The sequence below is a fragment of the Streptomyces sp. NPDC001157 genome, from assembly GCF_053598255.1.
In genome coordinates this window covers 1-57,671 of sequence record NZ_JBSFJW010000031.1, presented here as the reverse complement: position 1 = coordinate 57,671, position 57,671 = coordinate 1, and the positions used below count along the sequence as shown (strand labels likewise).

Sequence of the window (57,671 nt, the reverse complement as noted above, 5' to 3'; positions counted from 1 at the left end):
TGTACTGCCGGAGTGGGGCGGCCAGGTCCTTCTCGGAGACCGGCACGACGGCCTTGGCGCTGCCGCCGCCGGTGACGCGGACGGCCTTGGAGGTGACGGCGGTGCCGCCGGTGGGTACACAGCGCCAGGCGTAGGTGCCGCCGACGACGGTGGCGACCAGGGCGCGGGTGGTGCCCGGGGCGAGGCCCTCGATCTCGCCGTAGACGGCGCTGGTCGACGGGTCGATGAGGTACACCTCGGAGGTCTTGGCGCCGGTGTTGTGCATCTGGAAGGTCTGCCGGCCCGGCTTGGGCTGGGTGAAGCCCTTGCCGCACTCCTTCTCGGAGACGGCGATGGTCTGCGCAGCGGCCGGCTTGGGACGGCCGAAGGCGACGGCCAGCGAGGCGATCACCGCAGGGATCGCGACGACGGCGACGGGGACGACCCAGGCAGGACGGCGGCGGGGTGCCTTCTCGGTCTTCCCGCCCCTCTCCCCCGGCTTCTTCGCCGCGTCGGCCTTGGTCGACTCCGTCTTCGTGGCCCGGGTCGTGGCGCGCACACCACGGACGAACAGGGTCATGACGACGGCGAGGTAGCCGACGTAGCCGAGGACCTGGAGCCAGGTCATCGTCGGGGTCAGGTTGAACACGCCCTGGACCAGGGTGCTGTACCAGGAGCCGGCGTCGACGCTGCCGCTCAGGTCGACGGCGTAGGCCGACTTGCCGGGCAGCACGCCGCCTTCCTGAAGGTCGCGCAGGCCGTAGCCGAGGACACCGGCGGCGATCACGATGAGGACGACACCGGTGGCGGTGAAGAACTTCGTCAGGTTGATCTTCAGCACCCGGCGGTACAGACCCCAGCACAGTCCGGCCGCGAGGACCAGGCCGATCCCGGCGCCGGTGAGAGGGCCCGCGGACTCACCGGCCGCCTGGGCGGTGGTCCACAGGAACAGCGCGGTCTCCAGACCCTCACGACCCACCGCCAGGAAGGAGGTGACGACCAGCACGCCCGCGCCCATGCCGAGCGCCCCGGTCACCTTCTCCTTGATCTCACCGGTCAGGCTGCGCGCCGAACGGCGCATCCAGAACACCATCGCGGTGACAAACGCGACCGCGATCACGCTGAGGATGCCGCCGAACGCCTCCTGGGCCGTGGCCGACAGGGACGCGGCGGTGAAGGTGAGGACGGCACCGAAACTCATGGACAGGGCGATCGCCGCGAGTACGCCCGTCCACACCTGCGGCAGCCGGGACTTGGCGTCGGCCCTCACCAGGGTGGCGACCAGAATGGAGACGATGAGTCCCGCTTCGAGTCCCTCTCGCAGCCCGATCAGGAAACTCGGAAACGCGTCGTCCCACATACGGCCCTCCCCTGCTGGTTCCGGCCGGGCCGGAACAAGTTAGCGAAGGCATGCCTTACCCATGCCCGGACCATCATGACTACACGTCTGTAGTCATTCGGTCACGAAGAGGTAATGGCAGGGCAAACTCGGGGGGCCGGGTGCCGAGCAGCCGAGCAGCCGAGCAGCCGAGCACGCTCCAACGTTCAGCGAGCGGCGTTCTCGGCGACCGACTTCTCCGCGGCCGCTGGACGTTGCGCTGTGGCGGGGGATCGCAGCAGGGTGGCGGAGAGGAGGAGAGCGACGGCGACGAGGCCCGAGCCGATCCGGAAGGCAAGCTGATAGCCACCCGTGAGTGCCGAGGCGCTGCCTGCCCCGTCGCCCAGCAGGGCATCCGTATGCGAAGCGGCGAGCGTGCTGAGCACCGCGAGGCCGAAGGCGCTGCCGATCTGCTGCATGGTGTTGAACATGCCGGAGGTGATCCCCGAGTCCTGGGGCGTGGCCGCTGACATCGCGAGCGTGGCCAGCGACGGCATCGCCAGTCCGAAGCCGATGCCGAGCGGCAGTAGCGCGGGCAGGACGTCCACGGCATAGCTCCCGCCTGCCGGTACGCGGCCGAGCGCGGCGAGACCTGCCGTGATCAGCGCGAGTCCTGGAAGGAGTACGGCCCGGGGGCCAAAGCGCGCGATCAGCTTGGGCGAGAGGCCGAGGGACAGCGCGCCGATCGCGACCGAGACCGGAAAGATGCCCAGACCGGTGTGTATCTCGTCGAAGCCGAGCACCTTCTGCAGGTAGAGCACGCACAGGAATTGGAAGCTGAACATCCCGGCCACCATGAGCGCCTGGATGCCCATCGCTCCCGAGACGTTGCGCGAGCGGAACACACGCAGCGGCAGGAGCGGGTGGGACGCCCTCGCCTGGCGGGCGACGAATGCCAGGAGCAGGGCGAGTGCCGCGGCGCCGAAGCTCAGCGTGTGTGCGGAAGTCCAGCCGTAGTTGGTGGTCTCGACGGTGGTGTAGACGCTGAGCATCAATGCGGATGTGACCAGGAGCGCGCCCACGACGTCGGTCCCCTTGTCGAGGCCCACGCCGTGCTCGGACGCGAGCACGCGTCCGGCCAACAGCGCGGCCACGATGCCGATCGGGACGTTGACGAAGAAGATCCAGTGCCAGCTGATGGTCTGCGTCAGGGCACCGCCGGCGAGGAGGCCCATCGAGCCACCGGCGGACTGGACGAAGCTGTAGACGCCGATGGCCTTGGCCCGCTCCGCCGGCTGCGGGAACAAGGTCACGACCATGCCGAGGGTGACGGCGGAGGTCACCGCGCCGCCGATGCCCTGGACGAACCGGGAGGCGAGCAGCATTGCCGGGTCCTGGGACACACCGCCCAGCAGCGAGGCAGTCGTGAAGACGCTCAGGCCAGTGATGAAGACGCGCTTGCGCCCCATGAGGTCTCCGAGCCGCCCACAGAGCAGCAGCAGACCACCGAAGGGGACCAGATAGGCGTTGACCACCCAGGCCAGGCCCGACGAGGAGAAACCGAGGTCCCGCTGGATGGACGGCAGCGCCACATTCACGATGGTCCCGTCGAGGATGACCATCAGCTGCCCGGCACAGAGTACGGCCAGTGGCGACCAACGTGATGTCTGTGCTGATGCGTTGGTTCTCCGCACGGCGATTCCTTCCAATGGTGCACGACTTGTTACAGCAGTCATCCTCTGTAACCATGACGCGCGGTGGAAGGAGGCACTTTCATGTCACGCAGTCACACCGATGTGTCCGACCAGGTCAGCAACGAGGCGTGCCCGCTCACCGAGGTCCTCGACCACGTCGCGGGCAAGTGGAGCATCGGAATTCTCGTCGCCGCCGCACACGGACCAATCAGATTCACCGAGTTGGAACGCACCATCACAGGCATCAGCCGACGCATGCTCACCTTGAACCTGCGCAAGCTGGAACGCGACGGCCTGCTTGTCCGGACCGTCCACCCCACCGTGCCGCCCAAGGTGGAATACAGCCTCACGCCCATGGCCCGCGAACTCCACGCAAGCCTCACCGGGCTCGTCGGCTGGGCAGAACGCCATCGAGCCGACATCACCGCCGCCCGCGCCACCTACGACGCCGCCACTGCAGCGGCTCCCTGACGCCTCCGGAGGACCAGGCAGGCGTTGAACGATCGCCCACTGGCGGATGCTCTGAGCCGGTCACATGAGGTATCCGCAAGGGGCGGGCCGACCGCGGAACGTCGAGCGTTTCGCGAGCACATCCGGACGCATGCCTGCGAGTTGTTCGCCCTGGGATATGACAGCGCCGCGGTCGCCAGGCAGTTACTCGTCAGTGTGCGGTCGGTACAGCGGTGGCACCGGGCAGGGCGGCACGCCGGCCTTGGCGTCGAAGGGGCCTGCGGCCAGGCCCAAGCCGAGTGAGACCTTGTTCGAGGTGCTCGAACAGAAGCCGGCCAAGGGGCGGATGGCGCATGGCTGGCCGGACCAGACCTGGACGCCTGCTCGGATCAAGGCTCTGATCGGGCGGCGGTTCCACAAGAGCATGACCTTGTCGGCCGGCGCGCGGATGTTGCACCGGCACGGCTTCAGCCACCAGGTCCCGGCCCGCCCTGCGATCGAGCGCGACGAGGCAGTCGTCGCCGGCTCTTCAACGGGAGATCGAGGGCCCGAACGTCTTGGCGTCCTCCAACGGAGCCAACAGCGTGATCGTCTATGGCAAGGGCGGGGAGATCTCCTCGAACCGGCGCGACGAGCAGGAGATGTTCGTCCTGCCCCTGCGCATCCTGCAATCGGCTCTGGTCCATGTGAACACCTTGATGCTCCAGAACATCTTGGGCGAACCGGAATGGGCCTACCTCCTCGCGCCCGCCGACCGGCGCGGCCTGACGCCGCTGTCCCGGTCCCACGTGCGCCCGTACGGGGATGTCAACCTCGACATGGATGCCCGCCTGAACCTTGCATCCACCGCGGTGCCCGATTGACGGCCGGCACACCCGACCGCCTTCGCGGCAGGCGTCACAACAAGTCGGGGGCACTCTCCTGGGCCGGATCCTCGGATGCCGGGTGATCTGGACCGCCGGCCAGGGTGGCGGCACGCAGCGCCGCTTCGACCCGGCGGTTGCTGGTCATGGATGCCGTGACGGTCGTCATCGCCAGGAGGAGGAGACCGGCGGCGTAGAGCGGGGTGCGGATGTCGTAGGTCGTGGCCAGCCAGCCGCCGAGAAAGGCCCCTATGGGAGCGGCGCACATGGCCAGCATGCGGGAGGTGGAGGCCACCCGGCCCATGAGGTGGGCCGGGACGATCGCCTGCCGGAGGGAGGGCCCGAGCACCATCGTGGCGCCCATGCCGGCCCCGCAGACGGCGAGCGCCAGCCCGGCCACGTACGGGTTCGGGGCAGCGGCCAGGCCCAGGATGGCAAGCCCTTCGACAGCGGCTGTGCAGGTCAGTGCGGTGCCGGTGCCGAGTCGTCGGCCAAGGTAGGAGGCGATGCCTGAACCGAGCAGGCCGCCGGTGGCCTCCGCCGTGAGGAGCAAGCCGAAGCCGTAAGTGTCGATGCCGAGGCGGTCGCGCGCGAAGAGGGCGAGGACGGTCTCCACAGCGAGGAAGGCGACGTTCCCGACCGCCGGGCGGAGCGCGAGGCCGAGGAGCACCCGGTCCCGGAAGACGTACGAGGCCCCGGCCCGTGCCTGCCGAAGCAGCGACTCGCGGACCTCCGGCACGGGCCGGGGCATGGCGGGCAGCGTACGTACGAGCAGTGCGGAGAGCATGAACGACACCGCGTCGGTGAGCAGCGGAACCGCCTGCCCGAGTGCGAGCAGCGCACTGCCTGCAGGCGGCCCCGCGAAGCCGGACATGGCGGTCTGGGCTCCGCGCAAGCGGGAGTTGGCTCGCTCCAGGAGTGCGGGCTCGCGGCGGAGCAGATCCGGCAGATAGGCCGTGGCGGCCGTGTCGAAGAAGAGTCCGCCGAGGCCGAGCAGGAAGGCGACGGCCGTGAGCAGCGGAATGCTCAGGACGTCGAGCACGGCCGCCGCCGCGGGTATCGCGAGCAGCACCGCACGTGCCGTGTCCGTGACCCACATCGTGCGCCGGCGGTCCCAGCGGTCCACCAGCGCACCGCCGAGCACCCCGAAGAGCAGCCACGGCAGCGTCCCTGCGGCCGTGACGACGGCGAGCGCCATCGGATCCCGCGTCAACGTCAACGCGAGCAGTGGCAGCGCGGCCTGCGTCACCCCGTCGCCGAGCGAGGAGATCGTCTGCGCGGTCCACAGCCGTCCGAACCCGGTCGGCAACTTCCGAACGGCTGCGGTCACTTGGCGTCCCCCTCGGCCTGCACGCGCGATGCCGGGTGGAACAGTGCGAACACGAGTGACGCGTCCGGCAGCGACGGATCGGACAGCTCCCGGTACTCGTCCGCCAGTGCCTGCAGCCGCGCCCCCAGCTGCGCGAACTGCTCCTCGGTGAGCCGCAGATGGGCCATCCGTACGTGCCGCTCGCCATCCACCGGCGACGCCTCCAGGTCCGCGACCGCATGCCGCATCAGCACATCCGGACCTCCCTCGCCCGGATCCGGCAGCACGATCGCCCGCGCGGCCATCGCGTAATACCGCTCGGTGACCCCCCGCACCTTCCGCGTCCGCACCACCTTCACCAGGCCGGCCCGCTCCAGCAGCCGCACGTGATAGCTGGAACTCCCCTTCGCAAGGCCCACTCGCTCGGCGATCTGCGTAATCGTCGCCGGCTCGAAGCGGAGTACGGCCATGATCCGGTGACGCGTGAGATTGGAGACGGCGCGCAGCTGTTCGTCAGTGGTGACGTGAAACGTCTCGGGAAGATCATCGGTAGGCATGTGAGCAATGGTCAACGATTCTTGACCATTGAGCAAGGGGATTTCGCGCGAACTCCCGGAATCTGCTGTCCGGTGCGCGAGATCTTGTGCCAGAGGGCGGTTCGTGACTCTTTGAGTGGTTCTGTCGTCGCCTGACGGTGTGGGCGCGGGCGGAATCCGCCGGTCCGCGGCCGATGGTCCGCCGGGGTGGCCGAGGTGAGTGAACGCAAGCCGTACCCGAGCGACTCACCGGATGGGCAGTGGTCGACGATCGAGCCGTTAATCATCGCGTGGAAGGACCGACACCGCTCGGTCGGAGGCCACCAGGGCGCCTATGCGATGCGGGAGATCGTGAACGCGATCCTCTACCAAGGCCGGACCGGCTGCCAGTGGGCCTGTCTCCCGCACGATTTTCCCCAGAAGAGCGCGACGTACTGCTACTTCGCCGTCTGACGGGAAGACGGGACCGACCAGGTCATCCATGAACTCCTGCGCTGCCAGGTGAGGGAGAGGTCCCGTCGATTGGAGGACCCGACCCCGGCAGTGCTGGACACCCAGAGTGTCCACGCCGCGGCCGGGCCCCGCCACGACGACCGGCCGGGATCCGGCGAAGCGGGTGCCGGGCCGCAAAGGGGGCCGGCCGTGCGGCGGCACCACTGTCCAGCTCACCCGGAAATGGACACCGGCCCGCGAACCTCTGCTCACATCTCCGGCCTCTGCGGCGGAACCTCGCGGACCAGGCTGGTCAGCGGGCTGTGGGTGCGCCACCCCAGGGACTCGTAGAGCGCCCGCCCCTCGACCGTCGCGGCCAGCACAGCAGACGAGGAGCCCGTGGCAACGGCAGCGTTCTCAAGCGTCCGCATGACGAGGCTGCCAAGTCCCTTGCGACGGTGGGCCGGCGAAGTCTCGACCTGGTCGACGACGGCGGTGCGCCCGGGACCGGGCATGGCGACCTGACCACGGGCGGCGAACGCACCATCCTCTGTCACAACGAGCACCCGCGTGACGCCGCCCCGCGCCCAAGTGCGCACCTGGTAGCCGTCGGGAGCCGCCGCGGCGGTTGTGTGCAGCAGCGCCGACATCAGGAAACCGTCGTCACCAAGGCGCCAGCCAGGCGCTGCCCACGAGGCGACAGTCCGCGGCGGCAGGAAGAGCTTGAGCCAGGTGTCCGGAACGGTGAACGTCTCCGTCAGTTTGCGGACCAGCGACTCGTCAGCATCCGACAACACGTGCCGCGTGACCTGGCCGGTCAGTCCGACGTCGACGGTGAAGCCCCAGGGCTCGGACACCGGCGGCGCGGCTCCACGTGAGACAACCCAGCCCTCCACCCATGAACGTACGACTTCGGCGTCCATGCGGATCCCTCCGTAATAAGTGAAGAACGCGACTGCACATTACATGAGCAGCCTTGCCAAGAAGCGGCAGCCAGCGGCGCCACGCATCAGCTCTTGCAGGCCCGAGCAGTTGAAGCGGTGCAGCCGGCAGCAGACGGTGGTCTGGCTGCGGCCCAGCTCCACCGCGATCGCCGGCACCCGCAACCCCGACAAGCTCAGTTGGATCAACCGAGCCCGCATCACATCACTGCATCGCGCGGCGCCTTGTGTGCCCGCGACAAACGGCGAACGACGGTTCGCTCGTCCTCGTCGCGCCCCGGTCGTGCCCGTAAAACCATCGTCCAGCTCCGCCGTCACCGCCGGCAGTCCGATCTGCTTGGCCTGCATCGGATCCGACACGTTTGCCACCACCTCCACGATCGGCATCGTCCCTAGCCGGTGACGCGCTGGAAGGTCCATCGCTGGTTGGAGCTGCCGACGTCGCGGTACTGGATCAGTACGGCGCCGTCGGCCGTGCTGCCCCCTTTGACGTCGAGCACCTTGCCGCTGTTGCGGTTGACCAGGACGAATTCGCCCCCGCTCCGCGGGCTCAGCTGCCACTGCTGGCTCGCCCGGCCGTCGGCGGTCGTCTGCACGACCGGCGCACCGTCCGCCGTCGAGGACCCTGCCACGTCGAGCACCTTGCCGCTGCCGACGCAGGTGATGGTGTGGTAGCCGTCCGCTGTGGACTGGAAGGCCCAGTGCTGGTTCGCTTTGCCGGTGTCGGGCCACTGCAGCACTGTGGCGCCGTCCGCGTCCGAGGCGCCGGAGACGTCGGCGACCTTGCCGCTGCGCACGCCGACGCACTTGTAGGCCCTGGTGGGTGCGATGGTGTAGTGCACCGAGTCGACGTCGACGTAGCCGGTGTCATTGGGGTTGTAGGTGTAGAGGCCGACCCGGTCACCGCGGTAACCGCCCCAGGTGAGCTGGTAGGTGCCGCCGAACGAGGTGAACGTGATCCCGTCGAGGCTGTAGGAGAACCGGCTGACTCCGCTGACGTCCCAGGAGGTACGGAGCCACACGGCGTTCTGGTTGATCGCCGGACCGTTGGTCAGGGTGCCGCCGACGTTGTGCACGAGCATGGTGGTGGTCCCCGAGCGCCGGACGCCCAGCCCGGCGTAGGTGGCCGCGTAGTGGCACAGTCCGGCGTGCTGGCCGTCGGCGAGGCCGGCCAGTTCGAGGCGGACCGTCACCGTCGCGGTGCCCGCCGTGCGCAGCACCCGTTGGGTGAGGGTGTTGCCGACCTTGGTCAGGTTGTCGGCTGCCCGCGGTGCGAACGCCTTGAGCCGGAGGTAGCCGGGGCGTTCGGTCAGCGACCAGTGGTCCGCGCGGGGCTGGTAGTACCACTCCCACTGCGGCTTGATGCCGGTGTCGGTGAACAGGTCGCTGGTCACCACGGCGGGCAGCGCGTCGAGGGGCAGACCGGGGGTGCCGCCGGCGGGCACCTGGCCCGTCCACACCATGCTGCCGATGCCGTCCGCGCCCACCTGGCCCAGGATCGGCCAGCCGTCGATCCAGGTCACCGGCAGCAGGGACAGCGGCCGTCCCTCCCAGTCGCCGTGGCCGTGGTGGGTCACGAAGTACCAGGTGCCGTTCGGAGCCTGCACGAGTCCGCCCTGGTTGGGCTCGCGGTCCACCGAGGCGTTGACGTGCTCCAGTTGCTTGGTCTCGAAGGGGCCGGTGAGGCTGGAGCCGCGGTTCATCATCAGTACCCGACCCTCGGACTTCACCTCGCTGTACAGGTGGTAGTAGAGGCCGTTGATCTTGTAGAGCTTGTTGGCCTCGCTGCCCGGCGACTGGTGGATGACCGTGGACGGGCCGACCAGTGACTTGCCGTCCTCGGACAGCTTGAACAGGTGGATCTTGTAGCCGTCCGAGTAGTGCGTGGTGACCAGGTAACCCTGTCCGTCGTCGTCCCAGAACGGGCACGGGTCGTCCCAGCCGGAGGTCCGCCACACCGCCGTCAGCGGATCCCACGGCCCGGACGGCGAAGGGGCCGACGTCATGAAGAAGCCCTCGTCGGGGGTGTTGAAGTACACCCAGTACCGGCCCGCGTGGAAGCGGATGGCCCCGGCCCACACGCCACGGCCGTAGCGGTTCATCTGGTCCCAGTTCAGCGCTGGTCCGATGCTGGTGAGATCACCCACCGCGCCGCCGAGCGTGCGCCAGTTGACCAGGTCCTTCGAGTGCAGCACGGCCACGCCGGGCGAGTACCCGAACGTGCTGGTGATGCCGTAGTAGTCGGTGCCGACCCGGATGCAGTCCCAGTCGCTGAAGTCGCCCGGGAGGACGGGGTTGACGTAAGTGCCGTCGCCCTGATCGCCCCACGTACCGGCCGGTGGTGTGGCCGCCGCCGCCCCGCTCTGTGGCAGCAGACCCGGCAGGAGGAGGGCCCCGGTGCCGACCGCGGCGAGCCGGCCGAGCTGTCTTCTGGTGATGTCCACGATGTCCGTCCTTGGTTGAGAGCCATCACATCTGAAGGAGGTGCTTTCCCATGCGAGTACGCGGTGGCAGAGGTACACAGGGCGGTGCCGGTCCGCGTTCCGCAGGCACCGTCCGTCAGGTCCTTCGCGTCCCTTGGTCGCACCAGCAGCACACTCGACAGTGGTCGCCTCGCAGTCGACGGAAGTGACCAGTGCGGCCACCTCCGGCGGCAGGCCGGCCCGGCGGGCCTCAGGGCCCTTGTACAGCGGCCTGCGAGGCGCCGGTGAAGGCGACAAGACCGGTGAGGGCGAGCGCCACCGCAGCCAAGCTGACAACCACCCCCAGGCGCAGTTTTGGGAAAACGAGCAGTTCAGGCACCATGAACACCTTTGTTCATCGTTATGGGACAGCAAGCCGCGCCCCCAACCGGGTTCGTCGTGGGGCCGGGGGTGGGCTGAGGGGTGCTGACGGTGGGCGGACGCGTCCGGGCGAGCGGATTCGCCGACGCGTCGGGTCACCCTGTCACTGGATCGTCCAAGTCTGGTTGGACTGGTTCAGCGGCATCCACTGACTGATGGCGGCTCCGTCGGCCGTCGATCCGCCGCCGACCTCCAGGACCTGCCTGCTCTCGAAGTTGCGGATGACGTACCCACCGCCGGTCGGCTCGAAGTACCACAGCTGGTTGTTGCCGCCGCCGTAGGTGTACTGCTGCAGCGCGGTCCCCTTCCAGTGACTGGAGGCGTTGACGTCGAGGGCCTTGCCGCTGTTCCTGTTCACGATCTTGTAGAGCTGACCGCTGACCGGAACGATGTTCCACTGCTGGTTGGCGCCACCGTTGCTCGGCCACTGGATGACGCTCCCGCCGTCGGCGGTGGAGTTCTGGTACACGTCCATCAACTTCCCGCTGTTGACGTTCTTGATCGTGTAGTTCGTCGACGGGTTGATGGTCGGCGTACCGGTCGCGTCCTCCAGCGCCCCGCCGGCCTGCTGCACACTGAAGTCCGCGATGAAGAAGTACGCGCCGTCGGTCTTGGCGACCCGCACATAGCGGAACTTCTGGCGGACGTCGATGTTGCCCGTGAGCGTCGAGGCGAGCGGCAGGGTGCTCGTCTGGCGTCCGACGACGGTGTAGGTGCCGAAGGACGGGTCGTTGGAGGCCCGGATCTCGAAGTTGCCGCGCGTCTCGGGCTGGTCCAGGTCCTGCCGGGCCGTCAGCGAGAACTGTCCGAGCTGGTAGGCCTTTCCCAGGTCGACCTGCCACCAGGCCGAGGTGTCGCTCCCGGTCGGCGACCAGCCGGAGGCACCGTTGTTGTCGTTGGCCTTGGTTGCGTCCCAGGTGGAGCCGTTCACCGAGGAGGCGGACGCCGGCTTGTTGTAGGCGAGGTTGAGCTTCGCCGCCAGCCCCTGGTAGGCCGACTCAAGACCGGAGGCCTTGATCACGGAGTCGCCGGACGTCGTGTTGTTGGTGAGCGTGACGTTGGAGCCGTTGGCGTTCTGGTTGATGAATCCGTCGGTGTGGGACAGCACGTTGTTGGAAAGGGTTATGTTGTTCGACCCCTCGTCCATGTACAGGCCGGACACGGCCGAGCCGCAGGCGGCCGGCGTGCGTACCACGTCGTGGACGTAGTTGCCGTTGATGACCGTGCCCGGGTCGTTGGAGAGGTGGTAGATACCGGCGGTGTCGCAGAGCCGGTTCAGCACGTTGCCGATCCGGTTGTAGCTGACGCTGTTGTTGCCTTCGGCGTTGGCGGCCGACTGCCAGCCCCAGCCGAGCGAGATGCCGGCCCACGGAGCGTCGGAGATGTCGTTGTGGTCGATGGTGGTGCTGTTGACGAAGCCCGCGTTGATGCCCGCGGTGCCCGGGTAGTCCTCACCGATCCGGGTGATCAGGTTGTCCTTGACGGTGACGTTCTTGACCACTTCCCGGGCGTCCTCGCCGGCCGGTGAGGTGGGCGGGTTGTAGACGGTGTGGTACTCCACGGTCGGGTCGGAGAACTTGCCGACCAAAATTCCGTTACCGGCGATGTCCGTGACGATGTTGCCGGTCACGGTGCTGTCGTGCACGCCGTGGGACAGGTCGAGTGCGCTGGCGCCCATCTGCGTGAAGGTGTTGCCGGTGAAGGAGACGCGGTCGGCGTTCGCGGCCTGGACCCCGGCCGGCGGACGGCCCACGTACTGCTGGTTGGAGTTGTTGGCCGAGATGTTGTAGTTGCCGCCCTGGGCGTTGAGGTAGCCGTTGTTCGTCGCTTCCATCCAGGTGGTCCGGGTGAAGGTGAGCCCGGAGAAGCGCAGGTCGTGGGCGGGACTGCCGAGGCTCGTGCCCTTGATGTCGAAGAGCGTGGGCAGCGTCGGCGCCTGCACGGTGGCCGTGGACATGTCCTCGCCGGGGCGGGGCTTGTAGTAGACGGTCTGCGCGGCCGTGTCGACGTAGAACTCGCCCGGCTCGTTGAGGAATTCGTGGGCGTTCTCGAAGTGCAGCGGAGAGCCGTCGGAGAGGACCGGGAAGGGCCGCTGGAAGAGGATGCCCGCCTCGTGGTCCTGGATCGACACGTCGGCGGTGCCGTTGGCAGAGGTGATCGACTTCAGCCGCAGGTAGCTCTCGCCCCACTGCGTTTCCAGCATCATCTCGACCTGACTGAGGTTGTTCCAGTTGGAGACCTGGGAACTGAGCACCTTCAGCAGCTTGTTGGTCTTGTCGCTGCCCTGCAGCTGGAAGTCCGTGCCGAGGTCGGGGTAGCGGGCGCGGGTGGCGCGGACCCCGTTGACGTACAGCTGCCGGAAGTCGAGGCTGCCCACGGACGCCCTGTACTCGCCGTTCGCGGCCGCGGTCCAGCCGGTGATCGACTTGCCGCCGGTGATCAGGGGCGTCTCGCCGTTGTACGCCTGGTAGACGACCGTGTGGCCGTTCGTGCCCGAGTCACTCGTGCCGAAGGAGATCGGGCTGGTGAGGGGGTAGGTGCCGCCGCGCAGGTTCACCACGATGTCGTCGGACATGTTCGCGTTCACGGCTCGGACCGCGGCCTGGGCGGCCTGGATGGTCTTGAACGCTGTGGCGGGGCTGGTTCCCGAATTGCCGTCACTGCCGTTGACAGGGTCGACGTAGAAGTTCGTCGTGGCCGCGTAGGCGGACGTAGCGGGCAGCACGGCCGCGAAGACGACAGCCGCTGCTGCGAGTGCCTTGACCGTCCCCGCGCCGATGCGAACGGGTCTCATCCGTGGTGTCCCTCCTCCAACCCCCCATGACTTCCTATGAGTTGCATTTATCGGTGCAGGGTGCCGACGTAGTCAAGGTGATAGGCATATCTATTTTTCACCGGCGCAACACGGATGACATGTGGAGCGTCGGGGACGCCGCTGCGCGTACCGCCTTCCGCGAAGAATCACACCAGGTAAAGGCAGTGTTGGTCATGACGATCGACCGACCGCTATCCCGCCCAGCCAATGACCGTCCTCTCAAAATGAGTAGGACTTATTTAATGGACCCCTGTCACCGTCGCCTTCTCACGCCCTCTCACGTCATGGGACGGCGAACGCCCTTGCGGGGCTGCAGCTCGGGCCGGTTGCGTGGAGCAAGGCTTCGCGCCCTGAACCTCTGCTGAAACATGGCATGTTTCAGCAGATTGAACAGCCGCTAAAGCCAACAAAACGGCCTTTTCTGCTCGTCGTCTTCCTACTTTCATCCACTTACCTGTTGACACAGAGCAGTTACGTCATCGAACTTCATGCGTAACATCCGGCACTTGGAGCCGAGAGGCAGGGTCGCGGCCTGAAGCCCTTGTGGTCGCGGGCCCCGACGTATCAGAGCCGCCCAACACCCGGGAGTACCCCCATGTCGTCAGGAAGACTGTCCCGTCGTACTTTGCTGGGCTCCGCGGGCGCCGCTGTGGCCGCGAGCGCGTTGTCCGTGGTTCCCGCCTTCTCCCGCCTGCTCCCTCAGGCGGCCGCCGCAGACCTGCAGACCAATCTCAGCAACCTGGTGAACTTGCGGTTCGGCATGTTCAACCACTTCAACATGGGGACGTTCACCAACCAGGAGTGGGCCGCCCCGAACCAGAACCCGGCTCTGTTTGCGCCCACCGCAGTCGACTGCGCCCAGTGGGCGGCGGCCGCGGCGGCGGCGAAGATGAGCTACGGCGTCCTGACCACCAAGCACCACGACGGCTTCTGCCTGTGGCCCAGCGCCTACAACACCTACAACGTCGCCAACAGCTCCTACAAGCATGACGTCGTCGCGCAGTACGTGACCGCCTTCCGGGCCCAGGGACTGAAGGTCGGACTGTACTTCTCCATCTGGGACCGCACCTACAACGTGCAGGCCTACGACACCCGCCACAAGGTCGCCTCCGACCAGGCCATCCAGCCCGGCGACATCACCTACATCCTCAACCAGATCACCGAACTGCTCACCAACTACGGCACCATCGACATGTTCGTCACCGACGGCTACGCCTGGCAGATGGGCCAGCAGGCCGTCCCCTACCAGCGCATCAGGGAACATGTGAAGTCCCTGCAGCCCGACATCGTCATGATCGACCACGGCGGGCTGTCGGTGCCCTACCTCGGCGACGCGATCTACTTCGAGGAGCCCCTCGGCATCACCTCACCGGCAGGCAACACCTACGCCTCGCTGCAGGGTCAGACGATCAGCAACGGGTGGTTCTGGCATCCGGCAACGCCTACGTCCGATCCGATGAGCAAGGCGGCGATCCTGTCGCACCTGGCGGATCTGGAGCCCAAGTACACCTCGTTCATCCTCAACTGCCCGCCCAACCGCAACGGTGTGCTGGACACCAACATCGTCAACCGGCTCGCCGAGGCCGGCGCCGCCTGGAGCGGCCCCGACACCTCCCGGCCGCCCCTGCCCACTCAGATGCTCCGCGCCGAACACCCGGTCACCCCTGTGGCCGCCTACGCCACCGATTACCACACCGGCGAAGGCCCCATGAACGCCATCGACGGCCTCAGTGACAAGAACTTCGAGACCTGCTGGTCCACCTGGAGCCTCACGCTGCCCCAGAGCATCACCATCGACCTCGGCGGTGTGTGGAGCAACATCTCCACCCTGGAGTACCTGCCCAAGCAGTGGAACCGCAGCAACACCACCGACGGTGACATCACCGCCTGCACCATCTCGATCAGCACCGACGGCACCACCTTCACCCAGGTCGCCACCGCCCGCTGGGCCGGTGACCGCACCACCAAAGTCGTCGAATGGCCCGCCCGCAACGCCGCCTTCGTCCGCATCCAGGTCACCGCCGGCACCGGCGGCTACGCCAACATCGGCAACCTGCGCATCGGCGGCCGCACCGCGAAACCCGCCCTGGTCTCCACCCTCTTCCCTGGTGACGGCACCGTGTACCGCCTCGTCGCCCGCCACAGCGGCAAGGTCGCCGACGTCTCTGGCTCCAAGACCGCGAACAACACCACCATCCTGCAGTGGCCCTGGCTTAACCACGCCAACCAGAAGTGGACCATCGTCCCGGCCGACAGCGGCTACTACAAGATCCGCAACGTCAACAGCGGCACACTCATGGAAATCGGCGGACTCTCCCGCGTGAACGGCGGAACCGCCGACATCTGGAGCGACGCCGCCGCGCCCCAGCAGCAGTGGGCCATCACCCCCACCGGCGACGGCCACTACCTCCTCACCAACCGGCTCAGCGGCCTCTCCCTCAACGTCGACAGCGGCTCCACCGCCGACGGAGCCGCCATCAACCAGTGGTCCTACACCGCCATCCCCCAGCAGCAGTGGCAGATCACTCCCTCCTGACAGAGGATCGAAAGGAACGTGTATCCGGCGCGCACAGGCGCCGGATACACGCACTTCTCGGGCGACCGCTGCGCGAGCGGCACCGGAGGCTCACGCAGGTGCGGGCCGACGGCGGCTACGTCGAGCAGCTGGTCGACTTCGCCCACCGCATCCTTGGGATGGCGCTGACGGTGGTCAAACGCACCGACGACGTCTGGGAGTTCATCGTGCTGCCCAAGAGGCGGCTGGTGGAGCGGAGCCTGGTGGCACACATGGAGCAGTTCGGCGTCGCCCTGGCTGCCCTGGTCCACCAGCTGTGGGGCATGGGCTTGGACGGTCCCGGTGCGAGAGGGCAGTCCACGCAGGGTGACATGCTGTCGTGGGACTGCCCTCTTCCGATCGGACCTCCGCCTGCGCGGGCAGGGGTGGCGGGTTACGGGAGCGCGGTCCACTTCTGGTTGTTCTGGCCGCTGCAGGTCCACAGGATGGCTGAGGTCCCGTTCGCGGTTCCTGCCTGCTGGGCGTCCAGGCACAGCCCGGCGTGGACGTTGCGGATCGACCCGTCGGCCTGCGTGGTCCACTTCTGGTTGTCCTGGCCGTTGCAGGGCCAGATGATGACCGGCGTGCCGTTGGTGGTGCCCTGGTTGGAGGCGTCCAGGCACTTGTCGCCGTAGACGCGGATCTCGCCCCCGGCCCACATGGTCCAGAGCTGGTTGGCGGCGGTGTGGCAGTCCCAGATCAGCGTCGTCGTCCCGGCCGTGGTGGAGGCGTGATCCACGTCCAGGCAGCGGCCGGACCCGGTACCGCGCAGCCGTGCGGTGGTGGAGGCCAGTGGGCTTCCGCCGGTCATCTTGAACACGGCGACACCGTGCGCGGGGACGCTCGCCGAGATCTGGCCGGAGGTGCTCGACGTGCCGCCGGTCCACAGGTCGGTGAGGGTGAACGGCCCTCCGGTGAGGCCGACCTGTGCGGCCGTGGCGGTGACGGTCGCGGTGCCGCTGCCGCGGTTGAACAGGCCCACGGCGACCGAGCCGTCGGAGAGGGGCTTGGCGAACACCTCGGTGTCACCGTCGTCGCGCACCCTGCGCCCGCCCGCGCCGAGCGAGTCCTGGTCGACCGCCAACAGGCGAGGGTTGCGCAGGATCGCGCTCACGTCGCTGGACATGGTCCGGATGTCGTTGCCTGCGATGAGGGGGGCCGAGAGCAGCGACCACAGGGCGAAATGGGAGCGGGACTCGTTCAACGACAGACCGGGACGGCCTACTACGAGCATGTCGGGGTCGTTCCAGTGGCCCGGACCCGACTGAGCGGCCAGCGGCGCGTCGATGTCGAGGACGTTGCCCACGCCCATCGGGTAGCTGTTGGTGTTGCCGTTCTGCCAGATGTCGAGCAGATCCTCGGTCGTCCGCCAAAGGTCGGCGACCTCGCCCCAGTTGTAGGTGGCGCCGGTGATGGCGTGGAAGCTGTTGGGGTTGATGCTGTAGACGATCGGCCGCCCGGTGGCGCGCAGGGCGTCGCGCATGAGGGTGAACTGCGCGACCTGCTGATCGAGGGTGCCGCTGGAGGAACACCAGTCGTACTTGAGGTAGTCCACGCCCCATGAGGCGAACGTGGCGGCGTCCTGGGCCTCGTGGCCCTTGCTGCCGGTGGAGCCGGGGTAGGTGCCCACGCCCTGCGCGCACGTGCGCTCGTTGGGCGCCTCGTAGATGCCGAACTTCAGCCCCTTGCTGTGGATGTAGTCCCCGAGCGCCTTCATCCCACTGGGGAACTTGGTCGGGTCGGCCCGCAGGTTGCCCGCCGCGTCGCGCTGCGGGTCGAACCAGCAGTCGTCGACGACGACGTACCGATAGCCCGCGTCCTTCATGCCCGAGGACACCATCGCGTCGGCGGCCTGGCGGACCTGCGTCTCGTCGACACCGCATCCGAAGCTGTTCCAGCTGTTCCAGCCCAGCGGCGGGGTGAGCGCGGGACTGCCCGGTGCGGCCTCGGCGGTCGCGCCGGCGGAGGCGGTGACGCAGGCGGAGAGCGTCAGCGCGGTGGCTGCGAGGAGACGCAGCAGTCGTCTGTGCATGGGAACCATGCAGGATTCCTTCCTGGGAGACAGAGCGGAAGCCGCTTGTGACCGTGCCTGTCAGGCACGGTCACAAGCGGCTGGTCAGGTGCGCGTGGGTCAGCGCTGCAGGGTGAGCAGGCCCGGCCGGTACGGCAGGTTCTGGTAGGGGGTGCTGCTCGGTGTGTTGGGGTCCAGGCCCTGGTAGAGGAACTGCAGGTTGCAGGGGTCGATGGTCATGGTCTGGTCGGGGTTGTTGCGGACCAGGTCACCGTGGCTGATGCTGTTGGTCCAGGTGGCGCCGCTGTTGGCCTTGCCCGCGAAGGGGTTGCTCTCGGTGGCGGCCTGTGCGGTCCACGGACCGTTCAGGCTGGAGGCCGTGAACGAGCGGAAGAAGCGGTCCTCGTTCGCACCGCGCGCCTCGACGATCATGAGGTACTGGTTCTGGCCCTGGACCTTGTAGACCTGCGGCGCCTCGAACAGGTTCTTCACCGTGTCGCTCATGACCGTGGTGTACGAGGAGCCGAAGCTGCCCGGGAAGTTCCCGATCGGGATGGTCGACTTGAAGATGCTGCCGTTGTCGTTGGCGAAGAACAGGTACATGTTCTGGTCGTCGGCGATCAGGGTCGGGTCGATCGGGCCGCCGCTGGGGAGGCTGCCGGTGAACAGCGCCTGCGGCGCGGACCAGCCGTTGGGGTTGGTGGGGTCGCTGGACGTGCGGTAGGTGAAGGGCCAGGCGGTTCCCCACCCCAGAGAGGCCAGCACCCAGATGTTCTTGGGCGCGAAGTAGAACAGCTGGGGCGCCACCGCGGACGAGTTCATCGCGGTCTGTGGGGCCGTGGACATGTCCGACCAGTTCGTGAAGGGGCTGAAGCCCATCGAGTGCCAGTTGCCGTCGGAGTACGTCGCGTAGACCAGGTGCTTGCCGTTGTACGTCGTGGTGGTGAAGTCCTTAAGCGAGAGCCACCCGTTGGCCGGCTGCGCCAGCGGACCGGTCGAGGTCCACCGGTACGTCGACGGAAGAGCACACGAGTTGGTCGTCCCCGACAGGCCGGTCCACTTCTGGTTGCCGGCGCCGGTGCAGTTCCAGAGCTGCACCGCCGTGCCGTTGGCCGTGGCGCCGCCCGAGACATCCAGGCACAGCCCGGACTCCACGCCGACGACCGTGCCGTCGGCATTCACCCGCCACTGCTGGTTCGTGCCGCCGTTGCAGGACCAGATCTCCACCTTGGTCCCGGCCGCGGTGGCGTGGCCCGGGACGTCCAGGCACTTGTTCCCGTACACGGTCAGCTGGTTGCTGTCCGTCAGCGTCCACTGCTGGTTGGTCCCGCCCGTGCAGTCCCAGATCTGCAGCAAGGTGCCGTCGGCCTGGCCGGCGCCCGGCACATCGAGACACCGGCCGGAACCAACACCGCGCAGGGCGCCGCTGGTGGCCGCCTGAGCCGGGTTGGCGACGAGCAAGGCCGCCAACGAGACCAGGACCGCAACCGCGGCGGCGAGCACCGCAGACAGACGTCTGCGGCTGAAAAGCCTTCTGTGCATGGGGACCTCGCAATCCTTGGGTACGCAGTTCCGGTTGGCCCCGTCGGAGGCTGCCCGGACTGTCGATACGGTGTGACCACCCCGACTTGTTCGTAATATCGAACGAGGGTCGAAGCTTCGTACAAAGTGGAATGACGGAGAAGGCTGCGGCGGGAGCCGGGTGAACGGAGCGCGTCACCCGCTGCGAACGGCGACAGGGTCTACGGACCCCGGGGAGTTGGCGGTGGAGCAGTTTCCCGGCGGCATGTCCTCACTCCGTTCCCGTACGGCAGCACCGCCGCGTGCCCCTTCGGCTCCCGGATCCTCTCGGAGACCCGTTAGCTGCGTGTGCCTGATGTCACGCATGAAGCTGCGGCACTCGCCATGCCTGTGTCAACGGGTGTGCAGGGAGGAAAAGCACCTTCCGGCTGCGCTTCTCTCCTTTGTGTCCACAAATCTGATAGTTGATCAACGCGGGAACATGGCATGTCTACGCGCCAGGCGCCGATGACCCCGGACCGGTTGTCGTGCCGGACGGCACCGATCCTCCGACCGGGTCAGGCGTGGTGGCACGCAGCCGTGGTGCCGCAGGATCATGCGCATCGAGCGGGGGGAAGGCATCAGCCGCAGGGCCACACTGCGCAGGGTGACGGCCACTGGGTGGGAAGCTACCGGCCCATCCGCTCAGACTCCCCGGCGACCCTCGCGGATGCCGGCCGACTCGCCGGCGACATCGACGCGGCCACCACCCCGGTCACGCCGCCCACCCGGCCGCAGACCCGGCCCACCATCCCGGCCCCCGCCACCGAACAGCTCCCCCTGGACCTCCCGAACCTCTCGAAGAAACCCGCCGGTGAAGCTCACCGTCGAACAGGGCCACCTCGCGGCCGCCGTCGGCTACGCCGGCCGTCGACGGGGCTACAGCCGGGGCCAGACCTTCAGCGAAGGCGCGGGCGATGCCGACGGGGCTGTCGCCCTTGACCACGGCGGGCGCGCTGGGGGCCGCCGTGCGCGTCTCGGTGTCACTCATGCGCTATAACCCGTCCCGGATCGACTGTCCCACCCGGTTCAACGTGCGCCCACCGAACCGGAACCCAACCGGGGACAACACTCTTCCGGGTGTACCTGCCGAAGAAGTTCAGACAGCACCCGTGGAGAAAACCTGTCATGGCGACAGTAGACATTGGCGCGTCGCAGGGTTACCCTTTTAGTCGTACCCAGGAAGTCGAAGTGGGCACGGCAGACACGAACTGCCGTGCCAGCAGGTCAAGCAGGACACGGCCCAAGAGGGGTCGTGAGAAGTACCCGCGATATCCAGCAGTACAACCGAGTAACCGAAGGTAAGGAGCAGACGCCATCAGGATCGCCCGGGCGAGGAAGGAAGTCCGCCCGGGTACCGCAGGCCCCGGATTGGAAGGTGGTCCCCGGTCACGCATCCGCGATCCCCGCAGCCCCGCCCTCCCAGGCGGAACCTGCGGACATACAAGGCCGGCGCAGTTCGCCGGTAGATGGTGTTGAAAGCTCGGGGCCCGGGCGCCAGTACGGCGCTCGGGCCCCCCGACGCGGTCCCCCTGAAAGAAGAGGTCTATGCCCCCTGGCAGTTCCCGCGCCGTCACCCCTCTCGATGACGACGACTACCCCGCCTACACCATGGGCCGGGCCGCCGAGATGCTCGGCACCACTCCCGCCTTCCTCCGCGCCCTGGGCGAACACCGTTTGATCACCCCCCTGCGCTCCGAAGGCGGCCACCGCCGCTACTCCCGCTATCAGCTGCGCATCGCTGCCCGTGCCCGCGAACTCGTCGACCAGGGCACCCCCATCGAGGCCGCCTGTCGCATCGTCATCCTTGAAGACCAGCTCGAAGAAGCCCAGCGCATCAACGAAGAACTGCGCGCACAAGGCCAGGGACAGCCGAAGACCTCGGCCTGACCGGGGAACACCGGCGGCGGGCGGGGCATTGAGCCCCGCCCTTCGCATCGTCGGCGGCATTCCGGCACCGCACCCACCTCACGGCTTCAAGATCACCCCATGGCTCCTTTTTGGGCTCACCTCGGCGATACCCCAAGAACGCGCTGCGGGTGCCGACCCCGGCCGACCACAGCCCGGAATCGGCCGTTCGCACGGTGGCGGCGGTGGAGTTGGGATATGACGGTGCCGTCAGTGATGTTGAAGGCGGCGAACAGAGCCGCGCTCACGGCGGACCGCACCTCATCGACGCAGCTTCTGGACGCGGTCCGGTTTGGGCCCGCTGACGACGCCGCGGCGGTCACCGCCGACCAGTGCGGGCCGTGGTCGAGCGGCTGATTGCAGCCGGGCAGTGACAGCAGGGCGACGGGAACGTCCTGGTCGTGATGGATGCGGCCTACGACGTGATGCGGCTGGCCTGGGTCCTGCGTGACCTTCCCGTCGAGTTGGTCGGGCGTCTGCGCTCGGATCACGCTCTTCGGCTGCCGAAGCCGCCGCGCGTCTACGATCCCAGGGGCGGCCTGCCGCCCCTGCACTGCAAGGAGTTCAGCGTGGCCAGGCCCGCCTCGTGGCCGGTGCCGTCCGTGGTCACGGTGAACGACACGCTCAGATACGGCAAGGTCGAAGCCCGCGCCCGGGACCGGCTTCACCCCAGGCTGCAGCGGCGGTCCGCATGGATCAACCATGACAGTGAACTCCCGGTCGTCGAGGGCACATTGATCCGTCTCGGCGTCGAGCACCTGCCCGGCGATCGCGAGGCACGACCGGTCTGGCTGTGATCCTGGGCCACCGGTGCCACCTCGGCCGACGTCGACCTCGTCCGGTCGTGCTACCTGCGCAGATTCGATCCGGAGCACACGCTTCGCCTGTTCAAACAGTCCCTCGGGTGGACGAGGCCCAGGCTTCGTGACCCGCTGACAGCGGACCGCTGGACCTGGCTCGCGATCGCTGCACACACCCAACTCCGCCTCGCCGCACCACTCGTGGCGGACCGGCGCCAGCCCTGGGAGGAGAACAGCCGCCCTGGCGAAGCCCTCACGCCGACACGCGTCCGGCGCGGGTTCCGACACATCCGCCCGCACCTCGCCTGTCCAGCCCGTGCGCCGAAACCCGTGCGACCCGGCCTCGGACGCCCGGGCAACCATCACCGAACGTGACCAGCGAGGTCAAGGAACAAGCCAAGGGGCCCTTGCACTATGAGCGTCCGAGGTGGTCCCGCGGTCTGGGGCCGTGCATCGCAAGGCGCGCAGAGCCCTCGATGGGGGTGCCCCCGCTCAGGCGAAATCAGCAGCCGTGCGAGCAGGTCAGCGAGTACTGCCGTCGAGGCGCTCTCGGCCTTGACCTTGGCGCGGTCGATGGACAGTCGCCCGTTCCTCGCCGAGACGGACCCGTACTGCTGTCGGACATCGAGCTGGGTGCCGTAGGCCGTCAAGGGGCGGACACCCCCTGCGTACCAGCCCCGATCCGGCGAAATCCCACGTGACGGCCGCTTATCCATGGCTCAGGACGACTGCCTGGCCGCCCGCGGGAGCCATCGCGACGCGCAGCGTGGTCGACGAGGTCACGGTCTGTGTGCTCACTGCGACGGGGGTCTGGTACGGGCTGCTGCCCGGCGTTCCGTCGGCGTAGATCGTGGCGGTGTAGGTGCCGCTGCCGAGGAAGGACAGCGGGATCGAGAGGGTCCGGGCGGTCTCGTTGGTCATCGCCCCCAGGTACCAGGTGCTACCGCTGCGCCGGGCGACGGCGATGTACTCGCCGATCGAACCGGCGAGGGTCCGGCTCTGGTCCCAGACGGTGGGGATGGCGTCGAACCAGGGCAGCCCGGGCCAGTTGGAAGGGGTGGAGTACTGCGAGGGAGTGCTGTACCAGTACAGGAAGTTCAGGGGCTGGTAGTACACGGCGGCCATCGCCATCTGGTGGGCGTTGGTCGTCCGGTCGCGGGACTGGCCGTAGCAGATGGTGTAGTCCATCGGCCCGCCGATGTTGCGGGCGAAGGGCAGGGTGACGTTGTGGGTGGCGGTCGGGAAGTGCTCGTTGCCCCGCACGCCCTCCATGCTGATCCAGTTGGGGTAGGTCCGCTCGTAGCCGAACGGCCGCACGTCGTCGTGCATGTCGATCAGCAGTTTGTGCGTCGCCGCCGCCCTGGCCCAGGCGATGATCTGGTTCGTCATCGCCTGGGTGCCGTCGTTGATGAAGCCGAGCTTGACACCCGCCACGCCCCAGCTCCGGTACAGGGCGAACAGGCTGTCCGAGCTGCTCATGGCCATGGGGTTGACGTAGAGGAAGACGCCGACGCCCTTGCCGGCGGCGTAGGAGATGACCTTGGGCAGATCGATGGCGGGGATCGGCTGCGTGGCGTCGGTCGAGGTGTGCTCGGGGCCGTACCACCCCGAGTCGTACTCGATGTACTGCAGGCCGCGGGCGGCGGCGAAGTCGACGCCCGCCAGCCCGTCCGCGGTGGTCAGATTGCACCGGAAGACCTTGCCCGGCTTGATCCACGACGTGTCGGCGAGGGCGCCGGCCGGGGCCAGGTTGAGTACCAGCTCCGCGTTGTCGACCAGTTCGGCGTGGGTGGAGCCGATCACCACGGCGCGCCAGGACGTGGCGAACGGTGTGGTGACGGTGGAGGTCGTCTGGACCGGTCCGGAGCCGCGGGCCGTGTGCCGCATCAGGTACGCCGCGAGGGTGTTGGGCTGTCCGGAGACCGAACTGAGCATCGTCCGGGGGTAGTTGGTGCGGGCCGACTCGCAGACGCAGGCGATGAGCCCGCTGCTGTAGGTCGCGGTGAGGGGGAGGTCGGTCAGGGGACCGGTGTCCGTGGAGGAGGTTCCGGTGGACGGGATGGAGCCCGGCGCGACCGGTTTGTAGTCGTCCTCGTCCCGCGCGCTGTAGACAAGTGTGCCGTCCGGGAAGACGAACGTCGTCAGTTCGCCGGCGATGGTGGCGGTGCCCGAGTCCAGCAGGACGTAACGGAACGCGACGCCGGTCGCGTAGGCCCGGATCTGGACACCGAAGTTGATGGAGGTGCGGTTGTCCCGGAGGTTCCAGCGCATCTCCTGGTAGGCGTCGGAGACGGTCGCGTTGCGTCCGTACAACGGGTTCCAGGTGGTGTCGACGTGCCAGTGCTGATAGTTCGTCAGAACGGCGTCGGTGCCGAGGGTGGTTCCGTCGCTCAGCCGCAGCCCCATGGCCGAACTGGCCACGACGGTCGCGCCGTTACGCCGGGCCGACCACTGGAGCGAGCCGCCCACCAGCGACATGGTGATGCTGGTGGTGCCGTCGAGCGACGTCGCGGTGACCGAGGCGTCTGCGGCTGCGGCCGGATATGTGCTGCCGATGCCCAGCGCGGCCGTTGCGGCCGTGACAGCCGCGCCCCTGAGCACCCCGCGACGGGAAGGTTCCTGACGCCCTGGCATGTTCACAGTCGGTCCACCTCGCCCGATACGGTTTCCAACAAACTCAATCAGCAAGTAACAGATTCTGACCGTCGCGAAGTTTCTACGCCTCCCCCGGTCTATAGGTCAACCCCTCGCGTCCACCCTCCATATGTCCGAAATCCCGGACAGTCCAGGCGACTTGCGACCTCTGCGAGCCCCATTAGGGCTCCCAGAGCGGGTCACGAATTAAACAAACTCGAACGCGATCCTTGACGCCACGAACGTGCCACGACTCTCATTGGTCCCCGCGACACCGACGGATCGTCAAACCTCGACGGAGAGGGACGCACATGTTCAAGGGAGTTCTTCGGCCGCCCGTCGGCCGATGGTGGCGCGGGGCCGCAGCGTTCCTGACCCTCCTGGGAGGCCTTGCGGCGCTGCTGCTTCCTGCGACCGAGGCGCACGCGGCCACGGTGTCGTTCACCACGGGTGCCGCACGCACCGACCAGAACGGCAACACCCTGCAGCTGCACGGCCTCGGCATCATCAAGGTGGGAGACACCTGGTACGGCTTCGGCGAGGACAAGACGGGCGAGACCTCGTCGGACACGTCCTTCCAGGACATCGCCTGCTACTCCTCCACCAATCTCGCCGACTGGGCCTACCAGGGCCAGGCGCTGAGCCGGCAGAGCAGCGGCGACCTCGGTCCCAGCCGCATCGTGGAGCGACCCAAGGTCATCTACAACAAGTCGACCAGCACATACGTGATGTACATGCACATCGACAGCAGGAACTACTCCGAGGCCAAGGTCGGCGTGGCGACCAGCAGCACCCCGTGCGGCCCCTACACCTACCGGGGAAGCTTCCGGCCGCTGGGCAACGTCAGCCGTGACCTCGGCCTGTTCCAGGACACCGACGGCACCGGCTACCTGCTGAGCGAGGACCGCAACAACGGCCTGCGCATCGACAAGCTGTCCGCCGACTACCTGTCCGTGGACAGCGCGGTGGCGGTGCTCGGCAGCAGCGGCAGCAGCGGCAGCGTCGAGGCCCCCGCCATGATCAAGAAGGACGGCACCTACTACGTCTTCGGCTCCCGCCTGACGGGCTGGAGCCTCAACGACAACATCTACGCCACCGCCACGTCACTGGGCGGCCCCTGGTCGTCCTTCCGGAACTTGGCCGCGCCCGGCACCCACACCTACGGCAGCCAGACGGCGAACGTCATCACCGTCCAGGGCTCCTCCGGCACCACCTACATCTACGCCGGCGACCGCTGGAACACCTCCGACCTCGGCGCGTCGAAACTGATCTGGCTGCCGCTGACCATCAGGGGCACCACGGTGAACCTCGGCCAGTACCCCACCTGGTCACTCGACACCTCAGCGGGAACCTGGACGGCCGGCAGCGGGATCCCCGCTGAGGGCGTCCACACCCTGAAGAACGTCAACAGCGCTCTGCTGATGGACGTGTCGAGCGGCTCCGTGGCGAACGGCGCCAAGATCATCCAGTGGCCGTCCAACGGCGGCACCAACCAGCAGTGGACGCTCACGCGGGTGGCGGACAACGTCTACACGCTCAAGAGCGTGAAGAGCGGCCTGTGCCTGGACGTACCGAGCCATTCGGCCGACACCGGCGTCCAGTTGGAGCAGTGGACCTGTAACGGCGGGACCAACCAGCAGTGGTTCCTCGACCTGGTCGGCAGCTACACCGGCAGCACCTACATGCTCGCCGGCGTGGGCAGCGACCTGGAAATCAGTGTCGCGAACGCCTCGACCACCAACGGGGCGGCCGTGGCGCAAGAAACGGGCACAGGCGCGACGAGCCAGCAGTGGAGTCTTTCCTGACGGCCGCCGGGAGCCGACGACGGACGGCGGAGGGCGCCGAGCACGACCACGTAAGGCGCCCGTGCTGATTCCGTGATCATTCGATCCTGAAGCAGCTGAGAGCAGTGGCCCTGCAGGAGCTTCCAGATGTTGGCCCAGCGGCTGGTCCGTGGGGGCGCAGCGGCGGGCATCAGCCGAAGCACTGTTCCGAGGGCGGGTAGGGGCAGCACGCGCAGGCGTGCGCTGATGTCGCGGAGCTCGGCCGTCGCGAGCGGGGACGGAGACGTCACCCAGAGGTCGGCTCCTTCAACAAGCATGGCGGTGACGGTGACTTGCCGGCGAGCCTTGGCTTACGGGTGAGTGTGCTGACCTGCGTCACGCGCGGAACACTGCCGACCCGGCCGCTGCGGCTCCCTGCCACGCCGCCCGGAGCACGACGGCCGCAAGTACCCCGACGGCGCCATGGGTGCCCCCGACGGGCAGCGGTTCATGACGGCCGCCGGGCCGCGCAACACCTTGGTGGCCCACCCTGAGGACACCCGCGGTCGTCTCCGTGCCGACCCGCCTCGGAGGAGATCGGCGGCTGCGGTGCGCCGGGGCGTGCGGCATGACCGCAGCGGGAGCCCGCCGCCGCACCCCCCGGGCCCGTTCGAGGCCTAGCGTGTCGTCGGGGATCCCGACGGCGCTTCATCGCCTCGCGGCGACCGCCGCGCTGTCTCGCAGGAACCCCGCGAAGGCCTCGGCGGCCGGCGTCAGGGCGTGGTCGCTCATGCGTACCAGGAGGATGCGGCGCACCGGAGCCGGAGGCAGGAGCGGCAGGACGCTGACGCCTCCTCGGATGCCTTCCAGGGCGAGGGTGGGTGCGAGGGCGACGCCGATGCCGGCGGCGACCATGGCCTGGGCCTCCTGGTAGTCGTGGGCCTCGTAGGCGATCTGCGGCTCGAAGCCGACCGCGCGGCAGCTTCGGGCGAGGGCCTCGGCCACCGGGTGGTTCTCGGCACGGGTGATCCAGGCGTCGTCGGCGAAGTCGGCGAGGGCGGCCGAAGACCGGCCGGCGAGAGGGTGGTCCTTGCCGACCAGGAGTGCCGGAGGGTCGTCGACGAGCGAGGTGACGACGATGTCCTCGCGGTCGATGCGGTTCCAGTCGTAGTCCCACATCAGGGACATCTCGATCTCTCGGTTCTCCAGCATCGCCCACAGACCCGCGATACGGGCGCTGCGCACGGTCAGCCGTACGTCGGGGTGTGTCCGGCGGAAGGCGATCACGGCCCGCGGGAGGAGGGAAGCGCCGACGGTGGGGAAGGTTCCGACGCGGAGCGTGCCCGCTCGCAGTCCCGCGAAGTCGGCGAGTTCGTTCTCCGCGGCCGTCAGTTCGCGCTCGATCCGCTCTCCCCGCTCGGCCAGCGCGCGCCCCGCGTCGGTGAGTGTGACACCCCGCGCATGACGCTCGAGGAGCGGTTGCCCGGCCTCCACCTCCAGGCGGCTGACCTGCTGCGACACCGCTGACGGCGTGTAGTTGAGGGCTCGTGCGGTCGCCGTGACCGAACCCCGCCGGGCGACCTCGGTGAAGAGCAGGATGCGCCGGACATCGAGCATCTCGCCACCTCCAGCATTTACTTCAACTTAATACCCATGCAGATTTCCGAGATTGTACTTCACGCTGTCCGCACCCACTGTGGATCGCACCACGCACGGAAGTGCCGTCGGGGTTTCCACGAGGAGTCTGTTGTGTTGCGTCTGCAGGGCGAGATGATCCGCGGAGGTACCAGCAAGTGCTGGATCTTCGACCACCACGACGTGGTGGCGACCGGTGTGGACACCGACACCCTGCTGCTCGCCGCCTACAACGCCGCCGACCCCCGCCAGATCGACGGCGTCGGCGGTGCCTCCTCCACCACCTCCAAGGCGGCGATCGTCCAGGCCTCGACGAAGCCCGGTGTCGACGTCGAGTACGCCTTCGCACAGGTCGGCATCGGCGACGAGCGCGTGGAATGGGCCAGCAACTGCGGCAACTGCGCCACCGCCGTCGCCCTGTACGCCGTCCACAACGGCCTGGTGCCGCTCACCTCGGACTCCACGACGGTGCGGATGCTCAACGTCAACACCGGCGCCCGGCTCAGCGGCACCATCCCCACCCCCGGGCGGGCCGCCCCCGACGCGGGGACGGCCCGGGTCCCGGGCACCACCGCGCTCGGTGTGCCGGTGCTCCTCGGCTTCGAGGATCCTGCGGGTACGTCGACGGGCAGGGTCCTGCCGACCGGCCGCGCCCTGGATACGCTGACCGGGCCCGTCGGCACCGTCGAGGTGTCCCTGGTCGACGCCGGCGCCCCGGCGGCGCTGTTCGAGGCCAAGGCGTTCGGACTCGACGGCACCGAGTCCCTCGCCGCCTTTGCCTCCTCGGTGCCCGCCCTCACCGTGCTGCGCCGGCAGGCCGCCCTGTCCATGGGGCTGGCCGAGGAGACCGACCCCGTCAGCCACGCCGTCCCGAAGGTCGGAGTGGTCGCCCGTCCTGTCGCCTACCGCACGACCGATGGCACCCTCGTCCCACAGGACGAGTACGACCTGGCCGTCCGCATGGTCTCCATGCACGCCCCCCACCCGGCGATCGGTCTCACCTCGGCCGTCGCCGTGGCCACCGCAGCCGCCATCCCCGGCACCCTCGCCCACCGCGTAGCCCGGCAGACCGCCGACGGGACCTTGCGCCTGGGCACCCCGGCCGGTGTCATCACCGCCCGAGCCGTCCCCGCAGCGGAGGGCGCCTCCCCCACGGTGCTGCTGCACCGCGCCGCCCGCCGCATCGCCCGAGCCGAACTCCTCGTTCCCGTCCTGGAAGGACGCCCCGCATGAGCCGCAACGACGCTGCCCCGGGTACCGTCAACACCCCGCCCAGCCGCCTGCGCCGGCTGCTGTCCCTGCTCTACGTCCAGTGCCTGATCGGCGTCCTGGCCGGGGCAGCCGTCGGCTGGCTGTGGCCTTCCTTCGGAGCCGATCTCAAACCCCTGGGCGACGGGTTCATCGCGCTGGTCCGCATGATGATCGCGCCCGTCATCTTCTGCACCGTCGTCCACGGCATCGCCTCCATGGGCAACGCGCGCGCCGTCGGCCGGGTCAGTCTCAAGGCGCTGATCTACTTCGAGGTCCTGACGACCGTCGCCATGGGGATCGGTCTGGTCGTCGTGAACGTCGTCCAGCCCGGCAGCGGGCTCCACGTCGACCCCTCGACCCTGTCGACCAAGGGGCTGCCGCCGGAGGCGACCGCGAGCCACGACGGCGTCGCCGCCTTCGTCCTCTCCACGATCCCCGACACCCTGCTCAGCGCGCTGACCGGCCACGAGATCCTGCCCGTGCTGCTGGTCTCGGTGCTGTTCGGCTTCGGCCTGAACGCCGCCGGCGAGGCGGGTGAGGGGATCACCCAAGGCATCGAGAAGCTCTCCAAGGTCCTGTTCACGCTCATCCGCTGGATCATGCGGCTCGCCCCGATCGGCGCCTTCGGATCCATGGCCTTCACCATCGGCAACTACGGCCTGGACACCCTGCGCCACCTCTTCCTGCTGGTCGGCTCCTTCTGGCTGACCGCCCTGTTCTTCGTCCTGGTCGTCCTCGGCGCCGTCATGCGCTTCAACGGACTGCGGCTGCTGCCCTTCCTGCGCTACATCAAGGAGGAGCTGCTGATCGTCCTGGGCACATCGTCCTCCGAGCCGGTGCTGCCGCGTCTGATGGCCAAGCTCCAGCACGCGGGCGCCTCGAAGCCGGTCGTCGGGATCACGCTGCCCGCCGGGTACTCGTTCAACCTCGACGGCACCGCCATCTACCTGACCATGGGCTCGGTCTTCCTCGCCCAGGCCCTCGGCATCGACCTCAGCCTCACCCAGCAGTTGTCCATGCTCGCCATCATGCTGCTCACCTCCAAGGGCGCGGCCGGTGTCACCGGCTCCGGCTTCATCGCCCTGGCGGCCACCCTCAGCGCCGTCCCTCACGTCCCCGTCGCCGCCCTCGCGCTGATCTTCGGCATCGACCGCTTCATGTCGGAGGCCCGTGCCCTGACCAGCGTGGTCGGCAACGGCGTCGCCACTCTCGCGGTGGCCAAGTGGGAGGGACAGCTCGACGAGGAGCGCGCCAAGGCCGTCCTCAGTGGCGACCTCCCGTTCACCGCCGGGCCCGAGGGTGACCACATCCCCGACCCGCAGGCAGAACCGGCACCCGACGCGAACCCAGAGGGGGGCGAGGAGGCCGAACCGAAGACGGTGACCGGGACGGACCGTGAGCCGGTGCCCGCCGCCGGCTGACACACCCCTGACGGTCGGTCCGGAGCCTGGGCTCCGGGCCGCCCCCTTTTCAGGTTTCCTCGAAGCCCCGTCACCCGGCCGCCGGCGACGGCGTCACCATGCGGCCGAGGACATCGGCACCATCAATAACCCGCCCGTTGCCCGCCTGTCGTCTGCCGACCGGGCCGGTCGACGACACTCGACGGTCGAGGTTCAGCGCCTCTCACGTACCAGGGGGACGAGCGCGGAGGCGTGGTCGTCCACAACGAGGGCCAGTGGGAGTCCGCGGCTCAGCAGCACGGCGCCGTGGTGGACGGCCCCGGTTGTGGTGTCACGCCGGCGGGCCACAGGTCGAGGGCACTCAGGGGCAGTGCGGGATCCCGGTGACCGAAGCGCCGTGCGCGCCGCAGGACGACCACGGCGGTTTCCCTGCCGTCGGGCGCCACATACTGCACGGCACTCGGCTCCCCGTCTCCGAGCGGTCGCAGACGGTACTGATCGCCCAGCTGCACCAGATGCCGTACAGCCTTGTACGACGCCACCAGTTCAACGCGCTTCCAGGGTCGCGCTCGCCGGGCTCGCCGCCACCGGCATCCTGGCGACCGGCGGCCTGGCCGTGGCCGCCATCGTCGCGCCCCCGTCGCCGTCGGCCACCGTGACCGTGCCCGCCACCCCGTCCCCGGCCGCCGCACCCGACATCGGCCCGCCCCACCCCTGTCGCGCCGGCCCCGGCCACCACCCCGGTCAGCGCGCGCCCGACTCCGTCGGCCACCAGTCCATCACCGGCCGCCGACGAGAGCCAGAACGGACCGCTGTGGTCGGCCGGCTCGGTGGACCCGCGCAGCACCGTCTACCGGACGCAGAGCGACCTCGCCCTCAAGCGGCGCGCGGGATCCACCAGTTGAATGGCGTATGGGATAGGCGACGGGGAGCAACTTGCCCGATAGTCGCGCACGTCCAGACGGCCCCCTCATTCCTCCGGGCGTCTCCCGTCGGTGCACTGGCGCTCCTCTGTGTGGCACAGCCACGCGGCAGCCTGCCGCCTGCCCTGTCACCGCCCATGTGGAGGCCTTGCGTGCCCGGTTCCCCCCCGGTGATGCCGAAACCGCAGGAGCCTTTCATCGGTGGTGCCCACTTTTGTGTTATCGCCCGCTCCGTATCACGTCTCCCTACGCAGGCACTGTCCCCACGAGAGCCCGAGGAACGACGCAGTGACACTTCAGATCAGCCGACGCACCATGCTCAAGGCCGCGGGGGCGGCGACCGGCGCGGTCGGTATCGGTATCGGCACGGGCGTGGCCGCCTCCCCCGCGACGGCGGCGCGCACATCCTTCGCGCACCCCGGGATGCTCCACACCCAGGCCGATCTCGAGCGCATGGCCGCCAAGGTGAAGGCGGGCGCCGAACCCTACACGGCGGGTTTCGCCAGGCTCACCGCCAACCGTCACTCGCAGAGCACCTGGCGGCCCAACCCGCTGACGACCGCGGTCCGGGGAGGGAGCGGCGTCCAGAACTACTGGGTTCTCTACAACGACATCCACGCCGCCTACCAGAACGCGCTGCGCTGGAAGATCACCGGCGACACGGCCCACGCCGACACCGCACGGGATATCTGCAACGCCTGGTCGGGGACGCTGAAGGGCATCGGCGGAGGCTCCGAAGTCGTGCTCCTGGCGGGCCTCCAGGGGTACCAGTTCGCCAACGCCGGCGAGCTCATGCGCGGCTACCCCGGCTTCGACCTGGCCCGTTTCCAGGACATGCTGGTCAACCACTTCTATCCGATGAACCGCTTCTTCATGCACCGCAAGACCAATTGCATCGGCCACTACTGGGCGAACTGGGACCTGTGCTCGATGGCCTCGGCCATGGCCATCGGGATCCTCTGCGACGACCGGGCCAAGTTCAACGAGACGGTCGACTACTTCTACCACGGCGCAGGCAACGGCGCGCTGGACAAGGCGATCCCCCACGTCTACGGCAACGACCTGGCCCAGTGGCAGGAGAGCGGGCGCGACCAGGGCCACAGCCTGTTGGGCATCGGCCTGATGGGCACCATCTGCGAGATGGCCTGGAACCAGGGCGTCGACCTCTACGGCGCGGAGGACTCCAAGTTCCGCAAGGCGTGCGAGTACGTCGCCCGGTACAACCTCGGCCACGAGGTGCCCTACACGACCTACACCTGGACAAACGGCGTGCACTGCGTGAACACGGAGGAGGCCGTCATCTCCGAAGGCGGCCGTGGCGGTGGGCGCCCGGTCTGGGCGCGGGTCTACAACCACTACGCCAACAGGCGCGGCATGGCCATGCCGAACACCCGCGAGATGGTGGCCCGCAGCGGGCCCGAGGGAGGCGGCGGCGACTACGGCCCGAACAGCGGCGGATTCGACGAACTCGGCTTCGGCACACTGGCGTACACCCGGGACAAGGCCACCGCGGCCGAGGCGGCGGCCTCACCGTCCCCGTCGAAGTCTGCGGCCGGCAGGTCCGGAACATCCGGTTCGTCCAAGTCCCCGGCAGGGCAGTCCTCCGGGAACGCCGGCGCCCAGGGCGGAAAGAGCGACAAGGACCTGGCCGCCACCGGTACCTCGGACCTCGCTCTGTGGACGGCCGCGACCGGCGTCACCGCGGTAGCCGGCGGCCTCCTGCTGCTCCGCCGCCGCGGCCAGGCCCGCCGCGATACGGAGTGACACCCGCGGTGACACAAAAAATTCGGTGACTGACCACAGTCGGGCTCCCTGCACGCGCCCTGCGCAATGTTTGACGCGGTGTGAGCGGGGCTGCCGGGGTGGGGCCCGGCACTCCGCCGCTCCGCCGCGAAGTCGCATCCAGACAGGCCGTGCTTGCGGGCGGCGTCCGTGCGGCGGGTGGTGCGCTCCCCGCCCGCGAAGCCCCTGGCGACGATCCTCTTGTGCACCACGTCCGCACGGATCTTGCCCTGCGAGCGAATCGCCGGCTCCTCATCAGTACGGGACGGCGGCGGTCTGCTCACCTACCACTGGCCCTCCCATTGCGCCGAGGCGCCGATGCGCTGATGGCGTACCACAACGCCACCCACCCCGGCGCACGCGCCGCATTGTGGCGACGACTGAGCGACAGCATGGCCCCGCTCGTGCGCCGCATGCAGACGAGCGGCTTCCTGGGACGGCCGCAGTTGCGGTCGCTCGCTGAGGCGTATGACGTGAGGGTGTGGGTGCGCTCTGCCTCGGCGAAGAATCAGGCCGACAAGCTGATCGTCCCCGTCCGCGCGGTCTGCGCACCCGCCTTCGCCCATGCCGGACAACCGAGTAATTGATTACCCCCTGGATCCGACTGTCTGATCAACCTCGCGCCCCCGAGATTCGGTTGTGCCTGAACCCAACCGGACAGAAGGGAGCGGGGCCATGTCCCGTTCACTCCGTAAGAGAATCGCCGGCGCCCTGGCCGTGGTCGCCCTCGCAGGTGGGTCGCTGACCCTGGCCTCCGGTGAGGCCAGTGCCGTCCCCGTCCCCAACCCCCCCTGCAACTCCCCCGCCTTCACCGCCTGTGTCGCGATCTCCAACCACAGCGTGGACGCGTCCAGCTGGCGTATCAGTGTCACCGAGCCCAACGGCCACAGGTGGAACCGGTGCCTCCAGGGCGGCCGGGAGCACACGACGAGCCACTGGACGAACGTGTGGTTCTCCAACAGCGACCAGGTCTCACTGACGGCCTTCCGCGGCGGGAACTGCGAGGGCTGGAGCCAGAACGACGACTGGTGGGGCGACTGGCGCTCGACCCAGGACCAGTACCACCTGATCGTCGTCAACAGGCACTGACCGCCGCACACCGCTCGCACCACCGAACCCTCCCCCCTCATTTCCCGCAAGGAGCCACCCAAGTGCGTCCCCACGCTCTGACGACCCCTGCAGCAGAGCCCACAGCGAACAAGAAGCGCAAGAGCCGCCGCTGGCTGGCCTCGGCTCTGAGCCTGGGCCTCGCCCCGCTCATCCTGCTGGCCTCGCCCGGCTCCGCCTCGGCGGACACCTGGTGCTGGAAGCCGGACGGCTACGACATCCGCAAGGGCGACACCACCTGGGCCAAGGGACAGACCCAGGCCGCCAACACCTACCAGGACTGGGTGTGGCGCGGACCCACCTTCCGCTGCCCCACGAACTCACCCGGCTGCGGCTACCGCTGGGACCAGTCGAAGACGACGGGCTGGCAGTGGTCGGTCGGCGTCAGCGTCAGCAACCCCGTCCCGTGGCTCAACCAGGTGCTCGCCAGCATCACCCCCTCCTACGGCCGCAACGGCTCCACGTCCACCACCTTCAGCTTCAGCACGGACCTGCGACCGGGCCAGTACGCCCAGCCCATCCAGGTCGTGGAGCGCCGCTGGACGAAGGGCACCTTCGTCGGCGCCTTCCGCACCGACCACTCCGGCTGCGGCGGTGGCCAGGAGCGGTACTGGTGGGACGGCAACTACGAGTGGGGCTCGTGGACGGCCAACCTCAGGGTCAACGACTACGGCACCTACAGCATCTGGAGCTGACGCCCCAAAGCCGGCCCGGCCCCGGTGTTCTGCACCTCACCGGGGCCGGGCCCCCTCCCCGTTCCATCTCCGACCTCATGAGGAACCCCGGCCATGCACCCGCGCCGTCCCCGCCGTATCCCCCGCACCGCCGCTCCCGCGGCCGCCGCCCTCCTGTGCGCTCTGCTGGCCTCCTGCTCCTCTGGCAGCGCATCCCCGGCCGCCTCCGGAGCTTCGCCTGCCGGAGCCTCCCCCGCCGGTGCGGCTCAGGTGACGACCGTCTCGCCCGGCCCCGCCGTCACCCCCGCCGTCACGTCCTCGCCCAAGACCCTGCCCCCTTCCCGCCTGTGCGCCGTCCTCGACCGGTCCGCCGCCCGCCAGGTACTGACCGACCCGAAGCAAGCTCCCCGCCTCGCACCCGGCAAGGGCACGGCTGGGGACTCGTGCAGTTACGCCTCCGGCGACGGGATGAACCTGCTCACCCTCAACCCCTCCGCACGCTCCTACGACGCCGAGGTCTCCGCCTCGCACAGCCTGGTCCGCGACCCCGCCTCGGCGGGCATGCGCGACGTGAAGGCCACCAAGGTCACCGGACTGGGGCAGAGCGCCTTCCGCGAGACCGTGGTGGTGCTGCAGCCGCGACAGAACGTCGCCTACGTGGTGTGGCGCGCGGGTTCCAGGACCTGGGTGCTCACCCTCGCGGAGACAGGCGGGGCGAAGGCCGCCGACCGTCTCGTATCGCTGGCCCGGCAGATCACCCCGCGGCTCCCGCACTGACCCCGCACGCCCGCCGATAGGGCGCGTCCGGCACGTACGTCCGCCACTGTTCCCGCGTGAGGTCGGTACCCGCCCGGGCGCAGACCCGCGCGATCGCCCGTCCGGGATCGACGGCGTACCGCTGGAGCGGGACGTGCGCCCCGCCCGCGTACAGGGTCCTGCCGTCGGGCGAGAAGGCCAGGGACGCGATGACGTCGCCGGGCGTGGTCAGCGGGGTGCCGAGGGGCTGGCGGGTCGCCACGTCCCACAGCTGCAGGCTCCCGGCGTCGCCGCTCACCGCCAGCGTCCGGCCGTCAGGACTGAACGCCAGCGCGTTCACGGCCTCCGGGCGGTCACCGAGCGGGGCCGGGAAGGCGTCGCGCAGCACACCGGCACGCCTGTGTGCTGTCCTGTCCCACAGGGCGACCCGCCCCATGTCGTCGCCGACCGCGAGCACGGAGCCGTCGGCCGAGAACCCCACCGCGCCCACGTGCTCGCCCTGCACCAGGTCGCGGCTGGTGACCTTGGCCGACGGCAGCCGGGCGAGCCGTCCGTCACCGACCAACAGCCCGCCGTCGGGGCGGACGGCCAGGTGGACACTGGCCAGGCCCGGCAGCACAGCCTTCCTGCGGTGAGCCGCCGTGTCCCACGCCTCGCCGTACAGGTCGCCGCCGGGCCGGAGAGGGGAGCGGGCGACGTACAGGGTGCGTCCACCGGGTCCGAGAGCGGTCTTCACCACAGGGTCTCCAGTCAGGTCCATGGTGGAGCGGACACGGTGGCGGGCGATGTCCCACACCGTGAAGGACTGCGAGACGACGTCCTGGCGGGGCGCCGAGACCCCGTACGCGAGCGCCGTGCCGTCCGGGCTGAACGCCAGCAGGGGCAGAGGGGCGACGGGGATCACCGGGGCGGGATCGCGGAAGACGGGCACGTCGACCGGGGGCAGGGTGCTTGTCAGCCGGCCGTCGGCGGTGGCGCGCAACCGGAAGAGGTAGCGCCCGCCGGTTCGCTCGGCCGTGGCATAGGTACGGCCGTCGGGGCTGAAGCCGACGGCGTCCAGCGGGATGCCGCGCCAGGCGGAGGTGACTGCCGGGCCGAGGTCGAGGGTGTGGACGGTGGTGCCCTCCAGATAGCGCAGGGTGCGGCCGTCCGGGTCCCAGGCCGGGCCGCTGTAGGGGCGCTGGTTGTTCAGGGAGTGCCGGAAGACGGGCACTTCGGGGGCCGCCAGCCGCCACACGCGGATCTCCTCGTGGTCGGCCGTCGCCACAAAGGCGCCGTCCGGACTGAAGGAGACGTGGTTCACTCCATTGTCGGCGAAGTCGGCGATCCGCTTGCCGGTCCCGGTGTCCCAGACCCGCAGCCCGGTGCCGGTGGTGGCGGCCAGCCGGTCCCCGTCGAGCGCGAGGACAGTCGTGTTCGTGTCCACGTCGCAGACACGGTCCCTCTGCCAGTCCCCGGACAGGGCACGGTGACCGGGTATGTCCCACAGCTGCGGGGCCTGTCCGCCGGAGCAGACGGCCGCGCGCCGTCCGTCCGCGCTGAGCGCCATGGCCGTCGTACTCGGTGCCGGGGCCTCGAACACCACGCGGCCGTCCGTGACCGAGCGCAGCCGCATCCGGTCGCCCTCGGTGCTCAGGAAAGCGCGGTCGTCGCCGGTGAAGCGGACGTCGGTGAACTGCGGCAGCGGGTCGGCACCGCCGGTCCAGTGCCCAGTGGCCGTATCCCACAGCCGTATCCCGGCCTCGTCGCTGACCACAAGCACCCGCACGTCCGGGCTCGCCCCGACAACCATGCCGCCCGGGAGCCGGCCCGAGCCGGTGCGTCGGCCCGTTCGCACGTCCCAGGTCCGCCAGGTGCGGTCGACCGGGCTCAGCAGGGTGTGGCCGGAGGCGGAGAGGGAACGCCAGGCGGAATCGCCGGGCACGGGGTCGGTGAAGGTGTCCGTCTCCTGCTGGGCGAGGGAGCCGAGCAGGGCGCGACGGGACTCGGGCAGCTCGGCGACGCGCCAGGCGGCCACGCCCAGCAGCATCGCGGTGCGCGGGTCGGTGGTGCGCAGCGCGTCGGCCACGTCGGCGACCTGGCGGGCTGCTTCCTGGGTACGCCGGCGCGCGTTGTCGGCGTAGGACTGCCAGACGGCGAGGGCCGTCAGCAGCGCCACCGCCAGGACGGCGGACAGTGACACGGTCAGGATGCGGTGCCTGCGGCTGATCCGGGCCGTGGCCTGGCGCTCCGCCTCGCGGGCGTCCAGCGCGGCGGTCAGGAAGTCACGTTCCGTCGCCGTCAGCGCCGGATCCTTGTCGTGGTCCGAGAAGATCTCCTCCGCGCGGGCCAGCCGGTTGCCCCGGTACAGGTCGCCCGCGTCGCGGTCGTGCTCCAGCCAGGTGCGGGCCGCGTCCGCGAGCATCCGGTGGTGCCGCAGCCGCTCCCGGTCCTCCTCCACCCAGCCGTGCAGCCGGGGCCAGCAGGTGATCAGCGCCTCGTGGGCGAGCTGGACCCCGTCCTCGTCGACGGTCAGCAGCCGGGCCCGGGTCAGCCGCTCCACCACCACCCGCACCTCCGCGTCCGCCCACTCCTCCAGCTCGACCCGGGCCAGCGGCCGGCGGGTGTCCGGGGTGCCCTGGCCCGGCTCGACCATCCGCAGCAGCACCCGCCGGGCGGCACCCGCCTGAGCCGGGGACAGCCCGCCGTACACCTCCTCCGCACTCGCCGCGATCGCGCCCCGCACCCCGCCGGCGGCCTCGTACCCGGCCAGGGTGAGCATCCCTCCCCGGCGGCGGCGCCAGGTCTCCAGCAGGACGTGCGAGAGCATCGGCAGCCCGCCGGGCTCCCCCTGCACCTCCTCCACCAGACGGGCGGTCAGCGCCCGCTCCACACGGCACCCGGCCGCCTGCGCCGGTCCCACCACCGCCTCCCGCAGTTCCTCAGCCGTCATCGGACCGAGCAGCAGCCCGGCACCGCGCAGCCCGTCCGCGAGGCCCCGGTGCTCGGCGCAACGGGCATAGAAATCGGCGCGTACGGCGATGAGCACGCGCAGCCGACTGTCCGGGTCGCGGGCGGCGAGCAGCAGATCGACGAAGCGGGAACGTTCCTGTGGATCGCGGCAGAGGGTGAAGGCCTCCTCGAACTGGTCCACCACCACCCAGGCCTCCGGCTCCTCCGGGGCGGGGCTCAGCAAATGCCCGTACGTGGTTGCCGGGGCGGCTCCCGGGGTGAGGATCCGCAGGGTGGCCGGGCAGCCGCGCGCCGCGATCTCCTGCTGCAGGCGCGGGATCAGCCCCGCCCGCAGCAAGGACGACTTCCCGCTCCCCGAGGCACCGAACAGCACCGCGAACCGGTGATCGCACACCAGGTGCCCGACTTCGTCGATCATGCGGTCCCGGCCGAAGAACAGGTGCCGGTCGTCCGGCTCGAACCGGGCCAGCCCGCGATACGGCGACGGAGTGTCCTCCCTGTTCTCCGCCGGGGCCGCCTGGTTCGCCTCCGCCTCGGCGGCCTTCCAGCGCACCTCCCACCCGGCGGGATCGCCCCCGCAGGCCCGCACATAGCCCTCAACCACGGCGAGAGACGGAAGCCGTTCACCGGCGGCAGCCACTGACAAAGCGGTCGCCGAGAAACCCGCCACCTTCGCCATCGACCGGTACGAGGGACTCCCGGCAGCCTTCCGCAGCTCACGCAACTCGTGCGCGAGCCGTTGCACGGGACCGGACTGTGGGTCCACCGGTCTCTCGGGCCGCCCCATGAGGCGTACCTCCGTATAGGTGCGGTACGAGACATCCTGACATTCGAATGACGACCCTACGGATAGCCGGGTGACATCCAAGTTGCCTGCAAATGACAGGCAAGTAACCGCCGCCTGACGGCCGAGGGCTTGGAGGCCCGAGCCGGAGGCAGTGGTCCCACGCCCCCGGCCAGTGTGCCGATGGTGCCGGAGGCGGAGGCGACCGGCGCAGCGGCGGTCTGGGAAGCCGCCGAAGCGGGCTTCAGTACCGGGGGCCGCCCAGCTGCCGCCGGTGACGGTGCGGGTCTTCCAGTGGTGACCGAGCCGCGAGGGGAGACTCTTCAGATCACCTCGTGGTGCGGTGGGCGTTGGTCGGCTTCCGGGGGACGCTGTTGCTCTCGGTGCCGGTCCTGCCACGGCCCGCAGCTCGAACCGGGCCGGGCGTTTGATCACCGGCACGAATCACGGCGCCAAACAATTCCAGGCCGCTCAATCAATTGATTCAAGTCGCCTCAGGCCAGGCTTTCCTTCATCAATCAAAGGCCCACGTGCCGCATGATGAAACCGCTGTGGGGATGCGCTCCACCCTCGGCCGTCGGTGGACGGGACCTACTCAGACAGTGGAAAGTCCCTCGTAAATTCCCGAGCCGTGCAGGTCCGTGAACACGGCCGACCACAGACAGTCATAAGCCGCATGGTGAGAACTTCAGCAACGTGCCGGGTGCGGGAGAACGGGGGAAACATGACCAGGGTGATCGCAGAGTGCGGGAATCTGCCCGCCCCCTTCACGAGTTTTGTGGGCCGGCGGGAGGAGAGCGCTGAGATCCGCCGCCTTCTGTGCCTACGGCGGTTGGTGACGCTCACGGGCATGGGTGGTGTGGGCAAGACGCGGCTGGCGCTGGAGGTGGCCACCTCGTCCCGGGAGGTGTTCGCGGATGGGGTGTGGCTGGTGGACCTCGCGCCGGTGTCCGACCCGTCGGCGGTGGCGGCCACGGCGGCGGGCGCGCTGCGGGTGCCCGACCTCGGGGCGCTGCCCTTCCTGGACCAGCTGGCGGGTTATCTGGCCGGGCGGCGTGCGCTGCTGGTGCTGGACAACTGCGAGCACCTGGTCGAGGCGTGCGCCGAGCTGGCCGGAACCCTCCTGTCGGCCGCTCCCGAGCTGCGCATCCTCGCCACGAGCCGCCACACCCTGGGTGTCACGGGCGAGCACGTCCTCGCACTCCCACCGCTACCGCCGGACGAGGCAGTGGAACTGCTGCGGGACCGGGCCGTTGCTCTGCGGGAGCGGTCCCACGGCGACGAGACCGACCATGACGAGGCCGGCCACGCCGGGATCGCACGCCTGTGCGCAGATCTGGACGGGCTGCCGCTGGCGATCGAGCTGGCCGCCTCCCGGCTGCGCACGCTGACCGTCGGCCAGCTGACGGACCGGCTGGAGAACCGCTTCGCACTGCTCACCGGTGGCTGCCGGACGGCACCGGCTCATCAGCGCACGCTGCGCGGGATGATCGACTGGAGCTACGAGCTGTGCGCCCCGGCCGAGCGGCTGCTGTGGAACCGTCTGACCGTCTTCGCCGGCGGGTTCAGCCTGGAGGCCGCCGAGGGCGTCTGCTCCGGGGAGGGCATCGCCGAGGCCGAGGTGCTGGACCTCCTGGACCGTCTGGTCGCCCAGTCGGTCGTGCTGACCTGCGAGGCGGGTGGTCAGCGGCGTTACCGGCTGCTGGCGAGCATCCGGGAGTACGGCCGGGAGCGGCTCGCGGCCTCCGGTGAACTGGACGCACTGCGCCGACGCCACCGCGACTTCTTCCTGGCCCTCGCTGACCGCATCGACCGGAACTGGTACGGCCCCGGCCAGGAGGAGAACCTGGCCCGGCTGCGCGCGGAGCACGCCAACCTGCTGGCGGCCCTGGACCACGAGGGTGACCCGCGGTCCCGGCTGGCGCTGGTCGCCGCCCTGCGCTGGCACTGGTGCGTCGGCGGTTTCCTCAGTGAGGGGCGCCGCCAGTTCGAGCGGGTGCTCGCCGCCGCACCCGAGCCCGGCCCGGAGCGCGCCCGCGCGCTGCTGGCCGCCGTCTGGGTGGCGCAGACCCAGGGCGACCTGGCGACGGCCGACCGCTGGCTGGACGAGGTCGACGCACTCGGCGAGTTGCTGGGCGATGCGTGGGTGCGGATCCAGGCGGACGGCCTGCGCGGGGTGTCCGCGCAGTACCGGGGGCGGCCGCAGGAGGCCATTCGCCGCTACGGGGCGGCCCTGACCGCCATGACCGCGCTGGGCGACGAGCGCACGGCGGCCTGCTGGCTGCTCGCGCTGGCCGGCGGCCAGGCGTGTGCCGGGGACCCCCGGGCGGCACAGACCGGCAGCCGGTACGCCGCCGTCGCCGAGGCGAGCGGGGACCGGTGGGGTCGCGCTCAGGTGCTGATGGCGCTGGGCCACGACGCCTGGGCCCGCGGTGACCGGCACGCAGGAACCCTGGTCCGATCCGCGCTGGAAAGCATGCGTGGCTTCAACGACCATGCGATGGTCGCGAGGATGGTGGAACTGCTCGCCTGGGCCACCGCCGCCGACGGCGTTCATGAACGGGCCGCCCGGCTGCTCGGCGTGGCGGATGCCCTGTGGCGCGACGCCGGCAGCTCGGTCTGTGCGTTCGGACCGCAGATGGCCGAGTGGCACGCCCGCTGCGAGCAAGCCGCGATCGCTGCGCTGGGCGAGGCGTCGTACAGGGAGGCGTTCGCCGAAGGCGGCGAGCACCACACGCCCGGCCGGGCCGTCGACTTCGCTCTGGCCGCCGATTCCCATGGCGACACCGGTTCCGACACCGACACCCACCCCGGTTCCGGCGCCGACACACCGCACGACGGTGGGATCGTCGGCGGCGGTGATATCGATGTCAGGGAGCCCGCACCGGAGGCGCTGCGGCGACGCCCCGTGCCTGCCATGGCACCCCCCGAGCCGGGGTCGCCCGACGAAGGCCGCCGCGGATGCGACGTACTGCTGGTCGACGACGACCCAACGGCAAGAGAGAACACCCGGCTCCTCCTGGAGGCGAGCGGCTACCGGGTGCGTACCGCCGCCGACGGCGTGACCGGGCTCGCCCTGTTCCATCAGCAGAGCCCGGACGTCGCCGTGCTCGCGGGCCGGCTGCCCGGCCTGGACGGGATGAGCCTGGCCGGGCGGATCCGCGAGGAGTCCGCGGTGCCCATAGTGCTGATCGCGGACCGCGACGCCCCGGCGGACGTGGTGACGTGCCTGGAGGCGGGCGCCGACGACTGCCTGGCCAGGCCGGTCGACGGATCGCTCCTGGTCGCCCGTGTCCGTGCCCTGCTGCGTCGCACCATGCCCGCGGACCGGCCGTCCGACACCCGTGCGGTCCGGTTCGGGGACTTGGTGTACTGCCCTGTGTCACTGGAGGTGCGCAGGGACGGGGAACCCCTCCACCTGACCACGACGGAGCTGAAGCTGCTGCGGGAGTTCGCCGCTTCGCCCGGCACCGTCCTCACCCGGGACCTGCTCCTGGAGCGGGTGTGGGACTACGCCTGGTCCGGCGACAACCGGGTGGTGGACGTTCATGTGCAGCGGCTGCGCAGCAAGATCGGCCGGGACCGGATCGAGACGGTACGCGGCTTCGGCTACAAGCTCCGCGTCGCCTGAGGGGGCACCTGCCCACGAACGACGCGAAGGTCGCCCTCGCCACGGCGACCACGGCGACCACGGCGACCACGGTAGGGGCGACCACGGTAGGGGCGACGGCCGAGTTCCTGGTCCACCGCCTCACCGCCGCCGACCAGCCCTCCACCGCTCGCGCCGAGCTCGACCGGCAGCCGGGGGACGGTGCCGCGCACGACTGCGCGTCGGTCCCGCACACCTCCGGCCCGCAGTGCTTCCGTACGACCGCCCAGGGCACCGGCCTGGGCCTGGCCCTCGCGGTGGGCCAGGCCCGGTTGCCGAGCGCCGAGCCGGTCTTGCGGAACCGTCCGGAGGGCGGGGCGCAGGCGGTGCTCAGTCTTCCGGCATCGGTGGCGGGGTAAAGCCTGCCGCCGTCATGCGCCGGGCCAGCTGACCCAGGTCGTCGGCGGAGTCGTCCAGGAGCAGCAGGCCGAAGTCGTTGCTGCCCAGGATGTCCAGGAGGATGCCGAGCTGCCCCGGGTCCTCGTCCTCCAGGAGCAGGGCGGCGTTGCGGAGCACGATCGTCACGGGTCCGGACTCGTCGGCCTCGGGCACGGTGCGCAGGCAGTCCTCGAACGAGTTCCAGTTGTGACCGAACCAGGTCGGGAAGCCGAGCACCGAGGCCCACTCGGCGAACAGGTCGATGGTGGTGCGGCAGCGGGTGCCGAGGATCTCCTTCGCCGACGCGGGGGCCGTTTCCGACGCCGACAAGGGGCGGATGCAGTGTGCGGTGGTGTTCATGTCGTTCTTCCGGGCTGGGGGGGTAGGAGCGCAGCCGCGCCGGCCGGGGTCTGCCCCGGCGGGCGCCCGTCGGCTACCAGCGGCCGAGGTAGTGGAAGGTGCGGTAGCGGTCGAACGTCGCGTAGACGTGGCCGGTCTAGATGTTGCGGACGGTCCGCTGTGCGTCCCGGCTGCCGTTCCCACTGAACTGGTGGGAGTTGACGTCGTACTCGCGGTAGGCCCCGAGCGGGCCGGCCGTGTACTGGTTCGGGACGCCGAAGGACGCTTGGTAAGACGCGAGCTACCGTCGCGGTCGTTGTAATGACCGCCGTAGTAGACCCACCACGTCGAAGAATTCCGCCACGTCCCGGTCGTGCAGAAGTACCAGCCACTGCCCTGCGTGTCGCCGGGCCAGCCTCCCTGGTTGTCGACGAGCCGCATGTTGCCGCGGTCGATCTGGTGGACGGTCCAGCAGTTGGCCGCGGTGACGGCGCCCCGCCAGTCCTGGTCGGAGACGTTGTTCGGCTGCGCGCCGCGCCACGGTGCCCCGGCGGGGCAGGTCTGGTTCGGGGCGGTGCGGCTGGGGGGCATCGGCGGCGTGCGCGGTGGCGGACAGGCCGAGTCCGCCGACGGTGACGCTGAGCTGCATGGCCGGGATCACGGCCTTGCGGGCGTGAGCCCGCAGCCGGGACGGCAGGGAGCGCTTCTCGCGCGGGGTCTCCAAGGCCTCGGTCGAGGACATGGTGGCCTCCTTGGGATGGTGTCGGATTCCGGCCGGGGCGGGTTTGCCCCGGCCGGACCCAAGAAGACCGGCCGTATGTCTCGGTGGTCCGGCAACGGTTCGGTGACCGCATCACAGCGTGGCCGCCGAACAATTGACATACGGCTGTTACAGACGCGTCCCCGCCGCAGCCGAAGCCGGTGCGTGGTGGAGCCGCCGCCTGCCCGGCGCCGCCACGCGGACTCCGGTCCGCGCCGACTGACGAGCCGTCACATGTCGCCGTGGGAGCCGGGGTCAGCCGGCGGTCAGGGTGGTCCACTTCTGGTTGGAGCCGCCGTTGCAGTCCCAGAGCACGAGCTGTGTGCCGTCGGTGGTGGAGGAGCCCGGATCGTCGAGGCAGCGGCCGGAGGCGGGGTTGCGGTAGCCGCCGTTGTACGGCTGCCAGACCTGGTTGGCGCCGCCGTGGCAGGCCCAGATCTGCACCTTGGTGCCGTTGGCGGTGGCCCCGCCTGCGGCGTCGAGGCACTTGCCCATGGAGCGCAGGGTGCCGTCGGTGGAGAGCGACCAGAGCTGGTTGGCTGCGCCGTTGCAGCTCCAGATCTGGACAGCGGTCCCGTCGGCGGTGCCCGCGCCGTTGACGTCCATGCACTTGCCGGCGATACCGGACTGCACGGGGGCTGGGGCGGAGGCGGGGCTTTTCAGCCACCCGGCGCTGTCCGCGGACTGGACGCCGCGGTGCCAGGCGTCGGCCATCTTCTGGTAGCCCGCGTCGTTGGGGTGCAGTTGGTCGGACAGGTCGGCCGGGGTCAGGCCGCTCATGTCGACGTAGGCGACGTGTTTGCCCGCAGCCTGGGCGTCGCTCACGATCTGGGGGATGGCCTGGTTGTACGTGCCCCGCCACTGCTCCTCCGAGCTGTTGGTGGACACGACCAGGGAGGCGACGAGGACGGTCGCGTCGGGGACGTCGGCAGTGATCTGGTTGACCAGCGACCTCAGCTCGGCGATGGCGGCGTTGGGCCCGGAGGCACCTATGAGGTCGTTGGTGCCGATGTGCAGCGTCACGACGTTGGGCCGGTAGCGGGCCAGCGAGGCGTCGGCGAGTGCGGCGATCTCGTTGATGTGGTATCCGGGGTGGCCTTCGTTGTCGGGGTCGGACATCGAACCGTTCCGCACCGTGCCGACGAAGTCCAGCGGATGGCCGTCCGCGGCCAGCTCGTTCCACAACGGACCCCGGTAGCCGTTGCCCGTACTGCTTCCGACACCCCAGGTGATCGAGTCACCCAACGGCATGACCCGCAAAGGTGTGTTGGAGGCGGCGGAGGCGGGGGCCACGCAGGTCGCCGTCATCCCGAGCGCGGCAGCGACCAGCGTGACCAGGGGGAGTAACCAAGGTCTTTTCATGCAGCGACCTCTTCTGCGAGTGAGTGCTGAATCAACAGGGCTGATCGCCGTTCGTGTCAGCAACTCGGCCGTCGTGCCGTCCCGTCGGCATCGTCGGCCGTCTGGCGTGCTGGCAGAACGGCGTGGGTGGGGGGAGCCTCTTGCGCTGCGAGCGGACCGGCCTCACTGGTGCATCGGTAGAGATACCACGCTGATCCACCTCCGGGACATCCCATGAATGCCAGAAATTTAAGATCGGTGTCGCAAAGGCGAACTCTCCGCCGTTTCGTCCCGTCTCCGCCGCCCCTATGACCCGTTCACCGCCCGCCACCTCTCCAGCGTGTGCCCGCTTACATCCCATGTCTTGTTGCCAGATGTTCGACCGCGCGTGATCCAACATGGTCAAACATGGGATCCGACAAAAGTCTTGACGCTCGCAACCCGTGATCCATACACTCGGCCCGCCTCAAGCACTTCGAGCAGTCCGGACCGCACCGGCCACCTGTCCAACCGCGCGATCACCCTTCACCCGACTTTGAGTTGATCCTGCCGAGCAGACCCATTGGGAGAGTTCCCGCCCCTCGGGATGTCGGTCCCCATGAGGCGTGCGGGACGGATCCGGTCGTGACCCGTCCCGCACACCTCCGCCTCGGGTGGAGAACGTCGAGTCGCCGAGCTTGCCCGAGGCCACTGCCGTCCCGAAGTAGCGGCCGTCGGCGGCCGCTGCACGGGTGGGGCAACGGTCGGCGTGCCGGCGTTCGGCGTGAGTGCGGCCATGGTGACCGCTCAGCCGCCCCGAGACCTACTCGCCTCGACAGGCTCGGCTTCGCTCGGGTCGCCTGCCGCAGCGGAGCTCTGCACTCGATCCGCCCCCGATGGGCCTCTCAACCGCTGCTCCGCAAGCAAGCATGGCGCTCCAGCGCATAGCCGCGCCCCGAACTATGTTGCCCCACCATATGTGCCCCTAACGTGCGCCTTCCTACGGTGTGCGAACACGTATCCGTCCCCACCGCACACGAGGAAGTGGCGCACATGGCTTCAGCAGCATCCGCTCCCCCAACGCCCGCGAATCTCAAGCGCATCGTCGCCGCCAGCCTCATCGGCACCACCATCGAGTGGTACGGCAACTCATTCGATCGGGGCTAGGACCAGCGGGTTTGACTGATCTCGGGCGTCCGAGTCAGCACCGAACCAGCACCGGGATCTCCCCGTGCTGGTAGCGGCCCACGAGACGATCCAGGACGCAACTGCGACGCGCTCCAACCAAGCTCGCCAGCGGTCACCGACGGTATTCATTCCTCGATCAGCGATTCATCGACGGACACCGGGACGGGGGGTGCGGCTCAGGTGCGGGTGACTCCTCCGGCTCGGAGTAGAAACCCGTGACAGAGGTGCGCAGCTGGGAGACGAGGACCGGTTGCGGGAGGCGGAGCCTGGGGGCCGACTTCGCCAACTCGACGTCGGTCGATACCGGTTCCGGCAACAGTGCGGTCACCTTGACCACGTACAACTTGACGCCTTGACGTCGTTGATACCTGCGCAGCGAGAGACGTTGCGACCCAGGTCTCGTCCACTGACCATCCTCAGTCCACTTCGAACCACCACGACGCCCCGCAGCTCCTCCCGTCATGGCCCCCGAGAGCACTTCAGCGCGAGGGCGGCGATGTCGTCGTCGAGCCTTCCGCCGCTGTGCTGCAGCAGATCTCTGTGCAGCCGGTCGAGCATCTCGCGGGGCTGCTCCAGGCCCTGCCGCCGCATCCAGTCGGACAGCGGGAAGAACTCGCCCATGTGGTCCCGGGTCTCCGATACGCCGTCCGTGTACAGCAGCAACTGGTCACCCGGGGCGATGGCGACGATGTCGACCCAGTAGCGGTCACCGATCAGCTCCGCGAGGTTGAGGGGCGGCGAGGGGCTGGTGGGCTCGAGGACCCGGACCTGCCCACGGTGCGCGATCAGCGGTGGAGGATGCCCGCAGTTGAGCAGTCGCATGTGGCCGCCGCCGTACGGGATCTCGGCGAGGAGAGCGGTGGCGAAGTGCTCCGACTGGTCCTGGACGGGAAACGCAGCGCTGTGGCGCGTGATGGTGGTCTCCAGCCGGTGGATGATGCCCTGCAGGTCGGGCTCGTCGTACGCGGCCTCCCTGAAGCAGCTGATCACCGCCGAGGCCGCCCCCACCGCGGCCATGCCCTTGCCGCGTACGTCGCCTATGAGCAGCCGGACCCCGTGCGGTGTACCGATCGCCTCATAGAAGTCACCGCCGACCCGGGCCTGCTCCTGGGCCGCCAGATACAGCGACTCGATCTCGACGTCCTCGATGCGGCGTGGCAGCGGGCGCAGCAGCACCTTCTGGACCGCGTCGGCGACGAGCCGGACCTGGAAGAGTATCTCCTCCCGCTGAAGCCGGACATGGCTCGCGTACGCGGCCGCCAAAGTGACCGCGATGATCGCGGCCGACGTGTACTGCGTCCCCAGATCGGTGTAGAAGAAGCTGAGAACGATCATGGTCAGCAGGCAGAACGCCCCCAACAGGATCGTGGGGAGCACGGGCCACATCGCGGCGGCAAGGGCGGGTGCGGCGGGCAGAAGGCGGCTGACGGCGATTTCCCTGGGTGTGGAGAACGCCAGGCCGGCGATGAGGATGGTCAGGATCACGGGTGACAGCCGGGCAGCTTCCCATCGGCCGCCGTAGGCAGGACGACGGCGCCACAGCCGCCCAAGCATGATCACAAAATGCATCATATCGACCAGAGCGGACATCGGGCGCGGGGACGTCACGCACCGCAAGCAAGTGATCGGGGGACGTGCCCCGCCCGGAGGACCGGCCCATACCGCGCATGACCACACAGACACCCGAACTCAGCCGAGCAAGGGCAGGACAGGCAGGCCTGGCCACTTGGGATCACCGGTGTTAGAAAGGTCCCATGGCGAGTCGTTTCGCCCGTTTTCAGCGCCCCTCAGCAAAGGGGCTGATCAGCAAGGGCACGCGAAGCGTGGCCGGGCAGGTGCTGGTTTTCCAGGTGGCCCTGGTGGTGCTGCTCGTAACCGCCGGCGTCTTTGCCCTTGTCCTGCAGTCGGAGCGGGACACCAGCGCCGAGGCCAAGCGCCGCTCCATTGCCGTCGCGCAGACGTTCGCACACTCACCAGGCATCCTGGCAGCACTGCGGGCCCCGGAGCCGAGCAAAATTCTCCAGCCGCTCACCGAGGCGGCACGCCGGGCCACCGGCGTCGACTTCATCGTGGTCATGGACACCAAGGGCATCCGGTACACGCACCCGTTGCCGGACCGCATCGGAAAGCGGTTCGTGGGCAAGATCGGGCCGTCGCTGGCGGGGAAGGTCTACGTGGAGAGCGTCAACGGCCCGCTCGGTCGCGAGGTGCAGGCCACGGTCCCGATCAAGAACGCCGACAGCAACGTGGTGGCCCTCGTCTCGGCCGGGATGAAGGTCAAGAACGTCGAAAGTCAGGTGGACCGGCAACTACCGATCATCCTGGGGACAGGGGCCGGGGCGCTCGCGTTGTCCACCGGTGTGACGGTCCTGGTGGGCCGACGGCTGCGGCGGCAGACACACAGCCTGGCCCCGGACGAGATGACCTTGATGTACGAGCACCACGACACGGTGCTCCACTCCGTCAAGGAAGGGGTGCTGATCGTGGCTGCCGACGGGCGGCTGATGCTGGCGAACGACGAAGCCAGACGACTGCTGGAGCTGCCCCCGGACGTCGAAGGACGGCTTGTCTCGGATCTGCCGGGCCTCGATCCCGAGACGAAGGCGCTTCTCGCCTCCGGACACGAGGCCACTGACGAGGTGCACCTCGCCGGAGATCGGCTGCTCGCGGTCAACCAGCGGCCCACGGATCGCGAGGGCGGCCCCAAAGGGACGGTGGTGACGCTGCGCGACACCACCGAACTGCAGGCGGTGACCGGCAGGGCAGATGTGGCGCGGGAACGGCTCAGGCTGCTGTACGACGTCGGACTCCACATCGGTACCACGCTGGACGTGCTGCGCACCGCCGACGAGTTGGCGCGCGTCCCCATTCCCCGCTTCGCGGACTTCGTCACTGTGGACCTGGCCGACGCCGTCCTGCACGGCGAGGAGCCGGCGCCCACGGCGAAGGACATGCGACGCGCTGCCGTGCGCGGCATCCGGGACGACCATCCGCTCTCCGAACAGGGGCGGCTTTTCGACTACCTTCCCTCCACGCCCCAGGCGCGCGGTTACGGCAGCGGCCGCTCCCAGCGGGTGAGCGATCTGCCGACGGCCACGGGCTGGCGCGTGCAGGACCCGGGGCGCGCCGAGGCGATCATCGACTACGGCATCCATTCCCTCATCAGCGCCCCCATCCAGGCCAGCGGCGTCGTGCTGGGCATGGCCAACTTCTGGCGCGCGCGACCACGTCAGCCCTTCGACGAGGAGGACCTGTCGCTGGCGGAGGAACTGGTGGCCCGTGCCGCGATAAGCATCGACAACGCCCGCCGCTACACCCGTGAGCACGCCCTCGCAGTCACCCTCCAGCGCAGCCTGCTGCCCCAGGCCGTGCCCGAGCAGAACGCCCTCGACATCGCCTACCGCTACCTCCCCGCCCAGTCGGGCGTGGGCGGGGACTGGTTCGACGTCATTCCCCTGCCGGGGAGCCGGGTGGCACTGGCCGTGGGCGATGTGGTCGGCCACGGCCTCCACGCCGCCGCCACGATGGGTCGACTGCGGACCGCGGTGCACAACTTCTCCGCCCTCGATCTGCCGCCCGACGAGCTGCTGAGCCATCTGGACGACCTGGTCGGCCGCATCGACCAGAACGAGGCGGCCGAGAGTGCCGCAGGCCTCGTGGGCGCCACCTGCCTGTACGGGATCTACGACCCCGTGACGCGCAGCTACGTCACGGCGCGTGCAGGGCATCTGGCGCCCGCACTGGTCCAGCCCGACGGAACCGTCACCTTCCCGGACGTGCCGGCCGGCCCGCCCCTCGGCCTCGGCGGCATGCCGTTCCAGACCGCGGAGCTGTGCCTCGTGGAGGGAACCCAGCTCGTCCTGTACACCGACGGCCTCATCGAGGACCGCAGGCGCGACCTGGACCTGGGAATGGATCTGCTGCGCGATGCGCTGACGGGCCACCCCGGACGGGCGCCCGAGGAGACCTGCCAGGACGTGCTGGACAGCTTGCTCCCCGAGCGCCCCAAGGACGACGTCGCCCTGCTCGTCGCCCGCACGCGGGAACTGCCGCCCGACCGGATCGCCGACTGGGATGTACCGCCGGACCCGGCGGCGGTCGCGGGGATGCGCGACGCCGTGTCCGAGCAGCTCGAAGCCTGGGGCCTGTCAGAACTCGGCTTCACCACGGAGCTCGTCCTGAGTGAGCTCATCACCAACGCCATCCGCTATGGCGCCGAGCCGTTTCACGTACGGCTGATCCGCGACCGTACGCTGATCTGCGAGGTGTCCGACGGCAGCAGCACCTCACCGCACCTGCGGTACGCAGCGACCACGGACGAGGGCGGCCGGGGCCTGTTCCTGGTGTCGCAGATGGCTGAGCGCTGGGGCACCCGGTACACCCCGCAGGGCAAGGTGATCTGGGCCGAACAGGCCCTGCCCAAGGCCGTCCAGCAGCCCGTCCCGGCACCGGCCGACGTGCCGACGCCCCCTGACGAGGAGGCGGCCGGCCCGGGAGCCCCGACGTGAGGGCACCGGCGTGAGTCCCCGGCCATTTCTCCGACGGTTTGCGGTCAGAATATCCGGGAACCCGGATTCGGTTTGCGCCAGAAGGTCTTTGCGCCAAGGGAAGCAGAAAGCAGCCGCTCGTCGCACGTCTGTCATGCGCGGTGCTCTGCGTGTTTCGTAGCGGTGCGGTGTGCGGTGCGCGACCATACGGACGCCGACACATCACCATCATCGGCATTGTGCGTGGAAACACGGAGACAGAAAGAAGGACGGACGTGTCCGGCAGCGAAAGCGAGAACCCAGCAATCCCCTCACCGACCCCCACGCCGACTCGGCCCAGGACAAACCGGGACTGGTGGCCGAATCAGCTGGACCTGCAGATTCTCCACCAGCACTCGTCCCGCTCCAATCCGATGGACGAGGACTTCGACTACGCGAAGGAGTTCGCGACCCTCGACCTGGACGCACTGAAGCGGGACGTCTTCGAGGTGATGACGACGTCGCAGGACTGGTGGCCTGCCGACTACGGCCACTACGGGCCGCTCTTCATCCGGATGAGCTGGCACGCGGCGGGCACGTACCGGATCGCCGACGGCCGGGGCGGTGGCGGCAGCGGCGCTCAGCGCTTCGCCCCCCTCAACAGCTGGCCGGACAACGCGAGTCTCGACAAGGCGCGCCGTTTGCTCTGGCCGGTCAAGCAGAAGTACGGCCGGAAAATCTCCTGGGCCGACCTCCTGGTTTTCGCCGGCAACTGCGCGATGGAATCAATGGGGTTCAAGACGTTCGGGTTCGGCTTCGGGCGAGAGGATATCTGGGAACCCGAGGAAATCTTCTGGGGGCCCGAGGACACCTGGCTCGGAGATGAGCGTTACAGCGGCGACCGGGAACTCGCCACGCCTTTTGGTGCGGTGCAGATGGGACTGATCTACGTCAATCCGGAGGGGCCCAACGGCAACCCGGATCCGATCGCCGCCGCCCGGGACGTTCGCGAGACATTCGGGCGCATGGCGATGAACGACGAGGAGACGGTCGCACTCATCGTCGGCGGTCACACCTTCGGCAAGTGTCATGGTGCCGTCGATCCCGCGTACATCGGTCCGGAACCCGAGGCCTGCCCCGTCGAGCAGCAAGGCCTCGGCTGGCGGAACATGTACGGCAGCGGCAAGGGCGCCGACGCGCTCACCAGTGGGCTCGAGGGCGCATGGACCACCGAGCCGACGAGGTGGGACAACGGGTACCTGGACAACCTGTTCCGGTACGACTGGGAGCTGACGACGAGCCCCGCCGGTGCCAAACAGTGGACTCCCACGGACCCTTCGGCCAAGGACACGGTGCCCGACGCTCATGATCCGTCGAAGAGGCACGCTCCCATGATGCTGACGACGGACCTCGCGCTGAAGCTGGATCCGGTCTACGGCCCGATCGCGAAGAGCTTCCACGAGAACCCGGACAAGCTCGCGGAGGCGTTCGCCAAAGCGTGGTACAAGCTGCTGCACCGCGACATGGGACCCGTCGCGCGCTACCTCGGCCCGTGGGTTCCCGAGCCGCAACTGTGGCAGGATCCCGTCCCCGAGGTCGATCACGAACTCGTCACAGACGAGGACATCGCCGCCCTCAAGAGCAGGATCCTCGCCTCGGGACTGTCCATCTCCCCGCTGGTCACCACCGCTTGGGCGGCGGCGGCGAGCTTCCGCGGCACCGACAAGCGTGGCGGGGCCAACGGGGCACGGCTTCGGCTCGCACCGCAGCGGGACTGGGAGGTCAACCACCTGCCCGAGGTGGCCGAGGCGTTGCAGACGCTGGAGCAGATCCAGCAGGACTTCAACCTCTCGCATGCCGGCGGAACGAAGGTCTCGCTCGCCGACCTGATTGTCCTGGGCGGGTGCGCGGCCGTCGAGCAGGCCGCGAAGAACGCCGGGTACGACATCACGGTCCCGTTCGCACCGGGGCGCACGGACGCCTCGCAGGAACAGACCGACGTGGAGTCGTTCGCCGTGCTCGAACCCAGGGCCGACGGATTCCGCAACTACCTCCGGACGGGAGAGAAGTTGTCGCCGGAGACCCTCCTGCTGGACCGCGCCAACCTGCTGACGCTGACCGCTCCCGAGATGACGGTGCTGATCGGCGGCATGCGGGTCCTGAACACCGGCTTCAAGCGATCCCCGCACGGCGTCTTCACGCACCGGCCGGAGACACTGACCAACGACTTCTTCGTCAACCTGCTCGACATGGGCACTCAGTGGCAGACATCGGCTTCGGACGAGAACGCGTTCGAAGGCCGGGACCGCGCCACGGACGAGCTCAAGTGGACCGCCACCGCGGTCGACCTCATCCTCGGTTCGAACTCCCAGCTTCGGGCCGTCTCGGAGGTCTACGCGTGCCAGGACGCGGGAGAGAAGTTCGTGCGTGACTTCGTGGCCGCGTGGGACAAGGTGATGAACCTCGATCGGTTCGACCTCTCCTGACCCGATGTCCTGGTCGGGGCGATGACGCGGAGAGCACGGAGAGAACATTCCCGGCGGAGTCGGTGAACCACGCGATCGCCGCGGGCCCGCCGTTGCCGCCCCGGACGACGCCCTTCTCGTCGTGGTCGAATCCGGGGTAGCGCTCGAGGTTCACGCCGCGCCGCTCCATTTCATCGACGGCGGCTTCGATGTCGTCCACGGGGAAGTTGAGGATCGTCAACGCAGCTCACCGGCCCTGGGCCAGCCGCTCCGGACTGCCGCAACAGTTTGCGCGCGCCCCAGGCAATCATCTGTACCGGGTCCGCGACGTCACGGAAATCGAACCACGCGCCGCCTAGGGCTCGTGCGGCAAAGCGTTCGTGCAGGCGTTCCTCCAGCCAGCCACCACCGGAGGAGGTCCACCCCAATTTCGCATTCCGGCGCGTGGGGTGGCACGTTGAGCCGAGCGCTTCGGTGCTCCGCCTCACGTGTCTCGCGCTGGGGTGGGTGCGGGAGGAGTCCAGCGGTGGGTAGGGGGCACGTTGCCGCTGATGCCGAAGTCCTTCTTCAGCTGTTCGGGGATGGCGTAGTGCATGACGCGGCCGCGGGTGAGGGAGGACAGTTCGAAGACGGTGGTGAGGTGGCCGAGACGGTCCAGGGCCCAGGCGCCCAGCGGTGAGCTGTCCTCGATGGTCTCCAGCACGCCGAGCAGGCTGGGCGCGATCTTGACCACGCTGTCCCAGCCGGTGCGGGGCACTTGGAGCCAGTCGGCGCAGGTGTCGCCGACGAGGTAGCGCAGCAGGGCGGTGACGATGGGGTCGAAGAAGGTGCCGGGGACGACCTCCTCGTAGAGGTCGATCAGCTGTCGGGTGAGGTGGGCGCCCTCTTCCGAGGGGCCCATGTGGCGGATCATGTACAGGTCGAGGAACTGCCGGGCCTCTTCAAGGGTTTTGGGCACGGCATCCTGGTCGACCCCGAGGATGGCGCCGACCACGCGCCATGCGTAGAAGTACGCTTGGGCGCCTTCGGTGGACATGTGGATCCCGAGCCGGTGCAGGCTGTCCAGGACGAGGAGGGAGAAGAACATCTGCCCCCCGATCATGTCCTCCTGGCAGATCGGCGTCCCCAGGGCCTCGGTGTCCCAGCGGTTCTCGCGCCTCAGGTGGTGGCGGATGGAGGCATGCAGGAGACGGACCTTCTGCGCGGCGGGGATGAAGCGGCTTCCCGCTTCGAAAGCGTCGGGCTGCATCAGGTAGACGGTGAACTGGCCTGTCTCTGCCATCCGCTTGGACGGGTAGCTCAGCCCGTGCGTGGCGGACAGCAGCCTGGCAACGTGTGGCACGACGTAGCAGGCGGGCATGGAGGCGAAGGACAGAGCAGTGGAGATGTGCACGTTGTTGTCGATGAAGAACAGCCGGGCCTTCTCCATCTCGCCCCAGTCCACCCAGGACGGGGGCACGCTGGTGGTCTGCAGGTACTCGCGGGCGACCTCGGGCAGTCCATCGGGCAGGGGTGAGCCGGCGGTGGAGACGTAGCGCATCAGGGTGTTGAACGTGCCGACCTCCCCCCGCTCGAACAGTGTGGTCACGACGGCGTCGGCGAGTTCGTCGCCGGACTGGCGCAGGGCGTTCATCGAGGCTTCGGTGTAGGTCATGTCAGCAGTCCTTCTCGACAGGCCGCACGGTGGTGTGCGGTGGCCGTTGCGGGGGGGTCAGTTGCGGCGGTCGGTGGCGGAGTGGGCGAGAGCGGTCAGGGCCCGCCGTGCCTGCTGAGACATGTCGAGCCCGCCCAGGCGGCCGACGGCTTCCCGCACTCGGGAGGCGATCATGTTTTCCACTTGTTCCGGGGCCTTGAGCGCGACCATCAACTCGCGTACGTCCCGCAGGTGCTTCTCGCCCAGGTCACGGCGCCCCAGCACGCCCGCCAGACGCTCACGCTGTGCGGGAAGGGCGGCTTGCCAGGTCATGGCCAGCAGCGCGGTGGGTCGGTAGCCGCGAATGTCGTCCAGGCCGGCTTTGCCCGTGTCCTCCGGTTCGCCGAAGAGGCCCAGCAGATCGTCGCGCAGCTGGAACGCCTCCCCCAGCGGTAGCCCGTACCCGGACAGAGTGGCCCGCAGCTTTGGGGAGGCGCCCGCGAGAAGGGCACCGATGAGCAGGGGTTGCTCGACGGTGTACTTGGCCGTCTTGTAGCGGACGACCTTCAGGGACACGTCCGGGTCCGGGTGCGCGCCCGTGGTCAGGATCTCCAGGCATTCGCCTGCGATCAGTTCTCGCGCGAGTTGCGCCCACATCGGCCGGGCCCTGGCCAGGTAGGCGGCGGGAAGGCCGCTGGTGGCGAACAGTTGCCCCGCCAGCGCCATCAGGTGATCCCCGACCAGCATGGCGAGCGAGCGGGCGGCAGCGCGCGCCTGTGGATGCCCGGCGAGGGGGGCCTGCAGGGAGATGTGAACGGTGGGCAGGTTATGACGCAGTGGGCTGTCGTCGATGATGTCGTCGTGGACGGTCGCCGCGGCATGGACGAGCTCCATGGAGGCAGCCGCACGCATCAGAGCATCGCTCTCGGGCTGGCCGGCCGCACGCCACCCCCAGTAGCAGAAGGCCGCCCTCAGGCGTTTGCCGTGCCGCGCGGCCACCTGCAACTGCTCGGCGACTGGCTTCAGAGCGTCGTCGATCGCGAGAAGATGTTCGGCTTCGCCGCTCAGGAAGTCGTCCAGAACGGCGTCGATACGGTCCTTGAATCCGGCCGGATCCCAGCGGTCAGACATCGCTGGCGGACGCCGCCTGCCGGGTCACAGCGTGCTGCGCCAGCACCTCCAGGTGGGCAGGGGGGACGGATGAGACGCGATCCAGGGCGATACGGCCGCGGGCCATCAGGTCCTGTTGGGCATCCCGTGCGAGTTCGAGCCCGTCGGACCGGCGCAGCAGTTGCTGCACGGTTCCGGCGGCCGAGCCGATGGCGCTCACCGCCAGGTCCGCCAGACCCGCGACGAGCAGCACCACCTGCTCGTCCAGACCCTGGCCGCTCTTCGGAGTGGATGTCATACCGATCCCCCTGCGTTGTCGGTCGGATGCGGCACACGCCGGCTCGCGGCGTCGCCGATCACAGGATGACCGCGCGATCACTCCGCGTTGCCCGGATTACCGCATCGAGTGATCACATGAACGGGTTTGCGACCTGAGTGGCCCTGGCCAGAGCGAGAGCGGCGACCAGCCGCTTGCCGTCGCGTGGAGCTGCCGCCGGTTGTCGGCACGCGAATTCGGCCGATCCGATTCCGGGCAACGACTCGCGGTTTGCGCCGTGTTCACTCGGGGGTAGCTCTCGGGCCATGCGTGACTTTAGTGAGCGTTTCATTCTCGGTTGTCTGTTTCATTTGGCTTAGCGGTCGCGCCAGTTGGTGGTGGCTTCATGGGTGAGGCGGCGGGTCATGAGGTT

The 57,671-nt window shown here is 69.1% G+C and carries 37 protein-coding genes and 2 pseudogenes (1 of these 39 running past the window's edge); 18 read left to right on the top strand and 21 right to left on the bottom strand.

All coding sequences use genetic code 11. The features are described from left to right. Together efeU and ACWDAG_RS36870 are read right to left on the bottom strand one after the other, a co-directional pair. Positions 1–1,339, bottom strand: the 5' portion of a protein-coding gene (gene efeU / locus ACWDAG_RS36875; protein WP_450699913.1) for an iron uptake transporter permease EfeU. The gene continues 719 nt to the left of window position 1, outside the view; 1,339 of the gene's 2,058 nt are visible here — the first part of the coding sequence; the start codon lies at positions 1,337–1,339; its stop codon lies beyond the left edge, outside the window. Between the two features lie 185 nt (positions 1,340–1,524). Then, on the bottom strand, positions 1,525–2,919 hold the full coding sequence (locus ACWDAG_RS36870; RefSeq protein WP_450699957.1) for an MFS transporter: 1,395 nt from the start codon (positions 2,917–2,919) through the stop codon (positions 1,525–1,527). A 153-nt stretch (positions 2,920–3,072) separates the two neighbouring features. Between ACWDAG_RS36870 and ACWDAG_RS36865 the strand changes: the two genes are divergently transcribed. The 3 genes and pseudogenes from ACWDAG_RS36865 (at position 3,073) to ACWDAG_RS36855 (ending at position 4,304) form a co-directional block, all read left to right on the top strand. Then, entirely contained in the window at positions 3,073–3,462 is a 390-nt protein-coding gene (locus ACWDAG_RS36865; protein ID WP_450699912.1) for a winged helix-turn-helix transcriptional regulator, read from the top strand. Between the two features lie 64 nt (positions 3,463–3,526). Next, positions 3,527–3,967: pseudogene (locus ACWDAG_RS36860) on the top strand (helix-turn-helix domain-containing protein); the annotation flags it as partial. Positions 3,968–3,998: 31 nt separating this feature from the next. Beyond that, positions 3,999–4,304: a Tn3 family transposase gene (locus tag ACWDAG_RS36855; RefSeq protein WP_450699911.1), complete on the top strand. Its 306-nt coding sequence runs from the start codon at positions 3,999–4,001 to the stop codon at positions 4,302–4,304. Positions 4,305–4,338: 34 nt separating this feature from the next. Here ACWDAG_RS36855 and ACWDAG_RS36850 read toward each other — a convergent pair whose 3' ends face one another. Then, positions 4,339–5,634 (bottom strand): MFS transporter, encoded by a 1,296-nt coding sequence (locus ACWDAG_RS36850; protein WP_450699910.1) that lies wholly within the window; start codon positions 5,632–5,634, stop codon positions 4,339–4,341. Then, positions 5,631–6,170 carry an ArsR/SmtB family transcription factor gene (locus ACWDAG_RS36845; protein WP_450699909.1) on the bottom strand — a complete coding sequence of 180 codons (540 nt, stop codon included), beginning with the start codon at positions 6,168–6,170 and terminating at the stop codon, positions 5,631–5,633. Before ACWDAG_RS36845 ends, ACWDAG_RS36850 begins: the two co-directional genes overlap by 4 nt. A gap of 195 nt (positions 6,171–6,365) precedes the next feature. Between ACWDAG_RS36845 and ACWDAG_RS36840 the strand changes: the two are divergent. Then, positions 6,366–6,786 (top strand): annotated as a pseudogene (locus tag ACWDAG_RS36840) (transposase); the annotation flags it as partial. 64 nt (positions 6,787–6,850) lie between these two features. Here the strand turns inward: ACWDAG_RS36840 and ACWDAG_RS36835 are convergent. The 5 genes from ACWDAG_RS36835 to ACWDAG_RS36815 form a co-directional block, all read right to left on the bottom strand. After that, positions 6,851–7,504 carry a GNAT family N-acetyltransferase gene (locus tag ACWDAG_RS36835; protein ID WP_450699908.1) on the bottom strand — a complete coding sequence of 218 codons (654 nt, stop codon included), beginning with the start codon at positions 7,502–7,504 and terminating at the stop codon, positions 6,851–6,853. 39 nt (positions 7,505–7,543) lie between these two features. After that, positions 7,544–7,900: a helix-turn-helix domain-containing protein gene (locus ACWDAG_RS36830; RefSeq protein WP_450699907.1), complete on the bottom strand. Its 357-nt coding sequence runs from the start codon at positions 7,898–7,900 to the stop codon at positions 7,544–7,546. Positions 7,901–7,914: 14 nt separating this feature from the next. Beyond that, positions 7,915–9,966, bottom strand: a complete 2,052-nt coding sequence (locus ACWDAG_RS36825; protein ID WP_450699906.1) for a family 43 glycosylhydrolase — start codon at positions 9,964–9,966, stop codon at positions 7,915–7,917. A gap of 229 nt (positions 9,967–10,195) precedes the next feature. After that, positions 10,196–10,327, bottom strand: a complete 132-nt coding sequence (locus tag ACWDAG_RS36820; protein ID WP_450699905.1) for a hypothetical protein — start codon at positions 10,325–10,327, stop codon at positions 10,196–10,198. A gap of 141 nt (positions 10,328–10,468) precedes the next feature. Next, entirely contained in the window at positions 10,469–13,159 is a 2,691-nt protein-coding gene (locus ACWDAG_RS36815) for an RICIN domain-containing protein (RefSeq protein WP_450699904.1), read from the bottom strand. Positions 13,160–13,775: 616 nt separating this feature from the next. Here ACWDAG_RS36815 and ACWDAG_RS36810 point away from each other — a divergent pair. Next, complete coding sequence (locus ACWDAG_RS36810) at positions 13,776–15,716, top strand: RICIN domain-containing protein (protein WP_450699903.1); 1,941 nt, start codon at positions 13,776–13,778, stop codon at positions 15,714–15,716. Between the two features lie 412 nt (positions 15,717–16,128). On the opposite strand, the gene ACWDAG_RS36805 is transcribed toward ACWDAG_RS36810, so the two are convergent. Then, positions 16,129–17,775, bottom strand: a complete 1,647-nt coding sequence (locus tag ACWDAG_RS36805; RefSeq protein WP_450699902.1) for a glycoside hydrolase family 27 protein — start codon at positions 17,773–17,775, stop codon at positions 16,129–16,131. A gap of 90 nt (positions 17,776–17,865) precedes the next feature. Beyond that, positions 17,866–19,287, bottom strand: coding sequence for a non-reducing end alpha-L-arabinofuranosidase family hydrolase (locus ACWDAG_RS36800; protein WP_450699901.1), 1,422 nt, complete (start codon positions 19,285–19,287; stop codon positions 17,866–17,868). A 1,566-nt stretch (positions 19,288–20,853) separates the two neighbouring features. Between ACWDAG_RS36800 and ACWDAG_RS36795 the strand changes: the two genes are divergently transcribed. Then, positions 20,854–21,195: a MerR family transcriptional regulator gene (locus ACWDAG_RS36795; RefSeq protein ID WP_450699900.1), complete on the top strand. Its 342-nt coding sequence runs from the start codon at positions 20,854–20,856 to the stop codon at positions 21,193–21,195. A gap of 422 nt (positions 21,196–21,617) precedes the next feature. After that, positions 21,618–22,010 carry a transposase gene (locus tag ACWDAG_RS36790; protein WP_450699956.1) on the top strand — a complete coding sequence of 131 codons (393 nt, stop codon included), beginning with the start codon at positions 21,618–21,620 and terminating at the stop codon, positions 22,008–22,010. A gap of 711 nt (positions 22,011–22,721) precedes the next feature. On the opposite strand, the gene ACWDAG_RS36785 is transcribed toward ACWDAG_RS36790, so the two are convergent. Continuing rightward, the gene (locus tag ACWDAG_RS36785) at positions 22,722–24,647 is read right to left on the bottom strand and encodes a glycoside hydrolase family 97 catalytic domain-containing protein (protein ID WP_450699899.1); all 1,926 of its coding nucleotides are present in this window, start codon (positions 24,645–24,647) and stop codon (positions 22,722–22,724) included. Positions 24,648–24,958: 311 nt separating this feature from the next. Between ACWDAG_RS36785 and ACWDAG_RS36780 the strand changes: the two genes are divergently transcribed. Then, entirely contained in the window at positions 24,959–26,452 is a 1,494-nt protein-coding gene (locus ACWDAG_RS36780) for an RICIN domain-containing protein (RefSeq protein WP_450699898.1), read from the top strand. Between the two features lie 666 nt (positions 26,453–27,118). Here the strand turns inward: ACWDAG_RS36780 and ACWDAG_RS36775 are convergent. Then, positions 27,119–28,027 (bottom strand): LysR family transcriptional regulator, encoded by a 909-nt coding sequence (locus tag ACWDAG_RS36775; RefSeq protein WP_450699897.1) that lies wholly within the window; start codon positions 28,025–28,027, stop codon positions 27,119–27,121. A 132-nt stretch (positions 28,028–28,159) separates the two neighbouring features. Between ACWDAG_RS36775 and ACWDAG_RS36770 the strand changes: the two genes are divergently transcribed. Both ACWDAG_RS36770 and dctA read left to right on the top strand, forming a co-directional pair. Then, positions 28,160–29,278, top strand: coding sequence for a PrpF domain-containing protein (locus ACWDAG_RS36770; protein WP_450699896.1), 1,119 nt, complete (start codon positions 28,160–28,162; stop codon positions 29,276–29,278). Continuing rightward, positions 29,275–30,717 carry a C4-dicarboxylate transporter DctA gene (dctA, locus tag ACWDAG_RS36765; protein ID WP_450699895.1) on the top strand — a complete coding sequence of 481 codons (1,443 nt, stop codon included), beginning with the start codon at positions 29,275–29,277 and terminating at the stop codon, positions 30,715–30,717. Before ACWDAG_RS36770 ends, dctA begins: the two co-directional genes overlap by 4 nt. Positions 30,718–31,242: 525 nt before the next feature. Here the strand turns inward: dctA and ACWDAG_RS36760 are convergent. Continuing rightward, a complete protein-coding gene (locus ACWDAG_RS36760) occupies positions 31,243–31,395 on the bottom strand; it encodes a hypothetical protein (protein ID WP_450699894.1) in 153 nt (50 codons plus the stop codon). A 512-nt stretch (positions 31,396–31,907) separates the two neighbouring features. On the opposite strand from ACWDAG_RS36760, the gene ACWDAG_RS36755 reads away from it, so the two are divergent. The 5 genes from ACWDAG_RS36755 to ACWDAG_RS36735 all read left to right on the top strand — a co-directional run bounded on the left by ACWDAG_RS36755 (position 31,908) and on the right by ACWDAG_RS36735 (position 35,959). After that, positions 31,908–33,383: an alginate lyase family protein gene (locus tag ACWDAG_RS36755; RefSeq protein ID WP_450699893.1), complete on the top strand. Its 1,476-nt coding sequence runs from the start codon at positions 31,908–31,910 to the stop codon at positions 33,381–33,383. A 344-nt stretch (positions 33,384–33,727) separates the two neighbouring features. Further along, positions 33,728–33,988: a hypothetical protein gene (locus ACWDAG_RS36750; RefSeq protein WP_450699892.1), complete on the top strand. Its 261-nt coding sequence runs from the start codon at positions 33,728–33,730 to the stop codon at positions 33,986–33,988. Positions 33,989–34,076: 88 nt separating this feature from the next. After that, positions 34,077–34,490 carry a hypothetical protein gene (locus ACWDAG_RS36745; protein WP_450699891.1) on the top strand — a complete coding sequence of 138 codons (414 nt, stop codon included), beginning with the start codon at positions 34,077–34,079 and terminating at the stop codon, positions 34,488–34,490. A 62-nt stretch (positions 34,491–34,552) separates the two neighbouring features. After that, positions 34,553–35,203 (top strand): hypothetical protein, encoded by a 651-nt coding sequence (locus tag ACWDAG_RS36740; protein WP_450699890.1) that lies wholly within the window; start codon positions 34,553–34,555, stop codon positions 35,201–35,203. Between the two features lie 93 nt (positions 35,204–35,296). Beyond that, on the top strand, positions 35,297–35,959 hold the full coding sequence (locus ACWDAG_RS36735; RefSeq protein ID WP_450699889.1) for a hypothetical protein: 663 nt from the start codon (positions 35,297–35,299) through the stop codon (positions 35,957–35,959). Here ACWDAG_RS36735 and ACWDAG_RS36730 read toward each other — a convergent pair. Next, a complete protein-coding gene (locus tag ACWDAG_RS36730; protein WP_450699888.1) occupies positions 35,937–39,635 on the bottom strand; it encodes an nSTAND1 domain-containing NTPase in 3,699 nt (1,232 codons plus the stop codon). The two genes, ACWDAG_RS36735 and ACWDAG_RS36730, sit on opposite strands and share 23 nt — an antisense overlap. 763 nt (positions 39,636–40,398) lie before the next feature. Here ACWDAG_RS36730 and ACWDAG_RS36725 point away from each other — a divergent pair. Then, a complete protein-coding gene (locus tag ACWDAG_RS36725; RefSeq protein ID WP_450699887.1) occupies positions 40,399–43,305 on the top strand; it encodes a response regulator in 2,907 nt (968 codons plus the stop codon). A gap of 348 nt (positions 43,306–43,653) precedes the next feature. Here the strand turns inward: ACWDAG_RS36725 and ACWDAG_RS36720 are convergent, their stop codons facing one another. From ACWDAG_RS36720 to ACWDAG_RS36710, 3 genes are all read right to left on the bottom strand, one after another. Continuing rightward, a complete protein-coding gene (locus tag ACWDAG_RS36720; RefSeq protein ID WP_450699886.1) occupies positions 43,654–44,061 on the bottom strand; it encodes a barstar family protein in 408 nt (135 codons plus the stop codon). A 994-nt stretch (positions 44,062–45,055) separates the two neighbouring features. Further along, positions 45,056–46,162, bottom strand: a complete 1,107-nt coding sequence (locus ACWDAG_RS36715; RefSeq protein WP_450699885.1) for a ricin-type beta-trefoil lectin domain protein — start codon at positions 46,160–46,162, stop codon at positions 45,056–45,058. Between the two features lie 1,605 nt (positions 46,163–47,767). After that, on the bottom strand, positions 47,768–48,880 hold the full coding sequence (locus ACWDAG_RS36710; protein WP_450699884.1) for a PP2C family protein-serine/threonine phosphatase: 1,113 nt from the start codon (positions 48,878–48,880) through the stop codon (positions 47,768–47,770). Positions 48,881–49,062: 182 nt separating this feature from the next. Between ACWDAG_RS36710 and ACWDAG_RS36705 the strand changes: the two genes are divergently transcribed. Together ACWDAG_RS36705 and katG are read left to right on the top strand one after the other, a co-directional pair. Continuing rightward, the gene (locus tag ACWDAG_RS36705; RefSeq protein ID WP_450699883.1) at positions 49,063–51,816 is read left to right on the top strand and encodes a SpoIIE family protein phosphatase; all 2,754 of its coding nucleotides are present in this window, start codon (positions 49,063–49,065) and stop codon (positions 51,814–51,816) included. 254 nt (positions 51,817–52,070) lie between these two features. Then, complete coding sequence (katG, locus tag ACWDAG_RS36700) at positions 52,071–54,260, top strand: catalase/peroxidase HPI (RefSeq protein WP_450699882.1); 2,190 nt, start codon at positions 52,071–52,073, stop codon at positions 54,258–54,260. 463 nt (positions 54,261–54,723) lie between these two features. Here katG and ACWDAG_RS36695 read toward each other — a convergent pair whose 3' ends face one another. From ACWDAG_RS36695 to ACWDAG_RS36685, 3 genes are read right to left on the bottom strand one after another with little or no spacing between them, the layout of a single operon-like run. Beyond that, the gene (locus tag ACWDAG_RS36695) at positions 54,724–55,893 is read right to left on the bottom strand and encodes an oxygenase MpaB family protein (RefSeq protein WP_450699881.1); all 1,170 of its coding nucleotides are present in this window, start codon (positions 55,891–55,893) and stop codon (positions 54,724–54,726) included. A 57-nt stretch (positions 55,894–55,950) separates the two neighbouring features. After that, a complete protein-coding gene (locus ACWDAG_RS36690; protein WP_450699880.1) occupies positions 55,951–57,003 on the bottom strand; it encodes a polyprenyl synthetase family protein in 1,053 nt (350 codons plus the stop codon). After that, complete coding sequence (locus ACWDAG_RS36685; RefSeq protein WP_450699879.1) at positions 56,996–57,280, bottom strand: polyprenyl synthetase; 285 nt, start codon at positions 57,278–57,280, stop codon at positions 56,996–56,998. Before ACWDAG_RS36685 ends, ACWDAG_RS36690 begins: the two co-directional genes overlap by 8 nt. Positions 57,281–57,671 lie beyond the last annotated feature (391 nt).

Bases quoted from the DNA above. Each gene is read 5' to 3' on its own strand.
- ACWDAG_RS36870 (WP_450699957.1), bottom strand. From the start codon at position 2,919: ATGGTCATCCTCGACGGGACCATCGTGAATGTGGCGCTGCCGTCCATC.
- ACWDAG_RS36695 (WP_450699881.1), bottom strand. From the start codon at position 55,893: ATGACCTACACCGAAGCCTCGATGAACGCCCTGCGCCAGTCCGGCGAC.
- ACWDAG_RS36745 (WP_450699891.1), top strand. From the start codon at position 34,077: ATGTCCCGTTCACTCCGTAAGAGAATCGCCGGCGCCCTGGCCGTGGTC.
- ACWDAG_RS36845 (WP_450699909.1), bottom strand. From the start codon at position 6,170: ATGCCTACCGATGATCTTCCCGAGACGTTTCACGTCACCACTGACGAA.
- ACWDAG_RS36705 (WP_450699883.1), top strand. From the start codon at position 49,063: ATGGCGAGTCGTTTCGCCCGTTTTCAGCGCCCCTCAGCAAAGGGGCTG.
- ACWDAG_RS36760 (WP_450699894.1), bottom strand. From the start codon at position 31,395: ATGTCGGGTGCGGCGGCCGGGGACGGGGTGGCGGGCACGGTCACGGTG.
- ACWDAG_RS36810 (WP_450699903.1), top strand. From the start codon at position 13,776: ATGTCGTCAGGAAGACTGTCCCGTCGTACTTTGCTGGGCTCCGCGGGC.
- ACWDAG_RS36720 (WP_450699886.1), bottom strand. From the start codon at position 44,061: ATGAACACCACCGCACACTGCATCCGCCCCTTGTCGGCGTCGGAAACG.
- ACWDAG_RS36795 (WP_450699900.1), top strand. From the start codon at position 20,854: ATGCCCCCTGGCAGTTCCCGCGCCGTCACCCCTCTCGATGACGACGAC.
- dctA (WP_450699895.1), top strand. From the start codon at position 29,275: ATGAGCCGCAACGACGCTGCCCCGGGTACCGTCAACACCCCGCCCAGC.
- ACWDAG_RS36715 (WP_450699885.1), bottom strand. From the start codon at position 46,162: ATGAAAAGACCTTGGTTACTCCCCCTGGTCACGCTGGTCGCTGCCGCG.
- ACWDAG_RS36785 (WP_450699899.1), bottom strand. From the start codon at position 24,647: ATGCCAGGGCGTCAGGAACCTTCCCGTCGCGGGGTGCTCAGGGGCGCG.
- ACWDAG_RS36725 (WP_450699887.1), top strand. From the start codon at position 40,399: ATGACCAGGGTGATCGCAGAGTGCGGGAATCTGCCCGCCCCCTTCACG.
- ACWDAG_RS36800 (WP_450699901.1), bottom strand. From the start codon at position 19,287: ATGCACAGAAGGCTTTTCAGCCGCAGACGTCTGTCTGCGGTGCTCGCC.
- ACWDAG_RS36710 (WP_450699884.1), bottom strand. From the start codon at position 48,880: ATGATGCATTTTGTGATCATGCTTGGGCGGCTGTGGCGCCGTCGTCCT.
- ACWDAG_RS36790 (WP_450699956.1), top strand. From the start codon at position 21,618: ATGGATGCGGCCTACGACGTGATGCGGCTGGCCTGGGTCCTGCGTGAC.
- ACWDAG_RS36780 (WP_450699898.1), top strand. From the start codon at position 24,959: ATGTTCAAGGGAGTTCTTCGGCCGCCCGTCGGCCGATGGTGGCGCGGG.
- ACWDAG_RS36835 (WP_450699908.1), bottom strand. From the start codon at position 7,504: ATGGACGCCGAAGTCGTACGTTCATGGGTGGAGGGCTGGGTTGTCTCA.
- ACWDAG_RS36750 (WP_450699892.1), top strand. From the start codon at position 33,728: ATGGCGTACCACAACGCCACCCACCCCGGCGCACGCGCCGCATTGTGG.
- ACWDAG_RS36690 (WP_450699880.1), bottom strand. From the start codon at position 57,003: ATGTCTGACCGCTGGGATCCGGCCGGATTCAAGGACCGTATCGACGCC.
- ACWDAG_RS36805 (WP_450699902.1), bottom strand. From the start codon at position 17,775: ATGGTTCCCATGCACAGACGACTGCTGCGTCTCCTCGCAGCCACCGCG.
- ACWDAG_RS36775 (WP_450699897.1), bottom strand. From the start codon at position 28,027: ATGCTCGATGTCCGGCGCATCCTGCTCTTCACCGAGGTCGCCCGGCGG.
- ACWDAG_RS36865 (WP_450699912.1), top strand. From the start codon at position 3,073: ATGTCACGCAGTCACACCGATGTGTCCGACCAGGTCAGCAACGAGGCG.
- ACWDAG_RS36735 (WP_450699889.1), top strand. From the start codon at position 35,297: ATGCACCCGCGCCGTCCCCGCCGTATCCCCCGCACCGCCGCTCCCGCG.
- ACWDAG_RS36820 (WP_450699905.1), bottom strand. From the start codon at position 10,327: ATGGTGCCTGAACTGCTCGTTTTCCCAAAACTGCGCCTGGGGGTGGTT.
- ACWDAG_RS36815 (WP_450699904.1), bottom strand. From the start codon at position 13,159: ATGAGACCCGTTCGCATCGGCGCGGGGACGGTCAAGGCACTCGCAGCA.
- ACWDAG_RS36685 (WP_450699879.1), bottom strand. From the start codon at position 57,280: ATGACATCCACTCCGAAGAGCGGCCAGGGTCTGGACGAGCAGGTGGTG.